This window comes from Zarconia sp., assembly GCF_057467645.1.
Window position 1 is genome coordinate 1 of the sequence record NZ_JBRJXU010000120.1, and the last position, 41,620, is coordinate 41,620.

The following is a 41,620-nucleotide window of genomic DNA, read 5'->3' on the forward strand; positions in this document are numbered from 1 at the left end:
AAAATAGCTGAAAGCCTTCAGTATCAATCAATAGACCCATTTTATCTCCACCACAGTGAGCGATCGAGCTAAAATTCCCGAATTCATTGACTGTTCGGGGTTTTAGGCATTCACGATCGGCGTCGTGAATAATCCAGGCTAATCACCTAATGAAGCGATACCAGTAGCTAGCATCTCCCAATGTCGAGTCGCTCAAAACACGTCAATTCAATACTTTAGAAACAGTTGCACAAGCCGTTATTACTTAAACCCTACCGTCCCAACTTATTCGGAATCCCCTCACATCCCCCAGGAATGGTTTTGCGCGTTTTAGAACCACCCCAAGCACAGCAATAATAGCGTTGGGTATCCGAGAGACGTTGGACTTTATTAAATTTCACGTTTTCCACCACCGCCCCAGTCCGTTCTCCCGTTTTATAGTCAGGAGATTCCGTGCGACTGCGGGGGGTTGCCGTTTGCACCGTCCCGTAAAATAAGCGAGTTCCTTTGAGGTCGGCCCCGGCTAAATTGGCTTCGTAGAGAATCGCCCGCGCCAGGTTCGCTTTCACCAAATCGCACTGGCTGAGATTAGCCCGCACCAGGTTGGCATCGCTCAACTCCGTCCAACGTAGGTCGTTCCCCGACAAATCCGCCCCGGCAAGCATGACTCCCAAATCGATGACGCGAGTCCCGGAGGCGCGGTCTTCAGCGTAGCCTCCCCGACCGTCGAGGATGGGTCGTCCCAGGAGTCGATCGCGCCGTAAAGGGGTCAGGAGTTTGGATTGGGAAAGAAAGCGAATGATTTTGGCCTTACCCACCGCATTGACACTGCTGAGAATGGCGGCAGTGCGTCCTTCGGCGATCGCCCGTTCTTGGGGCCAATCTTCGAGCAATCCTTCATCGTTGAGGGCCAGATCGGAAACCCCTTGAAAGTAAGCGTCGATGGTTTGCTGTTGGGTAATTCGGTTTTGCTGGATGGTTAAATCTTTAGAGATGACGTACTGCTGCCACGCCACGTACACCGCTAGCAGCGCAATCAAAATTTGCCCCAACGCACCGACAATCTCTCCCACCGCCCCCACCGCATCCCAATTAATTTGAATCGCGCGAGTTCCCTGCTGGTTAGAACCGCTCAGCATCAGCAACCCGATCCCCGATGCCATAATCCCCAAACTTGCAGCAATCAGCGATCGCCAGGGGGCTGGAACCAGTTGCGTCCACAAACTGCTCCAGTTGGGCAAAATAATACTCACAGAAACTAAAAGAGCCGCAAAAGCCCCCACCAGTCCCATCCACAGGCGATCGATAGCCAATCCCAAAATCATCAATCCGATCGCCCCGACAATAATCCATCCCAGGTTCAGTTGGGATAACAAAAAACGACTCGGCGAAAAATCAAGTTGCGTGCCGGATTTGATGTCGCGGTTGGGAGCCATCTCCGGCAGCGGTGCGCTGGGCTCTTCAATCGACACCTCAGCTTGATATCCGTTGGTCAGTGGGGCGAGGTTATCTTTTTCGTCAAAGGGATTGGCCACCCAGTTTTGGTCTTCCGAGGACTCGTTCGTAGCAGAGTTGCCATTTGCAGATGCAGAACTCGCCTTGTTTTCCGGAGATGGGGGGGAGGTGGTCATCTTGGTGCGCTCGCAGCATGGAGGGATGTAGACAAAAGCCTCTCAATTTTGGAGAGTCCCGGGTTACTTTCGATCGAACGTTGTGAGCGATCGAAGATCTTTGACCGAATGTTTAACGCAATGGTATCAAAGCGCTTGTGCCTTCAGCCAAGCGGCGGGCAGGCATAGTAACTTACCCCATTTGGAAACATAAGCCCGTTGGTTGAACACATCGTACTGATTGCGTTCGATGACATCCAAAATTTTGCTGTAACTGAGCAAAGCCGACCAGACGGGTAACCGGGCATCTTGATTCAGACGACCGATACCCGATTGGGCTTGAGCAAAGTACTTGCGCGCCCGACCGATTTGAAACTTCATCAACGCTCGCCATCGATCGTCGATGACTCCGGCAAACAAATCTTCTTCGGTATAGTCAAACAGCGCCAGTTCGTCGAGGGGTAGATAGATGCGACCCCGACGGGCATCTTCTCCCACATCTCGCAAAATATTCGTCAGTTGGTTGGCAATCCCCAGGGCGATTGCTTCTTGGGTGGGGTGTTTGGTGTCTTCTTCTGTTGCCCAAGGGGCGATCGAGGGTGACGATGCCGCACCCATGACTGACTCGGACATCAACCCCACCGTTCCCGCCACGCGATAACAGTAGAGGTTGAGTTCTTCAAAGGTTTGGTAGCGGCTGCGATATAAATCCATCCGCTGACCGGCAATCATATCTCGAAACGGCTCGATATCGATGGGAAAGCGTTCCAAGGTATCGACGAGAGCAACATCGACATCATCTTGGGGGCGACCGGCAAAAATCTCTTCAAGCTGTCGTTCCCATCCATCGAGGGTTTCGGGGGTGGTTTCGCTGGCTTTCGGACCGTCTACGAGTTCGTCAGTTTGCCGACACCAAACGTAGATTGCCCAGATTGCTTTTCGTTTAGCTTCGGGCATGAGCTGGGTACCCAAATAAAAGGTTTTGGAGTACTTAGCGGTGATCTGACGACAAACCTCGTAGGCCTCCTCTAGTGAAACCAGCATTTTGACCTTGGGCGATAACTTAGGCAGTTGCAGCATTCGTTGCCGAGGGAGTATTAATGGTTGGAGCAGTGGTAGCCGAACTCAGATGGGGGTTGGCGTTGGCGATCGCTTGCGCTGTTAGCTTACCAGACAGTACAGCACCTTCCATGCTGGCAAGGTATTGCTGCATGGTATAGTCCCCAGTGAGATAAAAATTAGAAATTGGGGTCACTTGGGAGGGACGGCACTGCTGGCGACCGGGTGTAGCCTTGTAGACCGATCGAGGAGTCTTGACCACATGCGATTTTATCAGTTTTGCGGGCTGTTCTCCGTCAAAATCTTGGGGAAATAGCTTTTTGAGTTCCTCCAAGGTGGCCGCGACGATGTCTTCGTCGGACTTGGAAATCCAGTCTTTGGCGGGGGCTAGCACCAATTCCAACATCGAGCGATCGGGATTTTCGTAGGCTCGACAGGTATTGCTCATATCCGCATAAACACTCAATAAGGGAGAGCGGGAAAAGAGCAAGTGGTCGATATCGGTGAGCTTGCGATCGAACCACAAATGCAAATTAATCACCGGAACCCCTTCGAGTCCGTTGAGTTGTTTGAAGTAGTCTTGTTCTCGCCACGATGGGGGGAGAATCGTTTTCAGGGGATCCACCGGCATCGCCGACACGTACAAATCCGCCGTCAGTTCTTCATCGGGCGCACCGTCGAGACCCCGCAGCAAGAACTGGCGCACCGTACCATCTTCGTTGAGTTGAATCTCTTTGAGGGGTGCGTTTAAGCGAACTTCGCCACCGCGTTCGGTAATGTAGTCAACCATGGGCTGACACAATCGCTCCGTGGGGGAACCATCGAGAAAGGCCATTTTCGAGCCATTTTTCTCTTGCAAAAAACGATTGAGTGCCGTGAGAACCACCGTCGCCGAAATTTCATCGGGGTCGATAAAATTAAGCGCTTTCGACATGGCGATAAACACTTCTTTTTCCACCCGAGGGGGAACATTTTGCCGCTTGAGCCACTCTGCAAAAGAGTACCGATCCATTTCCTCAACGTATTTTTGACCGTTGAGAATCGCGGGAATCAAGCCAATGCCAAAGCGAATTTTCTCAGGCCACGTCAGCATATCGTTGTTTCGCAGAATCGCGACGATGCCGTTCGCGGGGGCCGGTAAGTCGGGGAAATCGAAGCGAGAATAAGTTCCCGGCTTTTCCGGCTGATTGAAGATCATCGTATGCTCTTTCCATTGCAGGCGATCTTCAATATCTAGCTCTTTAAAGAGTTGGAGCATATTGGGATACGCTCCGAAGAAAATATGCAAGCCGGTTTCGTACCAGTCGCCATCTTCATCTTGCCAAGCTGCAACCTTACCCCCGAGAACATCTCTACGCTCTAATACGACAGGAGTATGCCCCAAATCCGTAAGATACTTCGCGCACGAAAGTCCTGCCAGGCCTGCCCCTGCGATCGCTACTTTCATGTAAGTTTGTTACCTTGAATCTTGAAAATTTTCACTTTTCTCATTATACGTTGCATTTTGTTACATTTAGCAACGTCTTTAGCGATCGCCCGAAAGAATTGTTTGGGTGATGGGGAGAATCAAAGGAGTTTGACTTCGGAGTCAGTGGGTCGTTCGATCTCTTCCTCGTCTTCGAGTTGCTCCCAACCTCACCTCCGTAACAACGGGCGTGTCACCCCCAATGCAGAATGCCCGAACTCGAACAAAGATCGCGATAAAACCCTGAAAAATGACCTCAACATCCTCGAATATCCTTTAAAATCGATCGAACTTAGGGAAGGGGTCTCACCGATTGTATCCGGTGGCCATGACACTCTCCCACGAGCTGATGTCAAATCGCCAACGCTTTTCCTAGAAATCATTGATGATTGATAGCATCAAATAAAGTAGATACCATGCAGCCTCCGACTATGAACCCTCCCGCCGGATCCCCTAAAGAACTCAGTGCCCTCAAAGCGCATTTTTTTACCTTAATGTCTCACGAGTTCCGAACTTCTCTGAATACAATTTTGATGTCCGTCGAACTCTTAGAGGGTGAAGATTATCCCGGCAGCGAGGAAGAACGCGCCCATTACCGGCAGCAAATTAAAGTGGCCGCAGAACACATGAGAAACTTGCTCAATGAAGCCCTCGATAACTTTCGACCCGATCGAGATGAGGAGTGAGCGCAGGTTAACCGGCACCATTCGCGCAAAATCAAATCGATCGAGGACAACTCCATGGCTGCCGCTCTCCATGTTGGTTGCACTTTTATGGCTGAGTGGATGTGGTGAACCTAAACCGAAGCGATCCACATCTGCCTCATCGAATCCCAGCTTCTCCTCCACGAACGTCAACGCCACCACCCCAGTCTCCCCCCGATCGAGTCCCGACATTGGCGAGGTTGGGGTTGATTTCTCCAAAATTATCGGTACATCGGAAACGACTTGGCTACCGATAGCGATCGCCGATTTGGGTTTGGAAAGCGATATGACCCCAGAAGCCGTAGGCGAGCGAATTCCCGGAGGAGAACGAGTCTCGAATTTCGGAGACTCCGATGAGTTTGTCGTCAGCGAAGTGAGCGTTGAGGAGCTTCAGGGCATCGAAAAATATAAGTTCACCTTTCAAAAAGATGCAGACTCCGGTCAGCACGGACTCGCCAGCGTCACCCTAGTGTTCGCACCCGCTCTCAAAGCCAAGCTCTCTTACGCACAACTTGCCCAAATTATCAGTCGCAAATATGGAGAACTCGAACCCGAAAAGCTCGACAGAGAAGAAGCATTTTGGTTCGGACCGGGTTTTACGGCGGCGCACCTCATCGATCGAGGGACGGATTTTGACGGCTACGAGTTAGAGGTGATGATGCCCGATTAAGAGCGAATCCGCTTGAATCTATTATCTCGGAGGCTTTGGGAGGCTTCAGAAGGCAGGGGAGGCAACGGAAACTTGGGGAGAAACGGGAGAAACGGGGGAAGAATACTGGTGACGCTCAGACTGTCCTCACCTCACTGAATGCAGCTATATGAATTGTCTGCGGCGTCGAAGCGTTAAAATTGAATCTAGATCGAAATTCAACATGGAGGTGGTGATGGTTCTCATTTCTAAAATCTCGATCGAGCAGGAAGATCCCCCCCGTTCTCCCAAAGAAACCCTGCCGACGATGTACGATTTGCCCAGCGAAGACCCCCAGGAGCCTGGGATGCCTGACGAATTTCACGACCTCCAACCTCAACTCCTAAGCCGCACCTTTCAACTGGCAAACTACAGCCGCGAAAACTGCTTCAGCGCCTCTGACCTGAATTTGTACTACGATGTCACTCATCCCTTGTGGTACAAGCGTCCGGATTGGTTTCTGGCGGTCAATGTACCCCGCCTCTACGACGGAACGGATTTACGACGCAGCTACGTCGTTTGGCAGGAAAGACACAATCCGAATGTGGTAGTGGAGTTTTTATCGCCGGGAACGGAAGGGGAAGACTTAGGACGCTTTGCACGAACGACATCTGAAGAATCCGCAACTATTGCAACGACAGAACCCAACCCCCAGCAGCCACCAGGTAAATTGGAGATTTACGAGCAGTACCTGCGGGTTCCCCACTACATCGTCTACAGCCGCTACACGCAATAGTTGCGCTATTTCAAGCTCGATGGGGGAGTTTACCAAGAACAACCCCTCCAACCGGAAAATCCGCGCGTTTGGTTGGCGGATTTAGAAATCGGTTTGGGGATTTGGGATGGGGGATTTGAGGATGTACCCAGTCATTGGTTGCGTTGGTGCGATGCTGAAGGCAACTGGTTACTGACTGATACGGAACGAGAACGGTTAGAAAAAGAACAAGCACAAGCTCAACTGCGTCAAGCTGCCCGAAATCTTTTGGCAACGGGGATGGAGGTGAGTCAGGTTGCCCAGATGTTGGGGTTATCGGCACAGCAAGTTCGGGAGTCCGCCCAATAAGCGATCGCGCCTCACCTCACTCCTGAAAGCTGGCGAGCTTGCTGTATCCAAAGCGTCACTTCCTCCGGTCCCGGACAAAGGTCTTGGCGTTGTAGGGTAGCCACCTGAAAGCGGCGAATGTGGGGGTGAAGTCGGTGGACGGAGAGTTGAGCGAGTTGGGCGACCGTTGCCACTCCACAGTGGAGAAGTAAACCGCAATACTCGATACCGACATTGGGAACGCGCGCTAAATCCGCCATTGCAACCCATTTTTGAATTTGTTGGACGCGCAACTGCAAGCGAATCGCTAAAGCCTGTTGCTTGGCCCGATGGCTGGCACGTTGCAAAAGCTGGTGAGTGGTGAGAATCTCGCAGGCGATCAGCTTTTGGCTATCGATATCGCTCAATCCCGGTAATTGTTCGATCGGCCAATCTCTCGAACGAAAGCGATCGGATTTTTTCGAGGGTTTTTTTGAGGGTTTCGTGGGGGGTTTCGTGGGGCGAGTTGCGGACATTAATCTTCCTCCGTTGAGACGATCGTCGAAATGCAGGCTCGAACCGTACGATTAACACGATTAGAATGTCCAATTTTTTCAGTATGGCGCACTCTCTGGCTCGTCTTCGGACAACCTCTCCGTGTGTTTACAAGTATTTACAAAATACGCCCCGTGTAGCGCTTAGGGACTTGCAAAGAAATAAAGTACCTGCATCATCCAAAATACGGGGTAGGGGTCAACGGCCGTTGACCCCTGCAATAGGTACACTATTTTTCCGCACATCCCTTAATTGTGAGGTTTTCTCCGCGCCCGCCCTGGCCGTTGCGAGAAATTGAGACCGATCTCAATTTCTCTGACACCCCATGCCTATTGGTGAAAGGTTAAGAAAATTCCTCGTTTGTCAAGCCCCATATTTAGTGTTGCTACTCAACTGATTCTTTAAATCTAGACGGTTTCAGATTCCATACCCAAAACCTCAAACCATTCCCCGTTCCCCGTTCCCTGTTCCCCTTGACAGATGGCACACAAGCTTAACCTTTCACCAATGCCCCATGCCTTTGACTATCCTTCGATCTGAGTCACGACAGTCGCATCGAACTGAGTTTCAAACGCTTCTTTTTTGTAATCTAAACTCCATCGTTCTAACTCGCATAAATCACCGGGAGTCGAGGGTATAAGGGTTAGATGCAATTGTTTGCATTGGGGCATATATTGACACAGAATTTGAGAAACGGCTCCAATTTGACGGCGATCGAGCGCTACAGCCAGCCGGAGTAGTGCGCTGAGTTCTTCCACCATGTGTTGCTGGAGTTTCGGCAGGTTGCTGTAGGATTCGTGCTTTTTCTTGGGTAGACTCTTGCGATGGTAGCGGGCGAGATTGGCAATTAGTTCCACTTCTGTTTCCGTATAGCCGAGGAGTTCGCTATTGCGGATGAGGTAGTAGGAATGTTTGTGGTGGGCGCTATGGCTCACATACAACCCGCAATTGTGCAACACGGCCGCAGCCCAGAGTAACTGCCGTTCTGAGTCCTGCCAGTGGTGGAGTTGATGTTGAGTGCGATCGAACAGTGTTAGGGCAAACTGGGCGACGCGCTGGGCGTATTGGAGGTTGACCTGATATTTTTGGGCGATTTGGAGGGTACTCAGGCGACGCACCGAAGATTGATAGAATAGCCGCTCTTCCACCAAGCCCCGATCGAGCATCCAGTCGACAATCAACCCCTCCCGCAGCGATCGCTCGCACACGCAAATCGACCCAATTCCCAACAGTTCCATCGCCTCCACCAGAATCAACGCCCCGGCGACGATAATTTCCCCCCGGCGTTCGGAGACCCCCGCTACTTGGATGCGCTCTTCGTAGCTGAGTTTGCGCAGCTTTTTGAGGATATCGCGCAAGTCGTCGAGGGACACTTCGTATCCTTGTAACGATTGGGGAATCGTGCCGCTGGTTTGCGCCGCATGAATCTTCGCCAAACATTCGATGGTGCCTGACGTTCCCACCAATCGGGGTTTTTCCCCCGGACGCAAGTACGCTTGCAAATCTTCAACGGGACGCTCTAACAACCCCCGAATGTAAGCGCGCAGGTATTGCAATTCTCGGTGGCTAATGGGGTCGGTGGTCACGAACTGGGCACTCAGGCGCACGGCCCCGACTTTGGTACTGCTGAGGCTGCGGGGTTCGTAGCTATCCCCTAAAATCAGCTCCGTGGAACCGCCACCAATATCGATCGCGATGTGGGGTTGGTTGTTGAGTTCCATCCCCGATAAAATTCCCAGGTAAATGCGGCGTGCTTCTTCCTGACCGGAAATTAAACTCACCTCCAAACCCAATCGAGCTTGAATTTGTTGGAGAAAGTCTCGACCGTTGGGGGCTTCGCGGGTCGCACTGGTGGCGACGGCAACAATTTCGTCCGCGTTACTATGGCGAGCGATTTCTTGAAACCGACCCAGGGCCGCGATCGCCTTTTCCATCACCTCGGGTTTGAGATTGCCCGTTCTCGGATCGCGATCGCCCAGCCGGACGGTCTCTTTTTCGCGAGCGACGATTGTAAATGCCGGTAGGGTCGGTTGAATTTTGACAACCACCATGTGAACGGAGTTGGTGCCTATATCAATCGCTGCCAAAGTGGGTTCGATCGCAAGCGATTGCCCGTTGGGAGACCATTGGGCGGGAAGAGTGGGTACTAAATGAGTCATCGGGCCAGACCTAGTAGCGATATCGCTGTCGGTGTGAGAGGCACGTGAGACTCTGGCTCGGGAATCATCTTGCACGGTGCAATCGATCGCCGTCAAGCTCGCGCCGCAACACCTACGTTCAAGAGTACAACGATGGGGATAATTTTAGGTTTTAGATTTTAGATTTTAGATCGCTCCTCACCTGCTCTATGGTTATCTATTTTCCGTGAAGGAGACCTCGAGAAGGGTGAATGGGAACAAGGAAGAATTTCGCCTCCTCTGCCTCCCGAAGCCTCCCCGGCTTTCCCGACTTCACCCCGCGCGATCGCCCTCGAATAGCCTTCGGGTCACAAAGACTTGCTAGAATCGCGGTGGTGACCCGCTTTTCGATCCCAATTTCCGGTTTTCGATTTCCCGCGCCCAGCGCGATTTAATGACTGCAACTATTGACCGTTCATGATGACCTCGACCGACCAAAATCGCCTGCCCGACGCGCGAGATTTATTTGAAGTTCGCACCAGAATCGTCCAACATACCAATCCTTTGCAAGCCAAAATCTTGGTGTTTTCGGTCGTTTATCGCCCGTTTGATTTCAGCCCCCGAGATTGGTTAGCTTTAAAATCCAAAGAATTTTACGACCTTCTCAAAAATTTGTATGCCAAGTCACCCACGCTGGTAGAACTTGAAGAAAAGCTTTATGAAACAGCCGGAGCGATGTCTCAAGATGGTGATGAAAAAACCTTAGAAACCGCTCGCATGATTTTCAAATATATGCATCGACTTTACGATGATGAAGTTGAAGATGTTTCTGACTCATTAAACTTGAATGATGATGACGACGAAACTCAGCTTTTCGATACCGATGCGACTGAAGTTGAATGGCATCCTCAAAACTCAGAACCGGCGGTTATTTTTCAAGATCGAGAAGATTTAGACGAGTGCGAGCCGGCCCTAGAGTTTGACGGTGGAGATGATACGGCACAAACCATTTCTTATGCTGCGGACAACTACGATTTTCCCGATTCTCAACTCAGCTACGACGACAGCGAAAGTCCATCGCTCGATCGTCGTCCCGATGAGTTGTCCCACAGCTCCTCAACCCTAAATTTGGCTTTAGAAGTCCCGAGCAGCAGTGTAGAGTTCGATCGAGACGGAAATGTGAAAACGCCGTACTCTCAGAAGATGGGAAATGACAATTCTAGCGAGGGGGAAGTTTTGAAGATTGCCGATCTCGTTGCCGATTCCCTCTTCCGAAAAATGAACTTGGCTCAAGAAATTGAAAACGTTGTCAATCAACAAGTCAAAGACTCAACCTTAGCTTTTCAAAATACGCTATCAGAAGTCGAGAGCCGATTAGACGATCGTTTGAGAGAAGAACCCCAATCCGAGCGAGTGTCCCTCAAATACCAAGCGTTACAAAGCCTCACCCAGAAGCTTCAAGGTCATCTGACGATGATTAAAGATATCTTGTCCAAGCAAGAAATGGCATTTGTGTCAACCGCTTTTGAGAATGTCGAAAACGAAACCTCCCCACCCGAAGAATCACCCGAAGATGCTCTTCTAGAAGATAAAGCGGCGAATCTAACCATCGAACCTATCGCCCTAAAGGATTGGATCGTCGAGCTCGATCGAACCTTGAAAATGCGAGAGATTACCACCCTAGCCACTATCAAAAATGGCTGCTTGCATCTTGTCTTTGAATCCGAACGAGAACTCAATCCTCAAAGACTCATCGCATTCGTGAAGAAAAAGATCGTAGACTTAGAAATAAGTACGATCGAGCAAATTCAAATTCACGGGCGCAAACGAGATCGTCAGTCTCTAGATTGGACGGAAGTTGTTTATCCCTAAGATTTGTCCGAATCTCTAAAATCGTCAAACTTTCATTTAAAATCTCATTGATATCGATCGTGAATGCGAACGAATTACTGCAAAGACACGAAGCCGGTGAAATAGATTTTGCCGGGATAAACCTGCGAGGAGTCAACCTCAACGGTATCGAATTGCTCGGGGCAAATCTCAATGGTGCCGATTTACAATCAGCGAGTCTCGTTTTTGCCTATTTGAGTCGGGTTAGCTTGGGAAATGCCAATCTCTCTCACGGAAAATTGAGCGGTATCAATCTATATAAATCGGATTTGCGCCAAGTCAACCTCAGCGACGCCGACTTACATGGGGCGAACTTACAAGGGTCTGACTGTCGCAAGGCAAACCTGGCCTTAGCTAATTTGCTCGATGCGAATTTGAGCAAAGCCGATTTGCGCAATGCGAACCTCAGCGGCGCCTGTCTGCGGGGGGCCTGTTTGCGGGGGGCGAATCTCCGCTATGAAAAGCGAGTGTACGAACCCGTTAACCTGCGGGGGGCGAACTTGCGCAATGCCGACTTGCGGGATCTCAACTTGACCCATGCCGATTTGACGAAAGCCGACTTAACTGGGGCCAACTTGAGCCATTCGAACTTGCGGGGGGCAAAGTTAACCCGAGCCATCTTAAACCAGACGAATTTGAGTAATGCCGTGATGACGCAAGCCAATTTGATGGGGTCAAGTGCGCTCGAAGCTAACTTTAGCGGTGCTTTGGTGGCGAGCGCCAAGTTTAAAGAAGCAAACCTGCAAAAAGCCAACTTGCACTTAGCCAATCTTGCCCGAACGGATTTGAGTCGTGCGGATTTGAGTGGTGCGAATTTAAGGGAGGCGGATTTACTCGAAGTGAATCTCGCTAAAGCCAACCTCTCCCATGCCAACCTCTGCGGGGCGAACTTGTTTGAGGCCGACTTAAGTTTGGCGAATCTCAAAGGTACGAACCTCTCTCGGGCGACGATGCCGGATGGAGAGGTGCATGAGTGAGTGGGGAGGCAGGGGAGAGTGTAATGGATAATTGACAATTGACAATGGGTCAGTTGCAAGGCTAAACCCCCTCACTCTTCTCTATTCCTCCTACGCGCATTTTGCATTTTTAATTTTTAACTCTCTTCCCCATTCCCCTTATCCTTTCAAATATCGATTACATTCTAAAATTTGCCATTATGTTGACTCAGCCGCAATCGGAACCGATTTGGAAAACTGTCATTCGTTTGTTGAGGTGGGATAAGCCAGCCGGACGATTCATCCTGATGATTCCGGCGTTGTGGGCGGTGTTTTTGGCCGCGAGAGGCACGCCACCGCTACCGTTGGTGGGGGTCGTGATTTTGGGATCCCTTGCCACGAGTGCTGCCGGTTGCGTTGTCAACGATTTGTGGGATCGCAATATCGATCCCCAGGTCGATCGCACTCAAAATCGACCTCTGGCCTCCCGCGCGCTGTCGGTGACGACGGGTATTATCGTTGCAGTAATCGCCCTCGGGTGTGCGGCAGTTTTGGCACTGTATCTCAATCGGTTGAGTTTTTTGCTTTGCGTTGCGGCCGTACCGGTGATTATCTGCTATCCTCTAGCCAAACGTTTTTTCCCCGTGCCGCAGCTGGTTTTATCGATCGCCTGGGGATTTGCCGTACTCATTAGCTGGAGTGCGGTGACTGAAAGCCTTGAGGCGGTAACTTGGTGGCTATGGGGCGCGACGGTTCTGTGGACGTTGGGCTTCGATACGGTGTATGCCATGGCCGATCGCGAAGACGATCGCCGGCTCGGGGTCAACTCCAGCGCCCTATTTTTCGGGGATTACGTGGCGATCGCCGTGGGAGTCTTTTTTCTGGGAACGATCGCGATGTTGGCGGTTCTGGGGGTGGAGATGACCTTAGGATGGAGCTTTTGGATTGCCCTTACCCTTTCGGCAATCGCCTGGATGTGGCAGTTTAAACGGTTGATGCCGGCCCAATTGCCTCCTTCCCTCTACGGTGAAATCTTCGGTCAAAATGTTTGGATTGGTTTTGCCATCTTGACCGGGATCGTTTTGGCGTAGGACTCGGAGAACGATAGACAATTGAAAAAAGTCAATTGAGAATCGGCGCTCGATCGTCGGTGGTGAATGACGATTCGTACTTCTCCTCGATTTCCCACACTCCGAACTCTGGATAAAATTATGAATACTTGGCAGGTCAACTCTGAGGTTGTCTATTTATTATCCAAAATTACCGGGCAAGATCTGAATCCGCGATCGATTCGACCCCTCTTCGTTTTTGTCGCAGCGGCGATCGCGGTTTTGCGAGGGGTCATGGTGATGGATAAGGTGGTTGTGGCCGAAGAAGAGGCGCGATTGCTCGATACGTTGGATGTGTTGCTCGATGAAGATGACCAGGTCTACCACCTGACGCAACTGACGATTCGGGGAATCGATCGCGAACAGCTTTTTCTCGACCCCCAGGCATTACTCACCCTCTCTAATCCACTGTCGGTGTCGGCCAAGTTGCTGTTGGTGGCTTTCGGATACGAGATGTCGGCCGCGGATGGCACAATCGATTTTCGCGAACAGATGTACTTACATTCGATCGCCTCTCGATTACAAGTCGAGATGCCGCACCTACAGGCCATCGAAGCCGGATTTACCCAAGAGACGCCACCATCGCCAGAGGGGGTCGAAGAAGTACGGCAGTTGCTGGGGGACGACCGGTTTGAGGAGATCGATCCGATTTTAGTGAAAGCGGCACGGTATATGCGATCGAAGTTGAAAATGTAAGAGTGAATGGGCCATTGTCAATTGTGTCGAGTTCGCTTCGATACGGACTCAACTTTGCCGCAACGGAATTGAAATCGAGAACGTCGTTCCCCGTCTCGGTGCGGAAATACATTCGAGACACCCCCCATGGCGTTTGGCGATAATTTGATAGCTAATGGACAGACCCATTCCCGTTCCTTTGCCGATCGGTTTGGTGGTGAAGAAGGGATCGAATAATTTTTGCTTCACCGCCTCGGGAATTCCCGGACCGTTATCGGCGATCGAAATAGAAACCCAGCCATCCGTCGAGAGTTGAGTGCAAATCTGAATTTGAGGGTGGGGAATGGAGGTGCGATCGCGCTCGATTTCCATTTCTAACGCATCGATCGCATTCACCAAAATATTCATAAAAACCTGGTTGAGTTGTCCGGCATAGCACTCGACGAAGGGAAGGTCTCCATAGTGTTTAATTATTTCAATTTCCGGGAAGTGAGGTTTCGGTTTCAGGCGATTTTGTAAAATCATCAAGGTGCTATCGATTCCCTCGTGCAGATCCACCTCTTTCATTTGGGCTTCATCCATACGAGAGAAGGTTCGCAACGAGAGGACGATATCCTTAATGCGATCGGCTCCCACTTTCATTGATTGGAGCACTTTCGGCAAATCTTCGATTAGGAAATTTAACTCGATCGCGTCGATTTCTTCTTCCACCGCCAAAATGGGAGAGGGGTAGCATTCTCGGTAGACTTCAAGCAATCCTAAAAGGTCTTGAGTGTAATCGTTAATATGGGAGAGATTGCCGTAGATGAAATTGACGGGGTTATTAATTTCGTGAGCGACTCCGGCAACCAACTGTCCCAAACTCGACATTTTTTCGCTCTGAATCAGTTGGCTTTGCGCGTTTTTGAGTTCTTGGAGCGTTTTTTCTAAATCCTGCTTTTTTTCGTGCAACTGTAATTCAGCTTGTTTGCGATCGGTAATATTAAATGTCGTTCCGGCCAATCGATACACCTGACTCTGGGCATTTTTTAAAGGATTGAGGGTCGTCAGAAACCAAGTTGGTCCTTCTTGTAAAGTCAGGCATTCTTCATAGGACATGGTTTTTCCCGATGTCCAGCATTGGGTATACCGCTGGTGAATTGTTTCTCCTTCTACCTCTCCAAAGACTTCTTGGGGGGTTTTACCGATGGCATCTGCATAACCGATCCCTGTGGCACAAGCTGTCGCCCGATTCCAACCGCTATAGCAAAATTGACCGTCGCGTAATAAATCAACCACGAAAATTAAATGTTCGACCCCATCGTAAATACTGCGTAAAAATTGCTCCTGATCTTGGAGTTTGGCTTTGGCAAGTTTGCGATCGCTAATATCTCGTACCGTGGCTAAGATCACATCTTGTGCTTGCAGGGTAACTCGTTGCAGGCAGACCTCTACATCGAAGGTTGTCCCCTGAAAAGGACGCAGGGCGATCCATTCAAATACCAACTTTTCTCCCTCATAAACCTGTTGCCACATTTCGGGTAACTCTTCGATGGGATTGTCAGGACTTGAAAGTTGAGAAACGCTCAGGGAGCTAGCACGATCGCGGCTGAGGCCGTACATTTCCAGCACCTTTTGATTGAAATCGATAAAATTGCCCTCTAAATCGTGAACGAAGATCCCATCGTAGGCACTGTCAAATATCGTGCGCAAGTCTCGTTCGGAAGCACGCAGTGCATCTTCCGCTTCGACGCGATCGCTAATATCGGTTACCGTCCCCACATAGCCAATAATTTCCGCGTTTTCGTTGAGTTCGGCAACCGCTTGACCGAAAACCCAAGCTGCCTTGCCGTCGCGCGTTTGGAAGCGATACTCCAAGCGAAAGGGTTCCCGAGCGTCAGCGGTGCGATACCATTCGGCCGCCACACGATCGCGATCGTCGGGATGAATGGCCCGTACCCAACCCATCCCCAGAGCTTCCTCAGATGTCAGTCCGGCAATCTCGCACCAGCGTTGGTTGACGTAAAGGCAATTGCCCTCCTCATCCGTGCGGAAAATACCCACGGGCACTGCAGCCGTCAGGGTAGCATACCGGCGTTGGCTTTTTCGCAAGGCTTCTTCGGCCCGGACGCGATCGCTAATATCGGTCATGGTGCCGACGTACCGCACCACCTCGCCGTTCTCATCTCGTTCTGCAACGGCTCGCGCGAAAACCCACGTGACTCGATGGTCTGGCGTCCTAAATCGAGTTTCAATTTGAAAGGGTTCTCCCGTTTGGGCCGTGCGATACCATTGAGCGATGGCGCGATCGCAATCCTGGGGATGGATGGCTTTGACCCAACCCATTCCTTTCGCTTGCTCCGGAGTGAGTCCTGCCATCTCGCACCAGCGTTGGTTGACGTAAATACAGGATCCTTGAGCGTCAGTCCGAAAAATGCCCACGGGAACCGCAGCCGCGAGGCTAGCGTACCGTCGTTCGCTTTCTCGCAAAGCGTCTTCGGCTTCGACGCGATCGGTGATATCTTCGTAAGTGCCGAGAACCCCGACGATTTCCCCTTTCGCGTTTCGTAAGGGAACTTTATTCGTATCCACCCAAGCTTGCTTGCCATCGGCTTGTTGTTGGGTTTGTGCAATGTGCAACTCTGCTCGTTCGGATTCCATCACCCGGCGATCGCATTCCCGATATAAGTCGACTTCTTCCGGAGTCCAAGGCAGATCGCAGTCGGTTTTCCCGATAATTTCAGATGGTGAATCGAGTCCGGCATCCTCGGCAAAGTTGCGATTGCATCCCAAATAAACCAAATTTCGATCTTTCCAGAAAATGGCTTGGGGAACGTTGTCGAGTACCAGTTGTAGGAGTTGTTGGGATTCGAGCAGTTGGGCTTCCGCAAGTTTGCGATCGCTAATATCTCGGATCGTCCCCACCAGAAACCGATTTCCGAGATCGTCGACCAATAGGGATTTTTGAGTGGAAAGGGTGCGGGTAATCCCTTGATGGTCTGTCGATTCTTCTTCGTTGCGATCGGTTTTGCCCGTGGTGAGAACCCATTCATCTCGTTCCCAAAACACATCGGCTTGCTCTTTGGGAGAAAAATCGTAATCCGATTTGCCCAGAAGTTCGTCGCGGCTGTAGCCTACTAAATCGCATGCGGCATCGTTCAGTAATATCCATCGGTGTTCGTCATCTTTGACGAAAATCGGATCGGCGATGCTATTAAAAATATCGGTGATAAATTTTGCCGAAAAGGTTATGGAAGATTCTGTGGGTACGGATCGGTGGGTGGCAATTATCAAACCATCCCATAAAATTCCCCCATCTGCTTGAAGTTCGGGTTCGGCCGAGAGGCGAATCTCTTGAAGATTTCCCGATGGTAACTCTAGCCGTCCTTCCCATTCCCAAGTTTGTAGGGTTTCGATCGAATCTTGCAATGATGTGTCGAAACTCGCTCGATCGTCTGATTCGATGAATGCGATCAAATGCTGGGCATCCTGTTGAATAGCAGCCGGGTCGAGTCCGAGAAGGCGACTCGCACTAGTACTCACGAAAGGAAACGATTGCGGTCTCTCGGGATACCAGCAAAACTGAAATAGAATACCCGGTCCATTGGCCGCAATTCTTTCTAGGGGCGATCGAACTGAAGGACTGCAACTCGTTGAGGAGGTATGCTTTGCTGGCGCGGCATTTGAGTCTGATGAGTCTGAGCTTGGAGTTGCGGTCATGGTATCTTCAACGTTGTCAGGAAAATTGGGAAGCGACTTACCTCCATTTTGTCAATGGCTGAGGGAGAGTCAATGGAGAATGGACACTTGACAATCGATTGTTGAAAATGAATACCGCAGTTTAAAGCTCTCTCGATCTCCCCATTCCCACATCACCGCGTCTTCCCCTTCCCCCATCTCACCTAACTCAATAAATCCTCTGGCGTGTTGCAGTTGCGTAACATTTTGGCTTCAGCATCACCCAGAGATAACGGATGAACGGAGATGTTCGGCAGCCAATTTTGAAACGATCGCCCCCCACTCGCTAAAAACCGATCTAACTCCGAGTGCACCGTTCGCCGATAAAAACCGCACAGGGGTTCCCAACCTTCATCTTGTTGGGGAACCATTGCCAGTACGGATTCTGGAAGCGTATCGAGGCGATCGATCCACTGGCGCAAAATATCGGCTTCTAGCAGGGGCAAATCGCACCCCAGCAACAAGATCCATTCCCCCGATAGCTGCGAGAAGGCTTTAGATAACGCGACGAGGGGGCCACCGAGGGGTTGAGATTCCGGCAGCCACTGACATTCAGGCGGTAAAATTTCGCGATAGCGATCGCTCCAGGGAGTCATCACCCAAACCGGTGCGTTCAACTCGGTTGCCGTCCGATACACCCGCTGCAATAAGGGAACGCCATCCCAGGGAATGAGGGCTTTATCTTGTCCCATGCGAGAGCTTTTTCCCCCCGCTAAAATCAAAATATTGAGATAGGGTTGAGTCATTGATCTTGGATCGATCGCCTAAATGATTCGACGAAAAATATGAATAACCTCGATATTATCAAAACCCTCTACCAAGCGTTTGAAAAGGGAGAAATTGATACAATTCTCGATATTCTTGCTGCCAACGTCGAATGGCACGAATCAGAAAAACTACCCTACGGCGGGACGTTTATCGGACCCGATGCGGTATTTGCCGGAGTCTTTGAAAAAATTGGTGACCAATGGGAGCACTTTCAAGCCCATGTGGAAGAATTTATCGATGGGGGAGATCGGATTATTACCCTAGGATTCGATCGAGGAACTTACAAAGCCACAGGAAAAAGTATGGAAGCCCCCACCGCATCGATTTGGACGTTAAAAGATGGCAAAGTTGTTAAATTCGTCCAGTATATCGACACGATGAAAGTCTGGGAAGCGACGATTAACAATTAACAATTGACGATTGACAATCGATCGCTTTTTCGAGTTGATTGGAAACAACTTTATCCTTTAATAACCCGGCAGCTTTTTCCAAACCGGACTCTAGGCTGGGGCAAACCCCGCACCGCCAGAGATAAAATCCCCCGTTCCAAATCGCCGATTTCGTCAGTTCGATCGACTCTCCTTGGATGACGGCGTGCAATTCTTCAATGAGTTTCTCGTCCGATTCGAGGGGTACATCATGTCCCCCCAACCCATACTCTTCCGGATGCAAGTGCAATCGTTCCCACTCCTGGGGCCGATCCGGGTCAATCGATCCAAAAACGCCGATAATTGCAGTGCGAGAACGGGGCAAATCGCAACTGCCTTCCAATCCCTTCACCGTGGTGTAGCAAGTCTGTTGTCTGAGGTCTAAAGTCATGCGAAATCGATCTTCGCTGGGGGGATGAACGAAACCCGCCACCAGATGGGTCTGACCGGCATAAGGACTCCAAATTAGCTCCAAACTCGCGATTGGGGGACGCTTGCCAATTTGGTCGCGGTAAGGGACTAAATCGGCGGCTTGGAGAAAGTGTTTGGGTATGTATACGAACCCCAATCCAGTGGAGGCGAGTACCTGTTGGGTTTCTTCGAGACTCAGCGCCCTCCAATCCACCCCCAAGCCCCGCCAAATGTCAGTTAAGGGGATGCCGTATTTCGTGGGCATCCGATCGCCCCCGTGCATGAGCACCGGAACCCCCGCCGCCGCCAAAATCAAAGCGGTAATCGGGGTAACTGGGGCCGTACGCGATCGCCCGTCGTAAGGACAACCCAGTACCGTGACGCGGTTTTGCCACGGGTTGAGAGTTGCCGGTAGGGATGGTACGCAGGGTCCGAGATCGTCGTAGGCATCCAACATCCCCGCCAACTCTTCGGGGGTGGGGCGCTTGATGCGATGGGCGATAAAAAACGCACCAATTTGAGCGGGGGTCGCTTCTTGCTGTAACATCATCCCCATCGCCACTTCCATCCCTTGGCGGCTTAAGTCGCGACCGGTGTGAGTCCCGCTACCGACCTTTTTCAGAAATTCTTTAAACTCGTTACTCATAAGTCCCAATTAAGTCCCAAGGGATTGTAAGTTAGTGTAATTACTCTATACCCTAGTCAGCAAAGTGAGGATGTAGCATGGTTGACTATCCCGAAGACCTGAAATATCAAGATTCCCACGAGTACGTCCGTTTGGATGGCGAGATTGCTACCATTGGCATCAGCGCCTTTGCCGTGGAAGAACTTGGAGATATCGTTTTCTTAGAATTGCCCGAATCTGGGGATGCCGTCGAACAAGGGGAAACATTTGGTTCGGTGGAATCGGTGAAAGCTGTCGAGGAGATGTATTCTCCGGTGTCGGGAACGGTAATCGATCGCAACGAACCTCTCCTCGAATCCCCCGAAGGACTCGCAGAAGATCCCTACGGAGAGGGATGGTTGATTAAAGTCCGTCTGGATAACCCCGATGAGGAACTCGAAGCCATGTCCGCCGATGAGTATCGCGCTCAAGTTGAGGGAGACGAGTAGGACTTTGGTGATGGGGAGCATCGGGAGCCGGCGCAGCATCGGGAGCCAAGAGGGGAATGGGGGAACGGGGCAATTCGAAGAAAGTCGAGCGCTCGTTGCCTCCCAACTCCCCGAGAGCAAGCGTTGCCTCCCAAGACTCCCCGACATTCAGAAGTGTCCGATTTTTTAAATTTATTGCAAACTATTAATTAGAAGTATGAGCTGGTAAAGAAAGTCACATTGCCATTAAGGTATATTGCATGAACTTGCCTTCGGGCACGTCTTTACCTCCATGCTTCAGAATCCCTGCTTTAGAATCCCTTTCGATCGCCAAGCCAAATCTTATGCTCGATCTCAATCCCCTCGCTCCTTCCCAAGCAACGCAACCCAGTCAGGATCGCAACCCATCCAACGGTCATCGACCCCAAGGGTCAGACGATCGAGAAGTGCAAGGGGAATTCGTCGGTCGCCACAACGGTTCCGGGTCCGAAACCATCAGACAGATGCTAGAGTATCTGGGCATTTCGAGTCTCGATGAGTTGATTGATGGCGTGGTTCCCGCATCGATTCGGATGCAGTCGTCGTTGAACTTGCCTGCAGCTAAAAGCGAGTACGAAGCCTTACAAGAGTTAAAGGCGATCGCCTCTGGTAACCGAGTGTATCGTTCCTTCCTCGGGATGGGATACCACGGCTGCATCACACCTCCCGTGATTCAACGAAATATCCTGGAAAATCCCGGCTGGTACACCGCCTACACCCCCTACCAAGCAGAAATCGCCCAAGGTCGCCTGGAAGCCTTACTCAATTTCCAAACGATGGTGATGGATTTAACGGGGATGGAGATTGCGAATGCTTCTCTGTTAGATGAAGGGACGGCAGCCGCAGAAGCGATGAGTCTGAGTTACGGCGTTTGCAAGAATAAAGCAAACGCCTTTTTCGTGGCTGCCGACTGCCACCCCCAAACCATCGACGTGGTGAGAACGCGGGCGAATCCTTTGGGAATTGAGGTCATTGTCGGCGATTGGCAAAGCTTCGACTTCGAGACCCCCATTTTCGGTGCCCTGCTGCAATATCCCGCCACCGATGGGGCGATTTACGACTACAGCGAGTTTGTTGCCAAAGCCCACGCAACCAAAGCCATCGTCACCGTTGCCGCCGACCTTCTCAGCCTTGCCTTACTCACCCCTCCCGGCGAGTTCGGGGCGGATATCGTTGTCGGCAGCAGCCAGCGATTCGGCGTTCCCATGGGTTACGGCGGTCCCCACGCCGCTTATTTTGCCACCCGAGAAGCCTACAAGCGGCAAATCCCCGGACGGATGGTCGGCGTATCCAAGGATGCCAACGGCAAACCGGCCCTGCGCTTGGCCCTGCAAACTCGCGAACAGCACATTCGCCGGGATAAAGCCACGAGTAATATTTGCACCGCCCAGGTGTTACTGGCGGTGATGGCATCGATGTACGCGGTGTATCACGGGGCAGAGGGCATTCGCAATATCGCCGGACGGGTTGCCCGATTGACGGCCGTTCTGGGTAAAGGATTGCAAGAGTTGGGATTGGTCCTCGGGGATGCCCCCTACTTCGATACGCTGCGGGTAGAGTTGGGCGATCGACCTCTCCAAACCATTTTAGATGGGGCCGAGGCGCGGCAGATGAATTTGCGGGTATTTGGGGAAGATTCGATCGCCATTAGTCTCGATGAAACCACCACTACTGCCGATTTAGTGGATTTGTGGCAAATTTTTGCCGGAACTGATACCCTACCCTTCACCTTCGAGGGCATCGACTCCGCGATCGAATCTCCCATCGCACCCCAATTCGCCCGAACTAGCCCCTATCTCACCCAACCGGTTTTCAACGCCTATCGATCGGAAACGGAGCTTCTGCGCTATCTCCATCGGCTTCAGGAGAAGGATTTATCCCTGACCACCTCCATGATTCCCTTGGGATCTTGCACCATGAAGCTGAATGCCACCGCCGAGATGATTCCGGTGACCTGGCCCGAGTTCGGACAAATTCACCCCTTCGCCCCCACCGCCCAAACCGAAGGATACCGGGAAATGTTCCGGCAGTTGGAAACATGGCTGGCCCAAATTACCGGATTTGCTGGGGTCTCCCTCCAACCCAACGCCGGGTCTCAAGGGGAATATGCCGGACTGCAAGCGATTCGGGCGTACCACCTAAGTCGGGGAGACGATCGCCATATTTGTCTGATTCCCGAATCCGCCCACGGCACTAACCCCGCCAGTGCGGTGATGTGCGGCATGAAGGTGGTGGCTGTTGCCTGTGATGAGTTTGGCAATGTCGATATTGCCGACTTGCAAGCGAAAGCTGAAAAACACGCCGAAAAACTGGCCGCGTTGATGGTCACTTATCCCTCCACCCACGGTGTCTTTGAAGAGGGAATTGCCGAGATTTGCGCCATCGTTCATCGCTACGGCGGCCAAGTTTACCTGGATGGGGCGAATATGAACGCCCAGGTAGGATTGTGCCGTCCGGGGGATTTTGGGGCGGACGTGTGCCATTTGAATTTACACAAAACCTTCTGCATCCCCCACGGTGGCGGCGGCCCCGGTGTGGGGCCGATTGGAGTGGCGGCGCATTTGGTCCCATTTTTACCCGGTCATCCGGTGATTTCCGTCAGTGATGCCGGGATTGGGCCAATCTCTGCCGCCCCTTGGGGCAGTGCGAGTATTTTACCCATCTCCTGGATGTACGTTCGGATGATGGGGCCCGATGGTTTGACGGCAGCAACGAAGCTGGCAATTCTCAATGCCAACTATATGGCTCGCCGTTTGGAAGACCATTACCCGATCGTCTATAAAGGTACGTCGGGATGGGTGGCCCACGAATGCATTCTCGATTTGCGATCGCTCAAAAAATCTGCCAACATCACCGTTGAAGATGTGGCAAAGCGGTTGATGGACTACGGCTTCCACGCCCCCACCGTATCCTGGCCCGTGGCGGGGACGATGATGGTGGAACCGACTGAAAGCGAGTCGAAGGCTGAACTCGATCGATTCTGCGATGCGGCGATCGCGATTCGTCAAGAAATTGCGGCGATCGAATCGGGAGAATCCGACGCAGCCAACAATCTACTCAAAAATGCCCCCCATACCGCAGAGTCCCTGATTTCCTCCGATTGGGAGCGCCCCTACAGCCGAGAAGAAGCCGCCTACCCCGCCCCCTGGACGCGGGAACGGAAGTTCTGGCCGGCCGTGGGACGGATCGATAATGCGTTCGGCGATCGTAATCTCGTCTGTTCCTGCGTGGGGATGGAAGCCTATCGGCAGAGTTAGAGTTGGGCAACGAGCGCTTGGGGAGCTTGGGGAGCTACATTTTTCCTTGTCTTCCCCCATTCCCCATTCCCCATTCCCTGTTCCCCATTCCCCATACAATTCTTGAATTCCCGAAATGCCTTCCTCAACCTAACCTACGAACCCGCGTTCGAGTCCCTGGGCGATCGCTTTTACGAGGTGGTTGACGCGGCGGATTTTCCTAAATACGTGCTGCGGTTTCGCAATAACGACGTACTCGCGCTTCTGGGACTCGATCCCTACGAGGTTCCCGGCGATGATTTTGTCGAAGCCTTTGGGATGTTTAACGGGGTAGGGCCGTTTTTGGCTATGGCTTACCACGGCTATCAGTTCGGCGAGTACAATCCCCATTTGGGAGACGGACGGGGTTTCTTGTACGGACAGGTACGGGGTCTCGATGGAGAACTTTACGATTTCGGTACCAAGGGTAGCGGAACCACGCCGTTCTCTCGGGGAGGAGACGGACGGCTGACGCTGAAGGGTGGCGTTCGGGAAGTGCTCGCTTCCGAGATGTTGCATCGGCTGGGAGTACGTACTTCTCGCTGTTTGAGTCTGATCGAAACCGGGGAACAACTCTGGCGGGGAGACGAACCCTCGCCAACACGATCGAGCGTCATGGTGCGATGGAGCCGATCGCATATTCGTTTCGGCACTTTCGAGCGGTTGCGCTATTTACGCCGCCCAGATTTAATCGAGCTGCTTTTAGATAACGTTATCGATTGGTATTATTCCCATTTAGTTGTGCCCTCGGTGGAGGATTCGCGGGCGGCAAAACAGGAAATCTATGGAGCTTTTTACTGCGAATTGGTACGCCGAGTCGCGGACCTGACAGCTCAGTGGATGGTGGCGGGATTCTGCCACGCCGTACTCAATACCGATAATATGTCGATTACCGGGGAAAGTTTCGATTACGGTCCCTATGCATTTATTCCCACCTACGACCCCAAATTTACCGCTGCCTATTTTGACTATTACGGACGCTACAGTTACGGCAACCAACCCCTCGTCGGCAAGCTGAATTTGGAAATGTTGCAAGCGCCTTTAGCTGCGGTTATGGCAAAATCGCAGATGGAAGAAGGATTAGCTCAATTTGATGAAATTTACCATCGAGCCTACGAAAAATATCTGCGGCGGCGGTTGGGGTTTGATTCTTTACCGGCAGAAGATACCCGTGAATTATGCCAAGTTACGGTCACGTTACTGAGTAAAAATGATGTGGGGTATCACGAATTTTTTATTCAGCTTCGAGAGCAGTTCGATCGAGATTGGCGAGAGAATCTCGATCGAATTTTCCCAGAAGCAGAGCCTTCGAAAATATTACAACCCTGGCGACAGGTTTACCACCGTATTTTGCAACATTTTTCCGATCGAGAGTTAGATGAAGTGGGCGATCGCCTGCGAAAATATAATGCAAAAGTCTCTCTAGTCCGCCCAAATATTGAAGCGGTTTGGGAACCGATCGTTGCAGAAGATAATTGGGAACCGTTTTATCAACTGCTCAGAGAGATTCGGGAATAGATATTAAGTAATAAGTGATAAGTAATAAGTAATAGACCCCTCCGATCGTAAAAATAGCGATCGATTTTTAGATGGAAATAATTAAAGTTCGCCCCCATTCCTTTGGAGTTTAGACAAATTTAATGGCTCAAACCGTCAAACCCTTATTCTGAGACGATTTGAGAGTTGAACGAGAGAGGAGACGCTCGAAAAAATAAAACGCTTACCCTGTAAGGTTTGTAGCCGATTCGAGCGAGATTTTGTCTAAACTCCAGATTCCTCCTTCCCCATCGTAATTTCTTAAAGAAAGGTAAAGACTTGGAGGCAGTCCCTCTGGTACATTGACCTGTAGAAGTCTGCGCGATCGTCGGGACAACCAACACCCATACAGACCGAACAGATTCTGAGTGAAAAGAATTCCTAACCCAATCGCGTCGTACCCAAAGGAGATATTATGCGAGCAGTGTTGATGGCTGGTGGATCTGGAACGCGGCTGAGACCCCTCACCTGCGACTTACCCAAGCCCATGGTTCCAGTACTCAATCGTCCGATCGCCGAGCATATCGTCAATCTACTCAAGCGACATCAAATCACGGAAGTCATCGCCACCGTCCACTACCTTCCCGATGTGATGCGGGACTACTTTCACGATGGCAAAGACTTCGGGGTACAAATGACCTATGCTGTTGAAGAAGAGCAACCCCTAGGTACAGCTGGGTGCGTCAAAAATATCGAAGACTTACTCAACGATACCTTTCTCGTCATTAGTGGGGATAGCATCACCGATTTCGATCTGAGTGCGGCGATCGCATTTCACAAAGAAAAAGGCTCGAAAGCGACCCTGGTTCTGGCCCACATTCCCAACCCCGTGGAGTTTGGCGTGGTGATTACCGACGACCAACAGCGCATCGTTCGGTTTCTGGAAAAGCCCTCCGCCAGCGAAATCTTCTCCGATACCGTCAATACCGGAACCTACATCCTCGAACCGGAAGTCCTAGACTACCTACCGCGCGATCGAGAATGCGACTTCTCCAAAGATTTATTCCCCCTCCTCCTCGATAAAGGCGAACCGATGTACGGTTACATCGCCGAAGGCTATTGGTGCGATGTCGGTCACCTCGAAGCCTACCGCGAAGCCCAATACGACGGACTCAAAGGCGAAGTTACCATGGACTTTGCCTACGAAGAAAAATCTCCCGGACTGTGGATCGGTCAAAATACTTATATCGACCCCACCGCTCAAATCGAAGCCCCAGCTACCATCGGCAATAACTGTCGGATCGGACCTCGGGTCAAGATCGAAGGGGGAACCGTGATTGGCGATAACGTTTCCGTGGGGGCCGATGCCCATTTAAAACGCCCGATCGTCTGGAATGGGGCGATCGTCGGTGAAGAAGCCAACCTGGAAGCTTGCGTCATTTCCCGAGGCACCCGAGTCGATCGCCGGGCGCAAATCCTAGAAGGGGCAGTCGTCGGGGCATTGTCCACCGTCGGAGAAGAAGCCCAAATCAGCCCCGGCGTGCGGGTGTGGCCGAGTAAAAAAATTGAGTCCGGGGCCGTTTTGAACATTAACCTGATTTGGGGACAAACCGCCCATCGCAACCTCTTCGGACAGCGAGGTGTCAGCGGTTTAGCGAATATCGATATCACCCCGGAATTTGCCGTTAAACTCGGAGCCGCCTACGGATCGACCCTCAAACTCGGCGACCAAGTACTCGTCTCTCGCGATCAGCGTCGCATTTCGAGGATGGTTACTCGATCGCTCATTTCCGGTTTGATGTCTGTCGGGGTAAACGTGCAAAACCTCGAAGCCACCGCCATTCCAGTCGCCCGCAGCATCGCCCCGACCCTTAAGGTTCCCGGCGGCATCCACGTTCGGATTCATCCCGATCGCCCCGACTGCCTGCTGATCGAATTTTTTGACGGCAAAGGCATCAACATCAAAAAAGCCAAAGAAAAGAAAATCGAAGGGGCCTACTTCAAAGAAGATATCCGACGGGCGCAGATTTCCGAAATTGGGAATATGATCTACCCCACTCAAATGCTGGAGAACTACAGCATCGGATTTGAGGAACACCTTAACGTCGAAGCCATCCGCAACAGTAACTCCAAAATCGTCATCGATTACGCCTACGCCGTGTCCGGTGCCGTTCTCCCCCGCCTGCTTGCTAAATACGGTTGCGATGCAGTAGTCCTCAATGCCAGCCTCAATCAACTCGCCCTCGCCTCCCGAGAACGGGAAGACTTACTCACCCAGTTAGGGCAAGTGGTGGAGGCCCTGCGTGCCAACTTCGGGGCCCAAGTCTCGGCGAATGGGGAACAATTTATCGTCGTCGACGAGTCGGGGATGCCGATTCGAGGCGAAATGCTCACCGCTTTAATCGTTCATATGATTTTGACCGCCCACCCCCGCGGCACGGTGGTGGTTCCCGTGCATACCTCCAGTGCGATCGAACAAATCGCGCGCCGCCACGATGCTCGGGTAATTCGCACCAAAGCCAATCCCACAGCTTTGATGGAAGCCTGTGATAATAATTCCGATGTCGTCCTCGGCGGTAGTGGCGAAATGGGCTTTATCTTCCCCCAAATTCACCCCGGTTTCGATGCCATGTTCACGATCGCCAAACTGATCGAAATGGAATCCTTGCAAGGGCGATCGCTCGGTCAAATTCGCGCCGAACTCCCCCGCGTTTACCATCGCAGCCACACCATTCGCTGTCCCTGGACGGTGAAAGGAGCGCTGATGCGTCACATGGTGGAAACCCATGCTGGCGATGAAGTCGAACTCATCGACGGCGTCAAAGTTTGCGAACCCCATAGCGACAACTGGGTGCTGGTATTACCCGATGCAGGAGAACCCTTAGTCCATATCTTTGCCAATAGCGAAGATCGCATCTGGGTTGACGAAACCCTGCGCAAATACCGCACCCAGATTCAGGATTTCGTGGAAGAACAGCAACGGGGGGAATCCAACTTTATGGATGAGGCGTAAGCTATAGGAGGCAGGAGATGGGGAATTGGGAGCAGGGGGAGAAACGGGAGATGGGGGACGCGGTGACGCAAAGATAAGACCATACCCCATACCCCATACCCCACACCCAACACCCCACACCCCACCCCCCACACCCCCAAAATCCGATGACCTCTATTGCTCGTAAAAACTTACTCGAAGATATTCCCCGGTTTCTCGTTGCCCAGGCGGGAATTATGTTTGCCGTGAGCTTGGTAACGATTCAAACGGGGTTACTCAGCGGATTTACGAGATCGACGGTGTTACTCATCGAAGGCTCGGATGCCGATATTTGGGTGGCGTCGGAGAAGATGGTACACTTCGATCTCACCGATCCGCTGCTTTACGAAATGGTCGATCGAGCCGAGGATGTGGAAGGGGTTGCCAAAGCCGAAGCAATTATGTTGGGAGGCGGTCGATGGCGACCCGAGGGCGCGGAAACCAGTCCCCTGAAGCTGGTGGGATTCGACCCCAGAGGAAGATTATTTGCACCCGGAACAGTGGTTGCCGGGAATCTCGAAGCCCTCGAAGAACCCTATGCGGTGATGGTAGACCGCAGCCGATTGCCGTCGCTGCAATCGACGGGTGTTGGCGATCGTGCCTACGTCGATTCCCTACCGGCGACTATTGTTGCTTTGACAGAAGGCAGTCAGTCGATCGTCTCGAGTACGTTTGTATTTGCCTCGTTGGAAACCACGAATACCTATGCCACCGCTGGATTTTCCTCGCGGCTGAACTGTCGCGTCAATACTGAGGGAGATTTTGAGTGTACGACGGTTTACGAACGCTCGGAGTCCGATTCCCAAGACTCGGAGATTCCTCCCATCCAACCGATAAGTCAAACCGATCCGATTACTTACGTTTTAATTGGCGCCCAACCCGGTGTCGATGTTGAAGCACTCAAGCAACGTTTAGATGCGGCACTGCCAGGAACCAAAGCCTATACGAAACAGGAAATGTCTCGCTTGACGCGCTACTACTGGCAAGTGCGCACCGGTTTGGGCTTCGTTCTCGGACTCGGTGCGGTAGTGGGGGTGGTTGTGGGAACGATCGTGGTGGCGCAAATTCTCTATTCATCGGTGTCCGATCGCATCAAGGAATTTGGCACCCTTAAAGCCATGGGGGCTTCCGACGGCGTTCTCTACGGCGTGATTATCGAGCAAGCCTTGTGGATGGCGATTCTAGGCTATATTCCGGGAATGCTTCTGTGTTTGGGACTGCGAATTTGGGTGGCGAATAAGGGGATTATTTTGCTGATTACCCCCATTTCGGCAGCAGGAGTGTTGGGGATTACCGTAGCCATGTGCGTGGGTTCGGCGTTTTTTGCGATTCAGAAGGTGACTCGCATCGACCCGGCGATGGTGTTTAAGGCATAATATCAAGTTCGGTTAAATACGTATAATTCCGGTTGAGGTGAGCTTCGGGGGACAACGAGCGCTTCGGGAGATTCGGGAGAACAAATTCAGCAATCGCGCCTAATTGTAACGAATTATCCGAACTTGATATAACGTGAGTTCGGGTTAAGGATAGTTGAAAGTCTTGGTGCTGATGTGGATTCGACTCATGAGTCGAAGAACCTCGAACCCCACCGGCTCCAATGAAATCCAAGCACTCGCTATCGCCTCCTACTCTAACCCCTACACCCCACACCCCACCCTAACCCGACACTTTCGATCCCGCACCTGACGTGATTTATTCCTCTATCTCGTCATCCATTTCTAATAAGAAAGCCGGAACGCCAACGCGCAAAAGAAGACCGTTATAAAACTCTTTAAAGGAGTATTTGCCTAAACTCAGAGCCAGCAGACAGGCAAGATACGCCCAAGTTCCTTCTAGGGAAAATCCTTGAATCCATCGATCGCTCAGTTGTAGCCAGAAAAACCAGTAACTAAAGAGGAGCGGTAGTATAAACATGAGAACGAGCGCGTACAACCCACTAGAGATAGATTTCGATCGCTCGAACGTCATTTCGATAAATGGCTTGAAAAAATTCATCGAAAGCAAAATTGCTAATTCGTTCAATACCGCTACCGTTCCGGCAACAAACAAGCTACCCACTTTCACACCAGGAACCCAGCGCGCGCAAAGCAACAACGCCATCGGAATCATCAACCAGCGGACGATTTCGATCGCCAAGCACAGTAAGCCTTTACCCAGACTTTTGAACGTAGCCGATAGCGGGACTTCTAGAATCAGCTCGGAGTCTTGGAGAAACGATCGCCCTACGGAACTGATAATGTAATTCCAAGATAAGAGCAGTAATGAGTTATTGAAGACTGAAGAAAGGACGATCGAGCAAATTTCTGTCGAGAGGATTGCAAAACTAAAAGTGATGAAATTAAAGAAAAAAATAGGAAATGAGAAAAACTGAAAAACTCCGAATATAAGACCGATGAAGATAATATCCCACAGGAAAGAAAGACTAAAAGAGAGAATCGTAACGAGTTGAGAAAATAATTGCGGATTGGGCGCTCTTAACGAGCGATCGAGAATTACATTCGTTAACTTTCCTAAGGGTTGGGTGAGGATAAACGTTCTTAGATTCAGAACAAAGGCGATCGCCAAAGCGACGATCGCCTTTGTTTTTGCACCCTCGATGGCAAACCCGGATACGATGCTGCGATCGGTGATTGTCAAGGAATATGCGAGCAGCAGCGCGTTAAATAGGGTATAAATTCCCCAACTGATGAAGAATGACAGTTGGCTTTGCAGTTTTGGTGTGGACATTGCGGTGTCGGAAGCGATAGAAAATTCCCTCAGGACGGGTTTAGCCATATTTTGGCCGATCGATCGGAATACTCCATTCAAACCCATCCCGAGCTATTTCGACACCGCTTACGGGCTCAGTCGATGGCTTAGGACAGGTCCACACCCACTTCAGCCGCTAACCGAGTCAACATCGATCGCCCGCGGCGATCGCTTTCTACAGTCGCTGCCATCATCAACGAGCGAGCTTTATCTGCAAGGGAGAGAGCGGGAGTTGGTACGGCTGCGGGTTGAACCGATCGATCCGGATGGTACGCCACACCTCGGTACTTGAGATCGAGAGTGGGTTGCAAAATCAGTGGCTTCTTGCGATTGCGGAATCGAACGTCAATACCCCGATATTTCCCAGCTTTTTCAATCGCTTGAGATTCTGGCGCAGCGACTGCGGGGGGATTGTAGTTATAAGTAACTCCACGATATGTGAGTTTCACGATCTTCGCCTCCTAAAACGTAAATGAAGAGTTTGTGACAAGAGGCGCGTTCCTTCGGGATTTGTCCCTACTTCCGTCCCCAGACGATCTTGAAATGGGTTTCAGATCGACTAAATCGGGATGAACGTATTTATTTCTGTATATATTGTTACTGTTTGCAGGTAATTTGTCAAGGGAGGCGATCGAAATCCGCACATCTCCAGCACATCTCAAGTCAGCCTGACTGCTGGAGTAAGCATCCGCAATGAGTCCGGATTGAGCCAGCAAAAATCCCCCGCGATGCGCGCCAGGGGACGATCGAAATTATGGAGATTCAACCGGACTCGAAATTACCCGTGTCGCCGCTGGTGCCATTGCCAAGCATGGGTCAAAATTCGCTCGATATCCGAGTATTGCGGCGACCAACCGAGGATGTCGCGAGCCTTCTCACTACTACCCACCAAAGCTGGAGGGTCCCCAGGACGGCGATCGCACTCTACAGCTTTAATTTCGAGTCCAGTTACCTGGCGTGCGGCTTCAATGGTTTCTTTGACAGAAAATCCGCTGCCGTTCCCCAAGTTGAAAATTTCCGATTTGCCGCCGTCGAGCAAATATTCGAGACCCTGGCAGTGAGCGGTTGCCAAGTCAGTCACGTGGATGTAGTCGCGGATGCAAGTTCCGTCGGGGGTGGGATAATCGGTACCGAAAATCGAAATCGATTCCCGTTTTCCCAGAGCCGTTTGCAGCACCAGGGGAATGAGGTGAGTTTCGGGATTGTGGTCTTCCCCAAGGAGACCTTCCGGATCGGCCCCAGCAGCATTGAAGTAGCGGAAAATCACCGAATTAAAGTCATAGGCCCGATCGAAATCGGCCAGGATGCGCTCCACCATCAATTTCGATCGACCGTAGGGATTAATCGGATCTTGGGGATGAGCTTCGGGAATCGGAGTCGTTTTGGGAACGCCGTAGGTGGCGCAAGTCGACGAGAAGACGAACTTCTTCACGTTCGCCGCCACCATCGCTTCGAGGAGAGTCAGGGTACCGATGACGTTGTTGCGATAGTATTTCGCCGGATCGGTAACCGATTCTCCCACGTAGGCATAGGCGGCAAAGTGCATAACTGCCGCAATCTCGCGTTCGGCAAACAAGCGATCGAGCAAGGGGCGATCGTTGGTATCGCCAACAACGAGTTCGGCTTTCAAAACCGATTCGACCAAATCTCGATGACCGTAAACCAAATTATCGAGAATGATGACATCGTAGCCCGATCGTTGCAGTTCGATCGTGGCATGGGAGCCGATATAACCCGCTCCTCCGGTAACTAAAATCGTGGGTTTGACTGCGCTCACTCGTTTTTCCTTTTGAGACTACTGTGTGCCGGGTCAAAAAAGATCGCAACGCTCGTCTGAATGCAGGACGGAGCGGAGCTGGATCTCAATTGCGCCCCTCAAACCAAGCAATACGTTCTATAACTATCTGCATCCCTTGATGTTGTCCCCGATCGATATTCCCCAAATGCGATCGGTAGACCCAGGAAGCTCTACTATCCCGGTGGATTCTCTAACACAACGAGACGACCCATTTGAATTTGGTCGAAAATCCGATTGATTTGACGATGATTTTCTTCTGTAATGTTTTTGGTGGAAAGCATTGCAGAAGTGAGTTGCAGATGTTCCCGACGGGTAATTTGATTAGATTCAAGAACTCGATCGATGAGTTTTTGAAGATCTGAGTTAGTCGAACTCGAGGGTGTTTTAGCCATATTGTTTTGTATTTAAGCAAAGTTTCTTGAATACGGCTACAGTAAATTTGCTGAGTTCGAGTGGGCGATCGCGGCCTTCCAATTGGGCAATCCAATTCCGAGTCTCTAAAAACTCGATCGGGCGCTCGTTCTACAATCTAGGGTTTGGGTTGGAGTTTGAGAAAACCCGGATCGACCGAAGCGATTTGTTGACCGTACTCGAACAACTGGAGATTTGCGAAAGATTAGAGAAAGCAAACAGAAAAAGATAAACGATGTTCTTATTGTCTGCTGTCCCTTGCTTGTTGTCCATTGATACCTTGGGTTCCGATGTTGGGTTATTACGAACGACGATAGCACTGAGGGTTTCGCCACCGTACTAGAATAAGAAAAACCCTAAATCTGTAGGCGAATCAATGATTCCAACCGTTATCGAACAGTCTGGACGTGGGGAACGCGCGTTTGATATCTACTCGCGACTGCTGCGCGAGCGGATTATCTTTCTCGGACAGCCCGTCACCGACGAGCTAGCCAATAATATTGTGGCTCAACTGCTGTATCTCGAAGCCGACGATCCCGAAAAAGATATTTACCTCTACATCAACTCCCCCGGCGGTTCCGTTTCAGCCGGGATGGGGATTTTCGACACGATGAATTACGTCCGTCCCGACGTCTCCACCATCTGCATGGGATTGGCTGCTAGTATGGGTGCGTTTTTGCTCAGCGGCGGAACCAAAGGCAAGCGCCTCAGCCTGCCCCATTCTCGGATTATGATTCACCAACCCCTGGGGGGGGCGCAAGGTCAGGCCACGGATATTGCCATTCAAGCCGAACAAATCATCAAGACCAAACGTCGTCTCAACGAGCTACTCGCCGACCATACCGGTCAGCCTCTCGAACGGATCGAAGAAGATACGGAACGGGATTTCTTCATGTCTCCCGAAGAGTCCGTCGAATACGGTTTAATCGATAAAGTGATCGATAACCACAAGCTCGCTGCGGTCAGTTAAGGTTGTTTTGGGCTTAAGGAGTCGGCTGGGATTCGAGATACGCCAAGAACTCGACAAGCTCCTCGCGGGTGAGGTGCTGGCGCGATCGCTTCTCGTAGGTTCGTTCGAGGTAGCGCCGACCCTGGGCCGCACTCCAGCCCAATCTCCGAATTTCGAGGGTGGTTTTGTTCATGAGCCGCTCGAGATTGTCTGCGAGTTCGATGCTCTCTTCGCCTTCGCTCGAAGTATCCTCCCTCTTGTGCGCCCAATCTGACTCTTGAGTCCCAACGCAATCCTCAGACGCTGACTTCTCCAAAGGTTGGGATTGGGAGACCTCGAAAGACCGGAGGTGAGGTGGCGGGGGGGCGATCGCGACCGATTGATGCTCGATTGTCGATCTCGAGATTGCATCGAGAGGGCGCGGCGACAGCCCCAAGACTTCCAGTGCTCGCATCCGGGCGCGATCTTCTGCCTCTTCAACGGTACTCGCCGCAGCCAAACCGGTGGCGATCGGTTTTCCCTCCACCTCGACGATCGCCCGGACGATGTAGCTGTCATCGCCAACGCCGATTAACTCACCCATCAAACTCCCAGTTGGATAGCGTTCTCGAAATTCAGATAACACGATTGACTCCATGAAGTTCTTCAAAGTTCTTCAATAATGGCTTGTGCCAGAAGAGGGTTAAATCTAGAATAAGGAAGATTCTTCATTAGTGTGGCAATTCTGTATCGATTTTGCCCCACGAACTTCCTCCGTTTCAGCACACGTGTTGCCCGTGGTTTTAGAGGCTCTCACCCTGGAGATACTGCGGGGTAGATGTGGTTGAAACACGGGCAAGTCCCCTAACCTTCAACTCTAACGCCTGTAATGGGAACTTCTAAATGCGAAACTCCGGTTGTCCGAGTCCTCGCACTAGAGATCGGGGAAGCGTCGATCGCATGACTTGAGGTTCGCGCCCACTTCTCAACCAAGGTTGCACCCATACTTGAATGGTGGCAAGGGCAGATTTAACAGGAAAAGCGTCGGGATTCCGACTAGAGCAAGTCCGCTTGTGCGAACGGTCAAGCAAACCTGCCCCCGTTCCCTGCCCCGTATCCCTCGGTCGTCAGTCGCAACAAACAACCAACTGATGAAGGAGACCACCCACTAAGATAGTAAGGATATAAAACACTACATGGAATTTTCAATCGCAACGCTGCTGTCGAACTTTACAGATGACAAGCTAGTCGCCCCAAAAGTTTTAGAAAAGAAACTCGAATGCGAGGACGAACAGGCCCTCACCAAACTCCAAATTGCCCTAGAAGCTCTCGAAAAAATTGGCGTTCTCATCAAAGATCGGGGACGGTATCGACGGGAATTTGAAGAAGACATTGTCGAAGCCAAACTCAGATGCTCGAGTAAAGGGTTTTGCTTTGCCATTCAAGATGAAGAAGGGGCCGAAGATATCTACGTTCGGGAATCCCATCTGAGTACGGCGTGGAACGGCGATCGGGTGCTGGTCAAAGTCATCAAAGAAGGTAGTCGCCGTCGTTCTCCCGAAGGCGAAGTGAAGCTCATTCTCGAACGGGCCAATCCGAGCGTCCTCGCCCGCATTAAAGATGCAGAAAGTAGCTACCGCGCCGTTCCCCTCGACGATCGCCTGCTCTTTGAAATCGAACTCAATGCCAACGGCACCAACTTGCAAGAGGCGATCGATTACCTGGTTCACGTGGAAGTCACCCGCTATCCCCTGGGGTCGTCGCTACCCGTCGGACGAGTGGCGCAAATTCTCGGTAGCGATGCCGAAGCCGCCGACGATATCGATATTGTCTGCTGCAAGCACGATTTACCTCGGGTCTTTCCCCCCAAAGCCCTCAAAGCGGACGATGCTATCGAGGGGAAGCTCAAGCGCACCGATCTGCGCAACCGACAGAATTTTCGTAAAGCTTTCACCGTTTCCTTTGCCAACGATGCCTCCAAGAGCGATATCGTCGATCGAGCTTTTAGCTTGAAAAAATTGAGAAAATCCGGGGAGTGGGAAATTGGGATTCATATCAGCGATGTCTCCCACTACATCCCAACCGATTCTCCCCTCGATCGCGAATCGAGCCGCCGGGGCAGTAGTATTTTCCTCGGGGATACGATTCTCCCCCTCCTACCGGAGAAGGTCAAAGAGGCCTGCAATCTGGTAGCCGATGTCGAGCGCCTCGCCATGTCGGTTCTCGTCACCGTCAACGAGCAAGGAGAAACCCTCGGCTTCGAGATTCAACCGAGCGTCATTCAAGTCGATCGCCTCTTAACCTACACCCAAGCCCAAGCGGCCCTCGATCGCGATGGGGATGCCAGTGAAGTCGATCTACCCAAAGAAGTTCTCGAAACCCTCGACGGACTCTGGAAACTCAGCCAAGGGGTGCGAGAACAGCGATTGCAGCGAGGGGCCTGCGAGTTAAACTTGCCCGAAATTCACAACCATTTCGACAACGAAGACGTTTTGGGGGTGATGGTTGTCTCGCCCATGCTGCCAGTTCGGGCGATGGTTTGCGAGTTTTCAGTTCTGGTCAATCAGTGCGTCGGCGAACATCTTCAAGCCCTCGACGTTCCCGGGATTTTCTGCGTCCATCCCGCCCCGGATTTGAACGACGTTCAAGATATGATGAAACTCACGAGCGGCATGGGAGTGGAACTGTGGCTCGAAGATGAAGAAGCGGTAGATTCGACGGATTTCAAGCAATTTACCGAGCAATTCCTCGAGTCGGACGATGAGAAAATTCTAACCTATTTGCTCGAAGCGACTCTCAAATCCACGTACTACAGCACGAAGCCGGGTGCTCATTTCGGATTGGCGATCGAATCGGGCTACACCCACGCCACCAGCCCCATGCAGCGCTACCCGGACTTGTTGGTATTGCGAGTGTTGCACGCCGTGTTCGATCGAGGGCGCGATCGCCGTTCTACGAGATCGAAGGATCGGGTCGATTTGCACAGTTCCTCCTGCCACGGCAATATTAACTGGAACGTCTTACCCCCAGAAGTTCACAACGAACTCGAAAGTCAGTTGAACGGGGTGGTGGTTTCCCAAACCGAACGGGAAAAATTGGCCATCGAAGCCGAAGAGGATTTGAACGGCCTGCAAAAAGCTGGGGCGATGAAAGAACGTACCGGGGAAGTATTCCAAGGTTTGATTACCGGCGTGCAGTCCTACGGGTTTTTCGTCGAACTCGAATCGGGAGAAAAAGGAGCGGCCCCCAATCGCTTGGAAGGACTCGTCCACGTCTCTTCTCTCAAGGATGACTGGTACGAGTATCGCTCTCGCCAGCAAACCCTCGTCGGGCGCAAAAACCGCAAGCAATACCGCTTGGGCGATCGGGTAGACGTACAGGTCAAAAGCGTCGATTACTATCGCCAACAAATCGATCTGGCCCCCATTGGCGGCGGCAGCGAAGCCCCCAACGGCGATTATTTTGATGCTGATGAGGATTGACCTCTGAAGGTGGGGAGATCGGGGAGACAAGGAGACAAGGGGACAAGGAGACAAGGAGACAAGGGGACAAGGAGACAAGGGGACAAGGAGATCATTCCCTATTCCCCATTCCCCATTCCCCGTTCCCCGTTCCCCATTCCCCATTCCCCGTTCCCCATTCCCCGTTCCCCATTCCCCGTTCCCCATTCCCCATTCCCCATTCCCCATTCCCCATTCCCGCAGTGACATTAGAAACTCAATTGAAAACCCGACCCTTGATACTGGGCGTATCGGGGGCTTCGGGTTTAATTTATGCAGTACGCGCGATCAAATACCTGCTTGATGCGGACTATGCGATCGAACTGGTGGCAAGCAGAGCATCTTATATGGTGTGGCAAGCCGAACAAAATATCAAAATGCCCGCAGACCCCGATCGCCAAGCCCAGTTTTGGCGGGAGTTGGCGGGGGTAGAAACGCGGGGTAAACTCCGCTGTCACCCAGCTGGGGACGTGGGAGCCAATATTGCCAGTGGTTCTTTTCGCACCTTGGGCATGATCGTAATGCCTTGCAGTATGAGCACCGTCGCGAAGCTGGCAGCAGGTATGAGTTCCGATTTGCTCGAACGGGCCGCTGACGTGCAAATTAAAGAAGGACGCAAACTGATTTTAGTCCCGCGCGAAACCCCTTTTAGCTTGATTCACCTGCGCAATTTAACGGCGCTAGCGGAGGCGGGAGTGCGCATCGTCCCGGCGATTCCGGCTTGGTATCACAACCCCCAGTCGATCGAAGATTTAGTGGATTTTGTCGTCGCGCGAGCCTTGGATGGGTTCGATCTCGATTGCGTTCCCCTGACTCGATGGAAGGAAGACACCTCGATTTCCCAGGACTAGATTCTAAAGATAACGTGTCATTTGTCAACTGCGATTTGACCCATCTCCCCAACCCGATCGTCCCATCCTACGCTTGAGAAACCGTACCCACCACAACGATCCGATCGTCCAATATCGGGTTGTTATCGTTGGTAGTGTAGTTGGCATCAAAATCTATCGCAATGCTCATTCTCAAAGGTTTAACGCAACGTTTTCATCTCACTCCCAAGGGAAAAAATATATCCCCATCTCATTCGATCGTCGATTTGGAGACTGCCATGGGGCGATCGCAACCCATTAATGCTGAGACCCTATCGGAACTGCTGGAGTTGACGAGTCGTTCCGAGAATGAAGAGCGACTCTGCGCTGAAGGTTTAGAGGACATTTTGCGCTATATTGGCAACGGTTAAACGGCGATCGCACTTTGTTGATGAATCTATGCCCAAAAAGCAAAAATTTCCCCACTTGGTGGGTTCTAAGTGGACGGCAAGAGAGAAAACTTGGGGCTGGCGACATTTTCGCGTGGTCAATCGGCAGAACCGAGGATCGTGGGTGTTTGCCGAAATGGTGGCGGCGTGCGATCCGACGGTTCGCTTTTGGCTGAATGCCAAACTTCTCAAAGATCGTTCCCAGTGGAATGCAGGTTGGAAATCCTTACAGGAACAAGAAGACACAGAGGCATTTGAGACGGAGCTATTTGAGATTGAACCTTAATTCAACCTCCATACCCCGGCTCGGAGGAGAACGACGAAGCGACCGCTCGACTCGAAACCCAAAGATCGCGCCTATAGCAGTCGCCACTACGGTTAGGGCCGTCCAATCTTACACCAGTACTTCTCTGCCCCCGCTCCCCCTGCTTCCCCAACTCCTCCTTGCGATGTCCTAAGGGGCGGGCGGGAAAATAACGTACCCACGTAGGGGTCAAGGGCCCTTGACCCTTACCGTATATCTGGAACGAGCGGGTACCTTATTTCTTTGGAAGTCCCTAATTGGTCTGGCGACTGCTATAGATCGGTGTTGGCTGACGCTTCCAAAACAGTCCCACCACTCCGATTGTCATCAGTCCGAATGAGGAGACGGAATCGGGCACGGATTGAGTGTTCTCGTTACTCAGTTCGAGTTGGGAAAAAGAGACGATCGCATCATCGAAGTATCGGAATGGTAGCATTCCCGAGGGAAACAAAGCCTCTAAAATTTGGTTCGAGGTGTAGAAATCTAGTAAGTCGAAATCGATGGTATTGGTTTCTGAGATGGGAAGTTCGGTGATGAGCTCGGTATTGATAACGGGAAAACCGAGAATTCTCACCGCATCTGTCGAAATATCGCAACAGGTCGATAAGGTTAAAGTCAATCGTGCCGATGTTAAGGGTTTTGAGGTAGAAAAGTCGGAAAAATTGGGATGGTTGGTGAAATCGAGGGTCCAATTTGTACCTTCATTTCTTCTATCCCCCGTAATTTCTCCAGGGGAAGCTCCTGCTGGAGCAATTAGAAAATCTCCATTAGTGACGCTTTCTGGGAAGAGTTGCGTTGGTGGTGTCAAACTGCCTCGAGCGGTCGCTGAGATAACAGCAGCTTCTGCTTGTATTCCAACACTAATAGCCCAACATGCGATCGAAGCAACTGTTATCGATCGCATTGGTAAAGACAATGCCTGTAAAGCGACTTGTCTATTCATTTTTTACTCCTGAAATAACCAATACCTGAATAGTTTTGGCAAACAAAATCATCGTCCAAATAGATGCTTTGATTTGCTTTTAGACTATCGAAAAACTATATTATAGCTATATAGTGATTTTAAATATATAAAGATATATCAATTGTGACAGGAGGAAAACGCTATAGTCAGGAATGTTAGAACACCCTCAGGTTCAGCTCTCGGGGGTTTTGCTAGCTTTTGGAAGAAAGTGGTGTGTGCTCTGGGTACGCGCTTCAAGTCGCCACAGCAACATGGGACGACCAACACAGGTGAGGGTAAGCAAAAGAGCGAACTGATGGGGGAGAGCCTGTTGAATCGAAGCTGACGTTCTCAAACTTGCAACGCTAAATTTTACCGTCGAAGCGCTGGTACCAGAGAATATACCCCGAGACGTTCGCGACGAGGACGATGCCACCTCCAACGAAGCCCAACATGGGATCGTAACCGCTACGGCTGAGGGTTTCCATCCAAGTGTGGGTGCGATCGGATGCAACAACCCAGTCGGCAATGAAGGGAGAGAGATACATCAAAGCAGCACCCACAATCAGCCATCCTACCATCGAGGTGAGAAGAAAGATTGTTTTAGCTTTGGATTGGCTGCCCATATGCGATCGCGCTCGAGAACGATTGAAGAACTACTGTTGAGATTAGCACGGGGAATGCGCGATGTCAGCCCGGAAGTCCGAGTCAGGATTCATCGATATCATCCTGGTTAGAAAGTGAGAAGCATCGACATCACGCCACACGAAAGTTGCAGACTGACTTGAGATTTTTATCAAAAAAATATTATTTTTTTTGCAAATTATTTATATCTTCATTTATTTTTTTTGTAAAGTTACGGTATTAAAAAAGCAAAGATTATTTAATGCATACACAAAAAAAACAAGATTTGACTTCAAGGAAAAATACAAATCATTTTCAATAAGTAATTGTGTGTTTTTTGTAAAAAATAGCATAGATTTAAATTCGATTGCTAATTTTTTTTCGGTGTTATCTCTAGTGACCATCGAAAATCAATAATCCATAATAAAAGTAATTAAATCAATCGAATTCAATACAAAAGTAAGCAAATTTTTTCGATCTGAATTTAATTCTAAAGTTCCCAGATCCAATAGCAATTGACGCCCGATCTCATAGATTTTGGAATTGGGTTTCCTTTTGATTGCGTGTCATTAAACGACACAAATTCACGACATATCAACGAAAAATGCATCGCTATGGCAAATAACCTTCGTCAACAACTTCTCCAAGATAATCCCATTGCTTACTGGAATTTGGGAGAAACCACCGGAACCGTTGCCGACAACTCCGGCACCCTTGGGGATGCAGTGGATGGAACTTATTCCGGCGCACCCACCCAGGGTGTTGGGGGATTGGTCGCTGGCGGCGAGACCGCAACAGATTTTGATGGGGTCAACGATCGGATTTCCATTCCCAACCACGACCAAATCAATCTTCAAGACCATACCCGGCGCACTGTAGAACTGTGGTTTAACGCCGATACCCTCGAAGGCAAGCAAGTCATCTACGAAGAAGGAGGAAGCACGAACGGTTTAAATATTTTCCTCGATGGCGATCGCCTCAACCTCGGTGCATGGGCAAATAATGCCGGAGAATGGCTCGATTACGGCATCGATGCCGATACCACCTACCACGTTGTGTTGG

The 41,620-nt window shown here is 51.1% G+C and carries 34 protein-coding genes, 1 pseudogene and 1 riboswitch; of the genes and pseudogenes, 20 read left to right on the forward strand and 15 right to left on the reverse strand.

The features are described 5' to 3' along the window. Nucleotides 1-251: 251 nt before the first annotated feature. The 3 genes from AC2215_RS18270 to pds form a co-directional block, all read right to left on the reverse strand. Complete coding sequence (locus AC2215_RS18270; RefSeq protein ID WP_486811433.1) at nt 252-1,610, reverse strand: pentapeptide repeat-containing protein; 1,359 nt, start codon at nt 1,608-1,610, stop codon at nt 252-254. A gap of 126 nt (nt 1,611-1,736) precedes the next feature. Then, on the reverse strand, nt 1,737-2,669 hold the full coding sequence (gene crtB, locus AC2215_RS18275) for a 15-cis-phytoene synthase CrtB (RefSeq protein ID WP_486811434.1): 933 nt from the start codon (nt 2,667-2,669) through the stop codon (nt 1,737-1,739). Further along, a complete protein-coding gene (gene pds, locus AC2215_RS18280; RefSeq protein ID WP_486811435.1) occupies nt 2,653-4,095 on the reverse strand; it encodes a 15-cis-phytoene desaturase in 1,443 nt (480 codons plus the stop codon). Before pds ends, crtB begins: the two co-directional genes overlap by 17 nt. A 434-nt stretch (nt 4,096-4,529) precedes the next feature. Between pds and AC2215_RS18285 the strand changes: the two genes are divergently transcribed. The 4 genes from AC2215_RS18285 (at nt 4,530) to AC2215_RS18300 (ending at nt 6,568) form a co-directional block, all read left to right on the forward strand. Beyond that, on the forward strand, nt 4,530-4,799 hold the full coding sequence (locus AC2215_RS18285; RefSeq protein WP_486811436.1) for a histidine kinase dimerization/phospho-acceptor domain-containing protein: 270 nt from the start codon (nt 4,530-4,532) through the stop codon (nt 4,797-4,799). A gap of 70 nt (nt 4,800-4,869) precedes the next feature. Next, complete coding sequence (locus tag AC2215_RS18290; protein ID WP_486811437.1) at nt 4,870-5,487, forward strand: hypothetical protein; 618 nt, start codon at nt 4,870-4,872, stop codon at nt 5,485-5,487. A 214-nt stretch (nt 5,488-5,701) separates the two neighbouring features. Then, on the forward strand, nt 5,702-6,241 hold the full coding sequence (locus tag AC2215_RS18295; RefSeq protein ID WP_486811438.1) for a Uma2 family endonuclease: 540 nt from the start codon (nt 5,702-5,704) through the stop codon (nt 6,239-6,241). Beyond that, nucleotides 6,242-6,568, forward strand: coding sequence for a hypothetical protein (locus AC2215_RS18300; protein WP_486811439.1), 327 nt, complete (start codon nt 6,242-6,244; stop codon nt 6,566-6,568). An 11-nt stretch (nt 6,569-6,579) separates the two neighbouring features. Here AC2215_RS18300 and AC2215_RS18305 read toward each other — a convergent pair whose 3' ends face one another. Continuing rightward, complete coding sequence (locus AC2215_RS18305; RefSeq protein ID WP_486811440.1) at nt 6,580-7,062, reverse strand: DUF4332 domain-containing protein; 483 nt, start codon at nt 7,060-7,062, stop codon at nt 6,580-6,582. 543 nt (nt 7,063-7,605) lie between these two features. Then, nucleotides 7,606-9,240: a Ppx/GppA phosphatase family protein gene (locus AC2215_RS18310; protein ID WP_486811441.1), complete on the reverse strand. Its 1,635-nt coding sequence runs from the start codon at nt 9,238-9,240 to the stop codon at nt 7,606-7,608. A gap of 435 nt (nt 9,241-9,675) precedes the next feature. On the opposite strand from AC2215_RS18310, the gene AC2215_RS18315 reads away from it, so the two are divergent. The 4 genes from AC2215_RS18315 to AC2215_RS18330 all read left to right on the forward strand — a co-directional run bounded on the left by AC2215_RS18315 (nt 9,676) and on the right by AC2215_RS18330 (nt 13,828). Further along, the gene (locus tag AC2215_RS18315; RefSeq protein ID WP_486811442.1) at nt 9,676-11,070 is read left to right on the forward strand and encodes a hypothetical protein; all 1,395 of its coding nucleotides are present in this window, start codon (nt 9,676-9,678) and stop codon (nt 11,068-11,070) included. A gap of 59 nt (nt 11,071-11,129) precedes the next feature. After that, nucleotides 11,130-12,065 carry a pentapeptide repeat-containing protein gene (locus AC2215_RS18320; RefSeq protein ID WP_486811443.1) on the forward strand — a complete coding sequence of 312 codons (936 nt, stop codon included), beginning with the start codon at nt 11,130-11,132 and terminating at the stop codon, nt 12,063-12,065. Between the two features lie 179 nt (nt 12,066-12,244). Beyond that, on the forward strand, nt 12,245-13,114 hold the full coding sequence (locus AC2215_RS18325; protein ID WP_486811444.1) for a 4-hydroxybenzoate solanesyltransferase: 870 nt from the start codon (nt 12,245-12,247) through the stop codon (nt 13,112-13,114). 120 nt (nt 13,115-13,234) lie between these two features. Next, the gene (locus AC2215_RS18330) at nt 13,235-13,828 is read left to right on the forward strand and encodes a TerB family tellurite resistance protein (RefSeq protein ID WP_486811445.1); all 594 of its coding nucleotides are present in this window, start codon (nt 13,235-13,237) and stop codon (nt 13,826-13,828) included. A gap of 48 nt (nt 13,829-13,876) precedes the next feature. On the opposite strand, the gene AC2215_RS18335 is transcribed toward AC2215_RS18330, so the two are convergent. Together AC2215_RS18335 and AC2215_RS18340 are read right to left on the reverse strand one after the other, a co-directional pair. Further along, nucleotides 13,877-17,506, reverse strand: coding sequence for a PAS domain S-box protein (locus AC2215_RS18335; RefSeq protein ID WP_486811446.1), 3,630 nt, complete (start codon nt 17,504-17,506; stop codon nt 13,877-13,879). 182 nt (nt 17,507-17,688) lie between these two features. Then, on the reverse strand, nt 17,689-18,270 hold the full coding sequence (locus tag AC2215_RS18340; RefSeq protein ID WP_486811447.1) for a molybdenum cofactor guanylyltransferase: 582 nt from the start codon (nt 18,268-18,270) through the stop codon (nt 17,689-17,691). Between the two features lie 39 nt (nt 18,271-18,309). Here AC2215_RS18340 and AC2215_RS18345 point away from each other — a divergent pair, with 39 nt between their 5' ends. Next, nucleotides 18,310-18,702 (forward strand): nuclear transport factor 2 family protein, encoded by a 393-nt coding sequence (locus tag AC2215_RS18345; protein WP_486811448.1) that lies wholly within the window; start codon nt 18,310-18,312, stop codon nt 18,700-18,702. On the opposite strand, the gene AC2215_RS18350 is transcribed toward AC2215_RS18345, so the two are convergent. Then, nucleotides 18,692-19,777, reverse strand: a complete 1,086-nt coding sequence (locus AC2215_RS18350) for an anthranilate phosphoribosyltransferase family protein (RefSeq protein ID WP_486811449.1) — start codon at nt 19,775-19,777, stop codon at nt 18,692-18,694. The genes AC2215_RS18345 and AC2215_RS18350 overlap by 11 nt on opposite strands. A gap of 77 nt (nt 19,778-19,854) precedes the next feature. On the opposite strand from AC2215_RS18350, the gene gcvH reads away from it, so the two are divergent. The 5 genes from gcvH to AC2215_RS18375 all read left to right on the forward strand — a co-directional run bounded on the left by gcvH (nt 19,855) and on the right by AC2215_RS18375 (nt 29,420). Further along, the gene (gcvH, locus tag AC2215_RS18355) at nt 19,855-20,244 is read left to right on the forward strand and encodes a glycine cleavage system protein GcvH (RefSeq protein WP_486811450.1); all 390 of its coding nucleotides are present in this window, start codon (nt 19,855-19,857) and stop codon (nt 20,242-20,244) included. A 323-nt stretch (nt 20,245-20,567) separates the two neighbouring features. After that, on the forward strand, nt 20,568-23,519 hold the full coding sequence (gene gcvP / locus AC2215_RS18360) for an aminomethyl-transferring glycine dehydrogenase (protein WP_486811451.1): 2,952 nt from the start codon (nt 20,568-20,570) through the stop codon (nt 23,517-23,519). Between the two features lie 102 nt (nt 23,520-23,621). Beyond that, nucleotides 23,622-25,055, forward strand: a complete 1,434-nt coding sequence (locus AC2215_RS18365; RefSeq protein ID WP_486811452.1) for a protein adenylyltransferase SelO — start codon at nt 23,622-23,624, stop codon at nt 25,053-25,055. A 433-nt stretch (nt 25,056-25,488) separates the two neighbouring features. Further along, nucleotides 25,489-28,026 carry a sugar phosphate nucleotidyltransferase gene (locus AC2215_RS18370; RefSeq protein WP_486811453.1) on the forward strand — a complete coding sequence of 846 codons (2,538 nt, stop codon included), beginning with the start codon at nt 25,489-25,491 and terminating at the stop codon, nt 28,024-28,026. A 146-nt stretch (nt 28,027-28,172) separates the two neighbouring features. After that, nucleotides 28,173-29,420 (forward strand): FtsX-like permease family protein, encoded by a 1,248-nt coding sequence (locus tag AC2215_RS18375; RefSeq protein WP_486811454.1) that lies wholly within the window; start codon nt 28,173-28,175, stop codon nt 29,418-29,420. Between the two features lie 316 nt (nt 29,421-29,736). Here AC2215_RS18375 and AC2215_RS18380 read toward each other — a convergent pair whose 3' ends face one another. The 4 genes from AC2215_RS18380 to AC2215_RS18395 form a co-directional block, all read right to left on the reverse strand. Beyond that, nucleotides 29,737-30,771: a hypothetical protein gene (locus AC2215_RS18380; RefSeq protein WP_486811455.1), complete on the reverse strand. Its 1,035-nt coding sequence runs from the start codon at nt 30,769-30,771 to the stop codon at nt 29,737-29,739. 128 nt (nt 30,772-30,899) lie between these two features. Next, nucleotides 30,900-31,241 (reverse strand): DUF4278 domain-containing protein, encoded by a 342-nt coding sequence (locus tag AC2215_RS18385; protein WP_486811456.1) that lies wholly within the window; start codon nt 31,239-31,241, stop codon nt 30,900-30,902. 43 nt (nt 31,242-31,284) lie between these two features. After that, nucleotides 31,285-31,370: riboswitch (Glutamine riboswitch) on the reverse strand. Between the two features lie 200 nt (nt 31,371-31,570). Beyond that, nucleotides 31,571-32,569 (reverse strand): UDP-glucose 4-epimerase GalE, encoded by a 999-nt coding sequence (galE, locus tag AC2215_RS18390; protein WP_486811457.1) that lies wholly within the window; start codon nt 32,567-32,569, stop codon nt 31,571-31,573. A gap of 194 nt (nt 32,570-32,763) precedes the next feature. Continuing rightward, a complete protein-coding gene (locus AC2215_RS18395) occupies nt 32,764-32,982 on the reverse strand; it encodes a hypothetical protein (RefSeq protein ID WP_486811458.1) in 219 nt (72 codons plus the stop codon). Nucleotides 32,983-33,374: 392 nt separating this feature from the next. Here AC2215_RS18395 and clpP point away from each other — a divergent pair. Further along, a pseudogene (gene clpP, locus AC2215_RS18400) lies at nt 33,375-33,971 on the forward strand (ATP-dependent Clp endopeptidase proteolytic subunit ClpP); the annotation flags it as partial. 13 nt (nt 33,972-33,984) lie between these two features. Here the strand turns inward: clpP and AC2215_RS18405 are convergent. Next, nucleotides 33,985-34,587 (reverse strand): hypothetical protein, encoded by a 603-nt coding sequence (locus tag AC2215_RS18405; protein ID WP_486811459.1) that lies wholly within the window; start codon nt 34,585-34,587, stop codon nt 33,985-33,987. Nucleotides 34,588-35,125: 538 nt separating this feature from the next. On the opposite strand from AC2215_RS18405, the gene AC2215_RS18410 reads away from it, so the two are divergent. From AC2215_RS18410 to AC2215_RS18425, 4 genes are all read left to right on the forward strand, one after another. Continuing rightward, nucleotides 35,126-37,411 carry a ribonuclease R family protein gene (locus AC2215_RS18410; protein WP_486811460.1) on the forward strand — a complete coding sequence of 762 codons (2,286 nt, stop codon included), beginning with the start codon at nt 35,126-35,128 and terminating at the stop codon, nt 37,409-37,411. A 221-nt stretch (nt 37,412-37,632) separates the two neighbouring features. Beyond that, nucleotides 37,633-38,280: a flavin prenyltransferase UbiX gene (locus AC2215_RS18415; protein WP_486811461.1), complete on the forward strand. Its 648-nt coding sequence runs from the start codon at nt 37,633-37,635 to the stop codon at nt 38,278-38,280. A 161-nt stretch (nt 38,281-38,441) separates the two neighbouring features. Beyond that, a complete protein-coding gene (locus AC2215_RS18420; RefSeq protein WP_486811462.1) occupies nt 38,442-38,669 on the forward strand; it encodes a hypothetical protein in 228 nt (75 codons plus the stop codon). A gap of 28 nt (nt 38,670-38,697) precedes the next feature. Then, nucleotides 38,698-38,973, forward strand: coding sequence for a TIGR02450 family Trp-rich protein (locus AC2215_RS18425; protein ID WP_486811463.1), 276 nt, complete (start codon nt 38,698-38,700; stop codon nt 38,971-38,973). A gap of 271 nt (nt 38,974-39,244) precedes the next feature. Here AC2215_RS18425 and AC2215_RS18430 read toward each other — a convergent pair whose 3' ends face one another. Both AC2215_RS18430 and AC2215_RS18435 read right to left on the reverse strand, forming a co-directional pair. Beyond that, entirely contained in the window at nt 39,245-39,934 is a 690-nt protein-coding gene (locus tag AC2215_RS18430; protein ID WP_486811464.1) for a hypothetical protein, read from the reverse strand. Between the two features lie 365 nt (nt 39,935-40,299). Further along, a complete protein-coding gene (locus tag AC2215_RS18435; protein ID WP_486811465.1) occupies nt 40,300-40,560 on the reverse strand; it encodes a hypothetical protein in 261 nt (86 codons plus the stop codon). Between the two features lie 612 nt (nt 40,561-41,172). On the opposite strand from AC2215_RS18435, the gene AC2215_RS18440 reads away from it, so the two are divergent. Continuing rightward, a partial coding sequence (locus AC2215_RS18440; protein WP_486811466.1) for a hypothetical protein occupies nt 41,173-41,620 on the forward strand: 448 nt, incomplete at its 3' end.

What these genes read in the sequence shown, in the direction of transcription:
- AC2215_RS18270 (WP_486811433.1), bottom strand. Translation starts at nt 1,610, where the DNA reads ATGACCACCTCCCCCCCATCTCCGGAAAACAAGGCGAGTTCTGCATCT.
- AC2215_RS18285 (WP_486811436.1), top strand. Translation starts at nt 4,530, where the DNA reads ATGCAGCCTCCGACTATGAACCCTCCCGCCGGATCCCCTAAAGAACTC.
- AC2215_RS18410 (WP_486811460.1), top strand. Translation starts at nt 35,126, where the DNA reads ATGGAATTTTCAATCGCAACGCTGCTGTCGAACTTTACAGATGACAAG.
- AC2215_RS18325 (WP_486811444.1), top strand. Translation starts at nt 12,245, where the DNA reads ATGTTGACTCAGCCGCAATCGGAACCGATTTGGAAAACTGTCATTCGT.
- AC2215_RS18350 (WP_486811449.1), bottom strand. Translation starts at nt 19,777, where the DNA reads ATGAGTAACGAGTTTAAAGAATTTCTGAAAAAGGTCGGTAGCGGGACT.
- AC2215_RS18405 (WP_486811459.1), bottom strand. Translation starts at nt 34,587, where the DNA reads ATGGAGTCAATCGTGTTATCTGAATTTCGAGAACGCTATCCAACTGGG.
- AC2215_RS18290 (WP_486811437.1), top strand. Translation starts at nt 4,870, where the DNA reads ATGTTGGTTGCACTTTTATGGCTGAGTGGATGTGGTGAACCTAAACCG.
- AC2215_RS18395 (WP_486811458.1), bottom strand. Translation starts at nt 32,982, where the DNA reads ATGGCTAAAACACCCTCGAGTTCGACTAACTCAGATCTTCAAAAACTC.
- AC2215_RS18375 (WP_486811454.1), top strand. Translation starts at nt 28,173, where the DNA reads ATGACCTCTATTGCTCGTAAAAACTTACTCGAAGATATTCCCCGGTTT.
- AC2215_RS18430 (WP_486811464.1), bottom strand. Translation starts at nt 39,934, where the DNA reads ATGAATAGACAAGTCGCTTTACAGGCATTGTCTTTACCAATGCGATCG.
- AC2215_RS18335 (WP_486811446.1), bottom strand. Translation starts at nt 17,506, where the DNA reads ATGACCGCAACTCCAAGCTCAGACTCATCAGACTCAAATGCCGCGCCA.
- AC2215_RS18310 (WP_486811441.1), bottom strand. Translation starts at nt 9,240, where the DNA reads ATGACTCATTTAGTACCCACTCTTCCCGCCCAATGGTCTCCCAACGGG.
- AC2215_RS18330 (WP_486811445.1), top strand. Translation starts at nt 13,235, where the DNA reads ATGAATACTTGGCAGGTCAACTCTGAGGTTGTCTATTTATTATCCAAA.
- AC2215_RS18295 (WP_486811438.1), top strand. Translation starts at nt 5,702, where the DNA reads ATGGTTCTCATTTCTAAAATCTCGATCGAGCAGGAAGATCCCCCCCGT.
- gcvH (WP_486811450.1), top strand. Translation starts at nt 19,855, where the DNA reads ATGGTTGACTATCCCGAAGACCTGAAATATCAAGATTCCCACGAGTAC.
- AC2215_RS18420 (WP_486811462.1), top strand. Translation starts at nt 38,442, where the DNA reads ATGCTCATTCTCAAAGGTTTAACGCAACGTTTTCATCTCACTCCCAAG.
- gcvP (WP_486811451.1), top strand. Translation starts at nt 20,568, where the DNA reads ATGCTCGATCTCAATCCCCTCGCTCCTTCCCAAGCAACGCAACCCAGT.
- pds (WP_486811435.1), bottom strand. Translation starts at nt 4,095, where the DNA reads ATGAAAGTAGCGATCGCAGGGGCAGGCCTGGCAGGACTTTCGTGCGCG.
- AC2215_RS18345 (WP_486811448.1), top strand. Translation starts at nt 18,310, where the DNA reads ATGAATAACCTCGATATTATCAAAACCCTCTACCAAGCGTTTGAAAAG.
- crtB (WP_486811434.1), bottom strand. Translation starts at nt 2,669, where the DNA reads ATGCTGCAACTGCCTAAGTTATCGCCCAAGGTCAAAATGCTGGTTTCA.
- AC2215_RS18435 (WP_486811465.1), bottom strand. Translation starts at nt 40,560, where the DNA reads ATGGGCAGCCAATCCAAAGCTAAAACAATCTTTCTTCTCACCTCGATG.
- AC2215_RS18380 (WP_486811455.1), bottom strand. Translation starts at nt 30,771, where the DNA reads ATGTCCACACCAAAACTGCAAAGCCAACTGTCATTCTTCATCAGTTGG.
- AC2215_RS18425 (WP_486811463.1), top strand. Translation starts at nt 38,698, where the DNA reads ATGCCCAAAAAGCAAAAATTTCCCCACTTGGTGGGTTCTAAGTGGACG.
- AC2215_RS18305 (WP_486811440.1), bottom strand. Translation starts at nt 7,062, where the DNA reads ATGTCCGCAACTCGCCCCACGAAACCCCCCACGAAACCCTCAAAAAAA.
- AC2215_RS18315 (WP_486811442.1), top strand. Translation starts at nt 9,676, where the DNA reads ATGATGACCTCGACCGACCAAAATCGCCTGCCCGACGCGCGAGATTTA.
- AC2215_RS18340 (WP_486811447.1), bottom strand. Translation starts at nt 18,270, where the DNA reads ATGACTCAACCCTATCTCAATATTTTGATTTTAGCGGGGGGAAAAAGC.
- AC2215_RS18370 (WP_486811453.1), top strand. Translation starts at nt 25,489, where the DNA reads ATGCGAGCAGTGTTGATGGCTGGTGGATCTGGAACGCGGCTGAGACCC.